General features: G+C 65.4%; 50 protein-coding genes and 1 pseudogene (1 of these 51 running past the window's edge). 32 read left to right on the top strand and 19 right to left on the bottom strand.

Annotated elements, in window-relative coordinates:
* Positions 1-1,056: the 5' portion of a CaiB/BaiF CoA transferase family protein gene (locus tag ABS88_RS03360; protein ID WP_076073479.1), read on the bottom strand. 111 nt of this gene lie to the left of the window's left edge; the window shows 1,056 of its 1,167 coding nt (coding positions 1-1,056); it begins with the start codon at positions 1,054-1,056; the stop codon falls past the left edge of the window.
* Positions 1,057-1,194: 138 nt separating this feature from the next.
* Between ABS88_RS03360 and ABS88_RS03355 the strand changes: the two genes are divergently transcribed.
* Complete coding sequence (locus ABS88_RS03355) at positions 1,195-2,109, top strand: hydroxymethylglutaryl-CoA lyase (RefSeq protein ID WP_076077438.1); 915 nt, start codon at positions 1,195-1,197, stop codon at positions 2,107-2,109.
* 12 nt (positions 2,110-2,121) lie between these two features.
* On the opposite strand, the gene ABS88_RS03350 is transcribed toward ABS88_RS03355, so the two are convergent.
* Positions 2,122-3,267, bottom strand: a complete 1,146-nt coding sequence (locus ABS88_RS03350; RefSeq protein WP_158682365.1) for a CapA family protein — start codon at positions 3,265-3,267, stop codon at positions 2,122-2,124.
* Between the two features lie 155 nt (positions 3,268-3,422).
* On the opposite strand from ABS88_RS03350, the gene ABS88_RS03345 reads away from it, so the two are divergent.
* The 5 genes from ABS88_RS03345 (at position 3,423) to ABS88_RS03325 (ending at position 12,898) form a co-directional block, all read left to right on the top strand.
* Positions 3,423-6,314 carry a TonB-dependent receptor gene (locus ABS88_RS03345; protein WP_076073481.1) on the top strand — a complete coding sequence of 964 codons (2,892 nt, stop codon included), beginning with the start codon at positions 3,423-3,425 and terminating at the stop codon, positions 6,312-6,314.
* A 62-nt stretch (positions 6,315-6,376) separates the two neighbouring features.
* Complete coding sequence (locus tag ABS88_RS03340; protein WP_067106813.1) at positions 6,377-7,915, top strand: AbgT family transporter; 1,539 nt, start codon at positions 6,377-6,379, stop codon at positions 7,913-7,915.
* On the top strand, positions 7,912-9,744 hold the full coding sequence (locus ABS88_RS03335; protein ID WP_199775035.1) for a CocE/NonD family hydrolase: 1,833 nt from the start codon (positions 7,912-7,914) through the stop codon (positions 9,742-9,744). The genes ABS88_RS03340 and ABS88_RS03335 overlap by 4 nt, the downstream gene beginning before the upstream one ends.
* Positions 9,745-9,746: 2 nt before the next feature.
* Positions 9,747-10,694, top strand: a complete 948-nt coding sequence (locus ABS88_RS03330) for a LysR family transcriptional regulator (protein WP_199775036.1) — start codon at positions 9,747-9,749, stop codon at positions 10,692-10,694.
* Between the two features lie 176 nt (positions 10,695-10,870).
* On the top strand, positions 10,871-12,898 hold the full coding sequence (locus ABS88_RS03325; protein WP_104960231.1) for a TonB-dependent receptor plug domain-containing protein: 2,028 nt from the start codon (positions 10,871-10,873) through the stop codon (positions 12,896-12,898).
* A 3-nt stretch (positions 12,899-12,901) separates the two neighbouring features.
* On the opposite strand, the gene ABS88_RS03320 is transcribed toward ABS88_RS03325, so the two are convergent.
* Positions 12,902-14,131 (bottom strand): histidine-type phosphatase, encoded by a 1,230-nt coding sequence (locus tag ABS88_RS03320; RefSeq protein ID WP_286749057.1) that lies wholly within the window; start codon positions 14,129-14,131, stop codon positions 12,902-12,904.
* Positions 14,132-14,267: 136 nt separating this feature from the next.
* Between ABS88_RS03320 and ABS88_RS03315 the strand changes: the two genes are divergently transcribed.
* The 4 genes from ABS88_RS03315 (at position 14,268) to ABS88_RS03300 (ending at position 19,292) form a co-directional block, all read left to right on the top strand.
* Positions 14,268-14,582 carry a PepSY domain-containing protein gene (locus ABS88_RS03315; RefSeq protein ID WP_067106825.1) on the top strand — a complete coding sequence of 105 codons (315 nt, stop codon included), beginning with the start codon at positions 14,268-14,270 and terminating at the stop codon, positions 14,580-14,582.
* Positions 14,582-15,247, top strand: a complete 666-nt coding sequence (locus ABS88_RS03310) for a response regulator transcription factor (RefSeq protein ID WP_067106828.1) — start codon at positions 14,582-14,584, stop codon at positions 15,245-15,247. Before ABS88_RS03315 ends, ABS88_RS03310 begins: the two co-directional genes overlap by 1 nt.
* Positions 15,248-15,288: 41 nt before the next feature.
* Positions 15,289-16,581 (top strand): sensor histidine kinase, encoded by a 1,293-nt coding sequence (locus ABS88_RS03305; protein ID WP_199775037.1) that lies wholly within the window; start codon positions 15,289-15,291, stop codon positions 16,579-16,581.
* 224 nt (positions 16,582-16,805) lie between these two features.
* Entirely contained in the window at positions 16,806-19,292 is a 2,487-nt protein-coding gene (locus tag ABS88_RS03300; RefSeq protein ID WP_158682367.1) for a TonB-dependent receptor, read from the top strand.
* Positions 19,293-19,583: 291 nt separating this feature from the next.
* On the opposite strand, the gene iolG is transcribed toward ABS88_RS03300, so the two are convergent.
* Positions 19,584-20,567: an inositol 2-dehydrogenase gene (iolG, locus tag ABS88_RS03295; RefSeq protein WP_104960234.1), complete on the bottom strand. Its 984-nt coding sequence runs from the start codon at positions 20,565-20,567 to the stop codon at positions 19,584-19,586.
* Between the two features lie 147 nt (positions 20,568-20,714).
* On the opposite strand from iolG, the gene ABS88_RS03290 reads away from it, so the two are divergent.
* The 10 genes from ABS88_RS03290 (at position 20,715) to ABS88_RS03245 (ending at position 32,826) form a co-directional block, all read left to right on the top strand.
* The gene (locus ABS88_RS03290; RefSeq protein WP_199775038.1) at positions 20,715-21,587 is read left to right on the top strand and encodes a MurR/RpiR family transcriptional regulator; all 873 of its coding nucleotides are present in this window, start codon (positions 20,715-20,717) and stop codon (positions 21,585-21,587) included.
* 94 nt (positions 21,588-21,681) lie between these two features.
* Positions 21,682-23,622: a bifunctional 5-dehydro-2-deoxygluconokinase/5-dehydro-2-deoxyphosphogluconate aldolase gene (locus ABS88_RS03285; RefSeq protein WP_104960235.1), complete on the top strand. Its 1,941-nt coding sequence runs from the start codon at positions 21,682-21,684 to the stop codon at positions 23,620-23,622.
* The gene (iolD, locus tag ABS88_RS03280; protein WP_104960236.1) at positions 23,619-25,454 is read left to right on the top strand and encodes a 3D-(3,5/4)-trihydroxycyclohexane-1,2-dione acylhydrolase (decyclizing); all 1,836 of its coding nucleotides are present in this window, start codon (positions 23,619-23,621) and stop codon (positions 25,452-25,454) included. The genes ABS88_RS03285 and iolD overlap by 4 nt, the downstream gene beginning before the upstream one ends.
* A complete protein-coding gene (gene iolE, locus ABS88_RS03275; protein WP_104960237.1) occupies positions 25,451-26,344 on the top strand; it encodes a myo-inosose-2 dehydratase in 894 nt (297 codons plus the stop codon). Before iolD ends, iolE begins: the two co-directional genes overlap by 4 nt.
* A complete protein-coding gene (iolB, locus tag ABS88_RS03270; RefSeq protein WP_199775039.1) occupies positions 26,344-27,135 on the top strand; it encodes a 5-deoxy-glucuronate isomerase in 792 nt (263 codons plus the stop codon). Before iolE ends, iolB begins: the two co-directional genes overlap by 1 nt.
* A 9-nt stretch (positions 27,136-27,144) precedes the next feature.
* The gene (locus tag ABS88_RS03265) at positions 27,145-28,653 is read left to right on the top strand and encodes a CoA-acylating methylmalonate-semialdehyde dehydrogenase (protein WP_067106852.1); all 1,509 of its coding nucleotides are present in this window, start codon (positions 27,145-27,147) and stop codon (positions 28,651-28,653) included.
* 96 nt (positions 28,654-28,749) lie between these two features.
* The gene (locus tag ABS88_RS03260) at positions 28,750-30,084 is read left to right on the top strand and encodes an MFS transporter (protein ID WP_199775040.1); all 1,335 of its coding nucleotides are present in this window, start codon (positions 28,750-28,752) and stop codon (positions 30,082-30,084) included.
* Between the two features lie 11 nt (positions 30,085-30,095).
* Positions 30,096-31,499: an alkaline phosphatase D family protein gene (locus ABS88_RS03255; RefSeq protein WP_158682368.1), complete on the top strand. Its 1,404-nt coding sequence runs from the start codon at positions 30,096-30,098 to the stop codon at positions 31,497-31,499.
* A gap of 5 nt (positions 31,500-31,504) precedes the next feature.
* Positions 31,505-31,705, top strand: a complete 201-nt coding sequence (locus tag ABS88_RS03250) for a hypothetical protein (protein WP_067106862.1) — start codon at positions 31,505-31,507, stop codon at positions 31,703-31,705.
* A complete protein-coding gene (locus ABS88_RS03245) occupies positions 31,702-32,826 on the top strand; it encodes a Gfo/Idh/MocA family protein (protein ID WP_199775041.1) in 1,125 nt (374 codons plus the stop codon). Before ABS88_RS03250 ends, ABS88_RS03245 begins: the two co-directional genes overlap by 4 nt.
* Here ABS88_RS03245 and ABS88_RS03240 read toward each other — a convergent pair.
* Positions 32,814-33,614 carry an inositol monophosphatase family protein gene (locus ABS88_RS03240; RefSeq protein ID WP_104960241.1) on the bottom strand — a complete coding sequence of 267 codons (801 nt, stop codon included), beginning with the start codon at positions 33,612-33,614 and terminating at the stop codon, positions 32,814-32,816. The genes ABS88_RS03245 and ABS88_RS03240 overlap by 13 nt on opposite strands.
* Before the next feature lie 137 nt (positions 33,615-33,751).
* On the opposite strand from ABS88_RS03240, the gene ABS88_RS03235 reads away from it, so the two are divergent.
* Positions 33,752-35,758: a phytase gene (locus ABS88_RS03235; protein ID WP_286749052.1), complete on the top strand. Its 2,007-nt coding sequence runs from the start codon at positions 33,752-33,754 to the stop codon at positions 35,756-35,758.
* A gap of 552 nt (positions 35,759-36,310) precedes the next feature.
* Here ABS88_RS03235 and ABS88_RS03230 read toward each other — a convergent pair.
* The 5 genes from ABS88_RS03230 to ABS88_RS03210 all read right to left on the bottom strand — a co-directional run bounded on the left by ABS88_RS03230 (position 36,311) and on the right by ABS88_RS03210 (position 40,608).
* The gene (locus tag ABS88_RS03230; RefSeq protein WP_104960243.1) at positions 36,311-37,228 is read right to left on the bottom strand and encodes a polysaccharide deacetylase family protein; all 918 of its coding nucleotides are present in this window, start codon (positions 37,226-37,228) and stop codon (positions 36,311-36,313) included.
* A complete protein-coding gene (locus ABS88_RS03225) occupies positions 37,225-38,100 on the bottom strand; it encodes a polysaccharide deacetylase family protein (protein WP_104960244.1) in 876 nt (291 codons plus the stop codon). Before ABS88_RS03225 ends, ABS88_RS03230 begins: the two co-directional genes overlap by 4 nt.
* Positions 38,093-38,788 (bottom strand): isochorismatase family protein, encoded by a 696-nt coding sequence (locus ABS88_RS03220; protein ID WP_199775043.1) that lies wholly within the window; start codon positions 38,786-38,788, stop codon positions 38,093-38,095. Before ABS88_RS03220 ends, ABS88_RS03225 begins: the two co-directional genes overlap by 8 nt.
* Positions 38,785-39,744, bottom strand: a complete 960-nt coding sequence (locus tag ABS88_RS03215; protein ID WP_324787693.1) for a hydroxymethylglutaryl-CoA lyase — start codon at positions 39,742-39,744, stop codon at positions 38,785-38,787. The genes ABS88_RS03220 and ABS88_RS03215 overlap by 4 nt, the downstream gene beginning before the upstream one ends.
* 90 nt (positions 39,745-39,834) lie before the next feature.
* Positions 39,835-40,608 (bottom strand): GntR family transcriptional regulator, encoded by a 774-nt coding sequence (locus tag ABS88_RS03210; RefSeq protein WP_104960245.1) that lies wholly within the window; start codon positions 40,606-40,608, stop codon positions 39,835-39,837.
* Positions 40,609-40,816: 208 nt separating this feature from the next.
* On the opposite strand from ABS88_RS03210, the gene ABS88_RS03205 reads away from it, so the two are divergent.
* The 5 genes from ABS88_RS03205 (at position 40,817) to ABS88_RS03185 (ending at position 47,852) form a co-directional block, all read left to right on the top strand.
* Entirely contained in the window at positions 40,817-42,136 is a 1,320-nt protein-coding gene (locus ABS88_RS03205; RefSeq protein ID WP_104960246.1) for an MFS transporter, read from the top strand.
* Positions 42,137-42,389: 253 nt separating this feature from the next.
* Positions 42,390-44,609: a TonB-dependent receptor gene (locus ABS88_RS03200; protein WP_158682370.1), complete on the top strand. Its 2,220-nt coding sequence runs from the start codon at positions 42,390-42,392 to the stop codon at positions 44,607-44,609.
* A gap of 164 nt (positions 44,610-44,773) precedes the next feature.
* Positions 44,774-45,724 (top strand): DUF4437 domain-containing protein, encoded by a 951-nt coding sequence (locus ABS88_RS03195; RefSeq protein ID WP_286749050.1) that lies wholly within the window; start codon positions 44,774-44,776, stop codon positions 45,722-45,724.
* A gap of 54 nt (positions 45,725-45,778) precedes the next feature.
* Positions 45,779-46,711 (top strand): DUF4437 domain-containing protein, encoded by a 933-nt coding sequence (locus ABS88_RS03190; protein ID WP_104960249.1) that lies wholly within the window; start codon positions 45,779-45,781, stop codon positions 46,709-46,711.
* A gap of 13 nt (positions 46,712-46,724) precedes the next feature.
* Positions 46,725-47,852 (top strand): DUF4437 domain-containing protein, encoded by a 1,128-nt coding sequence (locus ABS88_RS03185; protein ID WP_158682372.1) that lies wholly within the window; start codon positions 46,725-46,727, stop codon positions 47,850-47,852.
* A gap of 62 nt (positions 47,853-47,914) precedes the next feature.
* Here ABS88_RS03185 and leuD read toward each other — a convergent pair whose 3' ends face one another.
* From leuD to ABS88_RS03170, 3 genes are read right to left on the bottom strand one after another with little or no spacing between them, the layout of a single operon-like run.
* Positions 47,915-48,505, bottom strand: coding sequence for a 3-isopropylmalate dehydratase small subunit (gene leuD / locus ABS88_RS03180; protein WP_104960251.1), 591 nt, complete (start codon positions 48,503-48,505; stop codon positions 47,915-47,917).
* Complete coding sequence (locus ABS88_RS03175; RefSeq protein WP_104960252.1) at positions 48,502-49,911, bottom strand: 3-isopropylmalate dehydratase large subunit; 1,410 nt, start codon at positions 49,909-49,911, stop codon at positions 48,502-48,504. Before ABS88_RS03175 ends, leuD begins: the two co-directional genes overlap by 4 nt.
* Positions 49,908-51,092 (bottom strand): CaiB/BaiF CoA transferase family protein, encoded by a 1,185-nt coding sequence (locus tag ABS88_RS03170; RefSeq protein WP_104960253.1) that lies wholly within the window; start codon positions 51,090-51,092, stop codon positions 49,908-49,910. The genes ABS88_RS03175 and ABS88_RS03170 overlap by 4 nt, the downstream gene beginning before the upstream one ends.
* Positions 51,093-51,608: 516 nt before the next feature.
* On the opposite strand from ABS88_RS03170, the pseudogene ABS88_RS03165 reads away from it, so the two are divergent.
* Positions 51,609-51,740, top strand: a pseudogene (locus ABS88_RS03165) (helix-turn-helix transcriptional regulator); the annotation flags it as partial.
* 81 nt (positions 51,741-51,821) lie between these two features.
* On the opposite strand, the gene ABS88_RS03160 reads toward ABS88_RS03165, so the two are convergent.
* A complete protein-coding gene (locus ABS88_RS03160) occupies positions 51,822-51,974 on the bottom strand; it encodes a hypothetical protein (protein ID WP_286749046.1) in 153 nt (50 codons plus the stop codon).
* A gap of 142 nt (positions 51,975-52,116) precedes the next feature.
* Positions 52,117-52,521 (bottom strand): Arm DNA-binding domain-containing protein, encoded by a 405-nt coding sequence (locus ABS88_RS03155; protein ID WP_234002541.1) that lies wholly within the window; start codon positions 52,519-52,521, stop codon positions 52,117-52,119.
* A 257-nt stretch (positions 52,522-52,778) separates the two neighbouring features.
* Between ABS88_RS03155 and ABS88_RS03150 the strand changes: the two genes are divergently transcribed.
* Entirely contained in the window at positions 52,779-53,975 is a 1,197-nt protein-coding gene (locus ABS88_RS03150; protein WP_104960254.1) for a tyrosine-type recombinase/integrase, read from the top strand.
* On the opposite strand, the gene ABS88_RS03145 is transcribed toward ABS88_RS03150, so the two are convergent.
* Complete coding sequence (locus ABS88_RS03145) at positions 53,950-54,144, bottom strand: helix-turn-helix domain-containing protein (RefSeq protein WP_267894965.1); 195 nt, start codon at positions 54,142-54,144, stop codon at positions 53,950-53,952. The genes ABS88_RS03150 and ABS88_RS03145 overlap by 26 nt on opposite strands.
* Entirely contained in the window at positions 54,141-54,374 is a 234-nt protein-coding gene (locus ABS88_RS03140) for a helix-turn-helix transcriptional regulator (RefSeq protein WP_439512233.1), read from the bottom strand. The genes ABS88_RS03145 and ABS88_RS03140 overlap by 4 nt, the downstream gene beginning before the upstream one ends.
* Positions 54,375-54,775: 401 nt before the next feature.
* Here ABS88_RS03140 and ABS88_RS03135 point away from each other — a divergent pair, with 401 nt between their 5' ends.
* Both ABS88_RS03135 and ABS88_RS03130 read left to right on the top strand, forming a co-directional pair.
* Positions 54,776-55,216, top strand: coding sequence for a type II toxin-antitoxin system RelE/ParE family toxin (locus tag ABS88_RS03135; protein ID WP_234002542.1), 441 nt, complete (start codon positions 54,776-54,778; stop codon positions 55,214-55,216).
* Entirely contained in the window at positions 55,194-55,526 is a 333-nt protein-coding gene (locus tag ABS88_RS03130; RefSeq protein WP_104960255.1) for a helix-turn-helix domain-containing protein, read from the top strand. Before ABS88_RS03135 ends, ABS88_RS03130 begins: the two co-directional genes overlap by 23 nt.
* On the opposite strand, the gene ABS88_RS03125 is transcribed toward ABS88_RS03130, so the two are convergent.
* Both ABS88_RS03125 and ABS88_RS03120 read right to left on the bottom strand, forming a co-directional pair.
* On the bottom strand, positions 55,523-55,972 hold the full coding sequence (locus ABS88_RS03125) for a hypothetical protein (RefSeq protein WP_104960256.1): 450 nt from the start codon (positions 55,970-55,972) through the stop codon (positions 55,523-55,525). The genes ABS88_RS03130 and ABS88_RS03125 overlap by 4 nt on opposite strands.
* A gap of 93 nt (positions 55,973-56,065) precedes the next feature.
* Complete coding sequence (locus ABS88_RS03120; protein WP_199775045.1) at positions 56,066-56,272, bottom strand: YlcI/YnfO family protein; 207 nt, start codon at positions 56,270-56,272, stop codon at positions 56,066-56,068.
* Positions 56,273-56,407: 135 nt separating this feature from the next.
* Between ABS88_RS03120 and ABS88_RS03115 the strand changes: the two genes are divergently transcribed.
* Both ABS88_RS03115 and ABS88_RS03110 read left to right on the top strand, forming a co-directional pair.
* Entirely contained in the window at positions 56,408-57,013 is a 606-nt protein-coding gene (locus ABS88_RS03115) for a hypothetical protein (protein WP_104960257.1), read from the top strand.
* Positions 57,014-57,023: 10 nt separating this feature from the next.
* Positions 57,024-57,593: a hypothetical protein gene (locus ABS88_RS03110; RefSeq protein WP_286749044.1), complete on the top strand. Its 570-nt coding sequence runs from the start codon at positions 57,024-57,026 to the stop codon at positions 57,591-57,593.
* Positions 57,594-57,671: the final 78 nt, after the last annotated feature.

Below are 57,671 nucleotides of genomic sequence, written 5' to 3'. Positions count from 1 at the left end.
GCCCTGCATGGTGACGGCCCCGAACTCGGCGTCGGGCACCGTGACCAGCGCCTCGCGCGCGGCGAAATGCGGGTCGGCCATCATCTCCTCGGCGTCATAGATGCGCCCGGCGGGGACGCTCGACTCGATCATCTTCGCTTCGAGTTCGGCGACGGTCAGCGTCGCGGTCCATTCGGTGATCAGCGCGTCGAGTTCCTCCTGATGCGCGCCGCGCGCGAGATGGGTCGCGTAGCGCGGGTCGGCCGCAAGTTCGGGCCGCCCCATCGCCGTGGCGAGGCGCGCGAAGATGGCGTCGCCGTTGGCGCCGATCAGATATTCGCCGTCGCGGCACGGATAGACGTTCGACGGCGCGATCCCCGGCAGGGTCGAACCGGTGCGCCGGCGCCGGGTGCCGCTGACCGAATAGTCGGACACGGTCGATTCCATCACCTGCAGCACGGCTTCGTAGAGCGCCGAATCGACGATCTGGCCCTCGCCCGTCCGCTCGCGGTGGTGGAGCGCGGCGAGCGCGCCCATGCAGCCGTAGGTCGCGGCGAGGGTGTCGCCGATCGAGACGCCCATGCGCGCGGGCGGCCGGTCGGGATAGCCGACGATGGCGCGCCACCCGCCCATCGCCTCGCCGATGCCGCCGAAGCCGGCGCGCGCCGCATAGGGGCCGGTCTGACCGTAACCCGACACGCGCACGACGATCAGCCGCGGGTTTGCGGCGCGCAGGTCGGCGGGGTCGAGATTCCATTTCTCGAGCGTGCCGGGCTTGAAATTCTCGATCAATATGTCGGCGCGGGCGGTCAGGTCGCGCGCCAGCTGCTGCCCCTCGTCCGACCGCAGGTCGCAGGCGACCGAATATTTGTTGCGCGCGATCACCCGCCACCAGCTCGGCTTGTCGCCCTGGCCCCAGTGGCGCATCGGGTCGCCGGTCCCGGGGGGTTCGAGCTTGACGATCTCGGCCCCCATGTCGCCGAGCAGCTGGCCGCAGAAGGGACCCGCGATCAGCTGTCCCATCTCGACGACGCGAATGCCGTCGAGCGGCCCCTTGCTCTTCCCCGTTGCAGTCATGATCTTCCTTTCGGCATCGATGTCGCTTCATGATAGGACGCCGGACGCGATCCGTCGTCCCCCCTTGGCCTCGATATACTTAGAGTGCTATGTATTTTTCAACCGCCAATGGGATGGCGAATGCGGAAAGGGCAGACGATGACGGGGTTTCGCAAGGTCGAGATGGTCGAGGTCGGGCCGCGCGACGGGCTGCAGAACGAGGCGGCGGTGGTCGCGACCGCCGACAAGGCCGAACTCGTCCGCCGCGCACTGGCCTATGGGGTGCGGCGCATCGAGGTGACGAGCTTCGTCAACCCGAAGAAGGTGCCGCAGCTCGCCGACGCCGAGGAACTGGTGGCGCTGCTCCCCGACCGCGACGACGTCACCTACATCGGGTTGGTGCTCAACCGGCGCGGCGCCGAGCGCGCGCTGGCGACCGGGCGGATCGACGAGCTGGGCGCGGTGTGCGTGACGAGCGATACGTTCGGAATCCGCAACCAGGGACAGAGTTCGGCCGAATCGCTGGCGGCGGCGGCCGAGATCGTCGGGCTGGCGAAAGCGGCGGGGCGCGGCGGCCAGATCACCATCGCGACCGCCTTCGGCTGCCCGTTCGAGGGCGAGATCGCCGCGGCGCGCGTCGTCGAGATGGCGAAGCGCGCCGCCGACGCGGCGCCGCGCGAGGTCGCGCTCGCCGACACGATCGGCGTCGGCGTCCCGGCGCAGGTCGCCGAACTGGTGGGCCGGGTGCGCGAGGCGATCGCGCCGCTGCCGGTGCGCGTGCATTTCCACAATACGCGGGGATCGGGGCTCGCCAATGTCTGGGCGGCGGTCGGCGAGGGCGCGGCGAGCGTCGACGCGGCGCTCGGCGGCCTCGGCGGCTGCCCCTTCGCGCCGGGCGCGGCGGGCAATGTCGCGACCGAGGATGTCGCCTATATGCTCGAACGCAGCGGCGTCGCGACCGGGCTCGCGCTGCCGGGAGCGGTCGAGGCGGCGGGCTGGTTCACCGGCGTGATGGGCCGGCCGCTGCCCGCGATGGTCAGCAAGGCGCCTGTCTTTCCGCCCCCCGCCGCCTGAGCGCGGCGCGCGCTAGGACGGATCGACCTTGACGGTCCAGCCGCCGCGGCGCGACCGCTGGGGCGGCGCGAAGCGTGCCGATGCGCCGAGCCGGTCGCTGAGCGCCTCCAGCCGCTCGGCGATCGACCGCGCCGACGCGGCGGATGCCAGCCGCGGGCTGCCCCGCACGCGCCGCCCCGCGTGGACGAGCCCGTGGGCGTCGAGCTGGACCGGGACCAGCCGCGTCGCCGCGACCCGGCCGCCGACAAGGTCGAGTTCGGCGATCGCCGATTGCCACGCCTCGGGACCATAGGCGCCGTCGGGCTTTTCGGACTGGAATATGAAGGACGACAGTCCGTGGAACAGCGGCACGCCGCGATGAAATTCCATGCCTTGCAGTTCGGGAACGCCGTGCGCGACGAAGGTCGCGGCGCCCGCGTCGACGGCGCGCCGCGCCAGATCGCGCTGCCACGCCGGCGTGTCCGACTTGCGCGGCTCCCAATAATGATTGTGAAGATAGGCGATCACCGTCGCGCCGCCGCTCGCGGCGAAGCGGATGGCGCCGAGATAGCGTTCGACGTCGGCCGCGAACAGCGCCCCGCCTAGTTCGCGCCGCAACTCGTTGACGCCCGGCCGCGTCGCGGTCGCCGCGGCGCCGTCGCGGATCGCGCCCGCCGCCGCCGCGACCAGCGCGACCCGCCCCGCGACGCCCGGCGCGCTGGCCTGCGCCAGGTCGCGGCCCGTCCCGGCAAAGGCCAGCCCGCGCGCCCGCAACGCCTCGATCGTCGACACGATGCCGCCGGTGTCGAGGTCCCAGGCATGGTTGTTCGATGTCGCGACGATATTGACGCCGATCGCCTGCAGGCAGTCGATCACCTCCGGTTCGGCGACATGGAGCACCTCGCTGTCCGCCGGGCGCGTCGACCGGCCGGCCAGCGGTCCGCCGATCACCGTTTCGAGGTCGGTGAAGACCAAATCGCGTCCCGCCAGTATCCGCCGGAATTCGCCCAGGCCCCGCCAGCCGATCCGACGCAGATCGGTCTTGATCAGCGATTGGCCGAGCAGACTGATGCGCAGCGGGCGACGCCCGGCTCCCGCCACGACCGGCAGGAATATCAGGGGAAAACCTGCCTTCAGCAGCCGCCGCCGCGTTGGCGTATCGAAACCGGTCGACCCCATGACTCGTCCCCCTTTGATATCAGCCATACAAAGATTGTTTGGATCGGGGCAATCTCATGCACTTTCGTTATGACTGCATCCGCGAGTGTCATAATATTTTTCGCCGCCGCGCTTCCTCCTAAGCCGATGCACGAATCACAAACCTGGGGGACATCATGATCATCGCATCCGCTCGCTTCGCTCGGCGCCGTCATCTGGCCAAACTGGCCGCCGCCGCTGGAATCAGCCTCGGCGCCCTGGCCTGGCCGACGCTCGCGCAGGCGCAGGCATCGGGCGATGAAGCCGCCACGGCATCGGGCGGCGGCGACATCATCGTCACCGGGTCGCGCATCGGGCGCAAGGATGCCGATTCGGTCGGGCCGATCCTGACGCTGACGTCGGAGGACATCATCAAGTCGGGCACCTCGTCGATCGGCGACCTGCTCCAGAAGCTGCCGTCGGCGGGGGTCAGCCTCAATTCGAACGGCACGCAGGGCACCTCCTACGGCGCAAGCTCGATCAACCTGCGCTATCTGGGCGGCGCGGAGGGCAGCGGCAATCGCGTCCTCGTGCTCGTCGACGGCCATCGCTGGGTCGACGGCGTCGGCCAGCGCGGCTTCCGCGACTTCGTCGATCTCAACACCATGCCGCAGGGGATGATCGACGGCATCGAGATATTGAAGGACGGCGCCTCGGCGATCTACGGCGCCGACGCGATCGCGGGCGTCGTCAACATCAAGACGGTGCAGCCGTTCGACGGGTTGCGCGGGTCGGTCCGCGCCGGAATCACCAGCCATGGCGACGGCGCCGAACTGGGGGGCAAGCTGACGGTCGGCAAGACATGGGACCGCGCCTCGATCATCCTGTCGGGCAGCTATTCCCGGACGCGCGCGATCCGCACCGACGCGCGCAAGCTGACGACGCGGACGCTGGTGCCGCAGACCGCGGTCGGCAACAATCCCAACGGCCTGTTCATCCTGCCCGGTCTCGCGAACAACGGCTATTTCGGCACCGCGGCGGGATTCGCCAGCTCCGCCAATCCGATCGTGCTCAATCCGGGCGCGGCGATCGGCGCGGGCAATCTGGCCGACAATGCCTTTCACGTCGGCGCGCTGCCGGGCGACGCCTACAACACGCAGGCGCAGGGCATCTATTCGGCGGGGCCGTCGGAACGCTACGGCGTCTATGGCCGCTTCGACTATGAACTGGCCGACGACGTCACGATCCGGATCGACGGTGTCTACAACCGGCGCAAGTCGAACCAGCTTTTCTCGCCCGTCCTGCTCGACGTCGGCGGCACCGCGGGAACGGTGCGCGGCTTCGCGATCCCGAACAATCAGGCGTATAATCCCTTCGGCACCGCCAACGGCGTGCCGGCCGCCAATGCGCTCGCCTTCGGCGCCAACAGCGCGTGGCGCATCCGCAAGGTGATGACCGACGTCGGCAACCGTAACAATGTGCAGGATGTCGAGACGATTCGTCTGTCGGTCGGCGTCGACGGCAGCGTCGCGATCGGCGGCGGCGAATGGCGCTGGGACGTCTTCGGTTCCTATGCGAAGAACAGCATCCACACGATGGCGGAAAACGGCATCAACTACGATAATCTGTTCCTCGGCCTCGGCTCGCCAGCGACCTGCGCCGCGACGGCGGGCTGCGTGCCGATCAACCTCTTCGCCCCGATGACCGAGGCGCAGGCGGCCTATATCCGCTATACGACGCGCGAGTATAACCGCACCGAACTCTACAACGCCGCCTTCAACGTCACCGGCAACCTGTTCGACCTGCCCGCGGGGCCCGTCGCGCTCGCGGTCGGCTACGAATATCGCCAGAACCGCGGCTTCGACGCCCCCGACGCCTACGTCAACGCCGCGTCGCGTTTCCTGGCGTCGCAATATGCGACGACAACCTCGCAGACGCGCACCGCGACGGTCGGCAGCTATGACCTGCACGAGGCCTATGCCGAGCTCAACGTGCCGATCTTCCGCGACCAGCCCTTCGCCGAAAGCCTCGAACTGAGCCTGGCCGGCCGCTATTCGGACTATTCGACCGTCGGCAACAAGGTGACGCTGAAGGCCGGCGTCGGCTATCGTCCGATCGAGGACATATTGTTCCGCGGCACCTATTCGCAGGGCTTCCGCGCGCCGTCGATCCTCGAACTCTATCAGGGCGCGCGCCAGACGAGCTTCCAGGGCAACGATCCCTGCAACGGCGGCGCGGCGGCCAATCCGGGGCTGCCCGGCTGCGCGGGCGTGCCGGCGGGCTACAACCAGATCAACTATAATCTCAACGGCCTGATTCCCGGCGTGATCAGCGGCAACACCAGCCTGAAGCCCGAAACCGCCGATACGTTCAGCGCCGGGGTCGCCATCTCACCGCGCGGCGTGCGCGGGCTGTCGCTGACGGTCGATTACTACAAGATCAAGATCAAGGACGCGATCGCGTCGCAGACGCCGACCCAGATCATGCAGCTTTGCGCGGTGCGCGGCGGCGTCTTCTGCGACCTCGTCAGCCGCGACGCGGGAACCGGCGCGATCCTCGAACTGCTGCAGGGCGCGCAGAACCTCAACTCGATCACCACCGACGGGGTCGACGCGACGCTGCGCTACGATTTCAGCACGGGCATCGGGCGCATCTCGGCGGTGGTCGACGCCTCCTGGCTCCATTCGTTCAAGACGACCGCGCCCAATCCGGCGGGCGGCGCCCCGATCGTCGACGAACGCGCGGGGCGTGGCGATTCGCCGCGCGCGACCTATCCGCACTGGAAGGGACAGGCCTCGCTCGGCTGGACCGGCGACACTGCCGACGCGACGCTGCGCGCGCGCTACATCGGCCCGACCACCGACGTCGTGAACGCGGTCAAGGATGCGCGGACGCGGTCGATCGTCTACACCGACCTCGAAATCGGCTTCGCCATCGCCGACGACGCGGCGCGGTTCAGCCTGGGGGTCAACAACCTGTTCGACAAGGCGCCGCCGGCTTCCTACGCCAATGCACCGATCAACTACGACATCTATACCTATGACGCGCGTGGCCGCTTCCTCTACGCCAGCTTCTCGGTGAAGATGTGATCGGACGGCCGCGCCGGAACCCCGGCGCGGCCACCGGAACGGGATTGCGGGGCGGGTCGGCGATGCCAGCGAACAGCAAGACGCAGAAATGGCTCGACCGGGTCGAGCGCTGGGGCAATGCCCTTCCCGACCCGGTCTTCATCTTCCTCGGCCTGATCGCGCTGCTCGTCGCGGTGTCGGTCGCGGCGGCACAGCTGGGCTGGAGTGCGGTCCACCCGGTCACGGGCGCGACCCTGACCGCCAGCAGCCTGCTGTCGGCCGAAAATGTCCGCAAGCTGCTGACCCTGATGCCCGAGACGATGGCGGATTTCCCGCCGCTGGGGCTGATCCTGGTCGTCATGCTCGGCGCGGCGGTCGCCGAGCGGTCGGGGCTGTTCACCGCGCTGATGACGCGCGCGATGCGGGGCGTGTCGAACCGCTTCCTCAGCCCCGCCATCTTCCTGATCGGCCTGCTGTCGCATCAGGCGGCCGACGCCGCCTATGTCGTGCTGATCCCGCTCGCGGCGATCATCTTCGCGGCGGCGGGGCGGCATCCGTTCGCGGGCATCGCGATCGCCTATGCCGGCATTTCGGGCGCCTTCGCCGCCAATCTGCTGCCGGGACAATTCGACGTGCTGATGCTGGGGATCACCAAATCGGCGGCGGCGCTGCTGGGCCCGGCCCCGATGCTCAATCCGCTCGGCAACTGGTATTTCACCGCGGCGCTCGGCCTGATCCTGATCCCGATCACCTGGCTGGTGAACGACCGCATCGTCGAACCGCGGCTCGGCGTCTGGACCGATCCGCCGCCCGAAGGCGACATGGAGGATGCGGCCGACCCAGCGAGCCAGCGAAAGGGCCTGCGCCGCGCCGGGATCGCGGCGCTCGTCATCGCCCTTGCCTTCGCGGCGCTGGCGCTGTGGCCTGGCTATAGCCCACTGATCGATGCGGGTGCGACGGGGCCGGCGCGCCTCGAACCCTTCTATTCCTCGCTCGTCGCGGGCTTCATGCTGCTCTTTCTCGTCTGCGGCTGGATTTATGGCGCCGCGGTCGGCACGGTCCGCTCGCACCGCGACGTCGTGAAGATGATGACCGGCGGGCTGGCGACGATGACCCCGTTCCTCGTCATCGCCTTCTTCGCCGCCCATTTCATCGCGATGTTCGCCTGGTCGAACCTCGGCCCGGTGATGGCGATCAACGGCGCCGACTGGCTGCGCGCGCAGCAGCTCGCGACGCCTGTGATGCTGATCCTGCTGCTGCTGATGTCGTCGGTGTTCGACCTCGTCATCGGGTCGGCGTCGGCGAAGTGGAGCGCGATGGCACCGATCGTCGTGCCGATGCTGATGCTGCTCGGCGTCTCGCCCGAGATGACGACCGCGGCCTATCGGATGGGCGATTCGATCTTCAACATCGTCACCCCCGTCGCGTCGAACTTCGTGCTGGTGCTGGTCCTCGCCCAGCGCTGGCGCGCCGATTTCGGCGTCGGGTCGCTGATCGCGCTGATGCTGCCCTTCTCGATCGCCATCGGGCTGACAGGACTGTGTCTCGTCGGCCTGTGGACCGGCCTCGAACTGCCGGTCGGGCCGGGCGCTCCGGCCACTTATGCGATGCCGCTTCCGTGACCGGCGTCCTCATCCCGAACGTCATGGTGCCGATGCGCGACGGCGTCCGTCTCGCCACCGACGTCTATCTTCCCGATGGCGCGATCGACGCCCCGCTGCCGGTGCTGCTCGAACGCACCCCCTATGACAAGCGCGGCACCAACCATGCCGACTTCTCCGTCGCCGACGAAGTGCCGCTTTCGAAGCCGGAGATCGCGCGGATCTTCGCGGCGAACGGCTATGCCTTCGTGCTTCAGGACTGCCGCGGCCGCTATGCCTCCGAAGGCATGTTCCGCAAATATCTGTCGGAGGCGGAGGACGGCGCCGACACGCTCGCCTGGATCATGCGCCAACCGTGGTGCAACGGCCGGATCGGCACGCTCGGCCTGTCCTACAGCGCGCATGTCCAGGCGGCGCTTGCGACGCTCGACCCGCCCGGTCTCGCCGCGATGTTCCTCGATTCGGGCGGCTTTTCGAGCGCCTATCACAGCGGCATCCGTCAGGGCGGCGCCTATGAGCTCAAGCAGCTCACCTGGGCGCTGAAACACGCGCAGCTCGCGCCCGAGACGATGGCCGATCCCGCGCGCCGCGCGGCGCTCGAGGCCGTCGACATCCGCCGGTGGATCGGGGTCGAGAAATGGCGGCCCGGCCATTCGCCGATCAGCGCCGCCCCCGAATATGAGGATTTCATTCTCGAACAATGGAATGAGGAGGGGTTCTCCGACTTCTGGAAACAGCGCGGCATCTATGCCCGCGGCTGGTACGACGCCTTCGCCGACGTGCCGATGGTGCACATGTCGAGCTGGTACGATCCCTACGCGCTGACCGCGGTCGAGAATTTCGTCGGGCTGTCGCAGCGCAAGCGCGGCCTGGTGAAGCTGATCATGGGGCCGTGGACCCACGGCAAGCGCTCGCTCACCTGGTCCGGCGATGCCGATTTCGGCCCGCAATCGACGCTCGATCATCTGTTCGGCGACTATGTCGCGCTGCGCCGGCGCTGGTTCGACCGCCACCTGAAACGGGAGGGCGCCGATCCGCTGCCCGAACCCGTCTATCTGTTCACCATGGGCGGCGGGTCGGGGCGGCGGCTGCCGAGCGGGCGGCTCGACCACGGCGGGCGCTGGCGCACCGCGCCGGCATGGCCGCCGCCCGACATGGCGATGACGCCCTTCCACCTGCATCCCGACGGCGGCCTCCGCGCACAGCCTCCGGCCGAGCCGGGCCGCCGCAGCTTCGTCCACAATCCGCGTCATCCAGTGCCGACGATCGGCGGCGCCATCGCGTCGGGCGCGCCGGTGATGGAGGCGGGCGGCTACGATCAGCGCGAGGGTCCGGCCTTCTTCGGCGCCCGCGAACCATGGCGGCCGCTCGCCGAGCGGTCCGATCTGCTCGTCTTCGAAACCCCGGCGCTCGATACCGACGTCGAACTGACGGGACAGGCGGTCGCCGATCTGTTCGTGAGCTCGACCGCCGCCGACACCGACATTACGATCAAAATCGTTGATGTTTATCCGTCGAGCGCCGACTATCCGGACGGCTATGCGCTCAATATCGCGCACGGCATCTTGCGGATGCGGTTCCGGGATTCGTTCGAGGCGCCCGAACCGATGGAGCCCGGAAAGGTCTATCGCGTGCGGATCGCCTCTTTCCCGATGAGTAACCTGTTCGCGAAGGGGCATCGCATCCGCGTCGAGATCGCGGGCAGCAATTTCCCGCATTTCGACATCAACCCCAATGTCGACTGGCGCGTGCCCGGCCTGTCGCCGGTCGCGGCCGAAAACAGCGTGCATCTGGGGCCGCGCGCGGGATCGCGCCTCCTGCTGCCCGTCGTCCCTGCAAGGGCGGGCTGAGGGTGCGCAAGCCGCTGGCACCCGCGGGGGTCGAGCCCGACAAGGATGTCAGCTTCCGCGCGCTGCGCGTCTTTGCCGAGATCATGCGAACCGGTTCGGCGACCGCCGCCGGCAAGCGGCTTTCGCTGTCGCAGCCCGCGGTCAGCCGCCTGATCGCGCAGCTTGAGGCGCAGGTGGGCTTCGACCTCTTCTATCGCGACCGCGGCAAGCTGGTTCCCACCGCCGACGGCGTCAAGCTGCTGCAGGAGGTCGAACTGACGCTCGCCAGCCTCGACCGCTTCAACAGCCTGGTGCGCGACATCGCGGGCTATTCGGCCGGAACCGTTCGCATCGTCGCGCCGCCGAGCTTTGCCGAAGGGGTGCTGCCCGACATCGTCTCCCGCTTTCGCGAGCGCTTTCCGGGGGTCGAATTCAACATCGATTCGCGCAGTGTCGAAACCGCGCGGACGATGATCGCGATGCGCTACGTCGACTGCGGCTTCGTGAAGCTGCCGATCGACGAGAGCGATCTGGCGGTCGAGCGGATCGTGGCGAACGGTTCGGTGTGCGTGATGCGCCGCGATCATCCGCTGGCGGGGCTCGCCGCCGTCACGCCCGCCGACATCGGCCAGCATCCGCTGATCCTGCTCGGCGCCGGCCGCTATTGGCGCACGCAGGTCGATGCCGCCTTCGCGGCTTTCGGGCTGCGCCCGGTGGTCGCCATCGAAACGCACACCCACGGATCGGCGTGCGCGCTCGCGGCGCGCGGCAACGGCATGGCGATCCTGAATGCACTGCTCGTGAAGCCCTATCTGGACCCGGCGCTGGTCACGCGCCCCTTCGATCCGCCGATCACGCACGAATATGCCTTCGCCGTGTCGAACGTATCGCGCCCGTCGCGCCTGACCGAGGAATTCCGGAAAGAGGTCCGCCGCTATTTCGACGGCCGCGCGTCGCAGCCCGCTGGCTGAACGCGGATCACCGACGGGCCACGGCTACGGACCTGGGCTGGCCAGGTTACTGAGGCCCAGGATTTCTGAAACTGACGCCGAACTGACATGGACCGACGAGCAGATGTCAGCGGGACGGGTGCAATGGACCTTACGAGGGCGGGCGAGGTGGCCGCCTGTCGGAGGATCGGCGCCGCATGGGTCATGGCATTCGCATCGCGCTGCTTCTGTGGGCCGGGTCCGGCGCCATCGCGCCGGCGGCGGGGCAGGACGGCGGGGACGCTGGCAGCCCGGTTTACGACCAGCGCTTCTTCGACCGGACGCAACCCTCGAACGCTTACGAGATGGTGGCGCTGCTTCCGGCCTTCACGATCGCCGAAGGCAATGCGGACGTGCGCGGCTATTCGGGCGTTGCGGGCAATGTCCTGATCGACGGACAGCGCCCCGCCGGAAAGACCGACACGCTCGAAGCGGTCCTGAAGCGGCTTCCAGCGGCGCGCGTCGCCCGCATCGAACTGATACGCGCCGGGACGGCGGGCTACGACATGCAGGGCTATGCGCTGCTCGCCAACATCATCCTGGTGAAGACGGGCACGATCGGCGGCCGGATCGAGGCAGAGCAGGCGCTCTACCGGCACGGCCTGCGCGCGCCGCGCATTTCGGCGCAGGCGACGTTCGACGGGCGCGGGCGGGTGATCGACCTCTTCGCCACCGTCTATCGCGAGATCGATGACGAGCATGGTTTCGGCGTCCGCAACCGCTTTGCGAGCGACGGCACGCCGCTGCGCCTCGTCGATTATGCGCAGCCCGAGGGCGCCGACATCGCGCAGGCGACGCTCGCCTATCGCCAGCCGCTGCTCGGCGGGACGCTTCGTCTCAACGGGCTGATCCAGGACAAACGCAAATTCGCCGATATCGCCCATGCCGTCACTTTCCCCGCGCCCGATGCCATCGTCGGCAGCGAGCGCAAGCATGCGCAAACCTATGAAGCGGGCGTGCGCTACGAACGCGCGCTCGGTCCCGCGGACGATCTCGAGCTGGTCGGAAGCTATCGGTCGGTGGCGACGGTCGGCCTCGATCGCGAATCCACCGCGTCGGAAAGCAGCGTCTCGGACGAGCGGTCGAACGCCAGCGAAGCGATTCTGCGCGCCGCGCTCCGCCACCACCGGGGCGGCGCGACGATCGAGATCGGCGCCGAGGGCGCGGTTAACAGTCTCGATGGCCGGAATGCGTTGATAGAGGACGGCGAGCCGGTTCCGCTGCCCCAGGCCAACGTCCGGGTTGCCGAACGCCGCGCCGAATTGTTCGTGACCGCCAGCCGTCCGCTCGGCGCGCGGACCGTCGCGGAGTTCGGCATCAGATACGAAATGTCCCGCCTGTCGCAGACGGGCGACATCGACCTCGTCAAATCCTTCGCCTTCTGGAAACCGCGCGCGCGGCTCGTCTGGACGCCGACGCCGAACCGGACGTTTCGCCTGCTGGCCGAGCGCGCGGTCGGCCAGCTCGATTTCGACGATTTCGTCGGCGCCGCGTCCTTGACCAGCGGAACGATCAGCGCCGGCAATGCCGATCTGGAGCCCGACAGCCTCTGGCGCATCGAGCTGAGCTACGAACGCCGCTTCGGCGCCGGATCCGTCACCGTTGCCGCGCGCCGCGAATGGATATCCGATCTGGTCGACCAGCTTCCCGTCGTCGTCGATGGGACCCTGTACGACGCGGTCGGCAATATCGGCGCGGCACGCCGCGATACCGTCGAAGCGTCGCTCAAATGGCCGCTGGACGCGTTCGGCGCCAGGGGAGTCGTGGTGACTGCCGATCTCGTCGCGCGGCGCGGCCGGGCGACCGATCCCGCGACCGGCGAGCGGCGGCCCATCTCGGGCGACCTTCCGGTCGAGGCGCGGGTGGCGTTGACCCATGACATTCCGGCGTGGAAGCTGCGCTGGGGCGGCGGCTATGCCTTCGCGCGCACCGAGACCGCGTTCAAGGTCGAGGAGGTCGAGGCCGATCGTCTGGCCGGGCGGCTCGATCTGTTCATCGAATATCGCCCCGATGCGCGCTGGACGCTTCGCCTGTTCGGCCGGAATCTGACCGACAGCGCCGCGACGCGGACGCGCGACATCTATGCCGGCGTCCGCGGCGACGCCGCGCTGCGCTATCGCGAACTGCGGGTGCTGCGCAGCGGCCGCTCTATCGGGTTGACCGTCCAGCGCAGCTTCGGCGGATAGGCCCTATCCGCGCGGCGCGGCGATCCGGGCGAAATCGCTCCAGCTGCACGCGGTCGCCGCGACCGAATCGCCACACCCCGGAATGGGGAGATAGCGGCGGAACAGGGCATCGTCCGATCCCAGCGGTTCGAGGTTCCTCAGCTGGTCCATCGTCTGCGCGCGATAGAAAGCGCGGACATAGCGGTCGCCCCCGGCCGTGCTGACCAGTTCGAACCCCAGCGCGCTGCCGGGTGGAACTTCGTCGGCGGGGTAGCTCGGCACCTGCCAGTGCAGGTCGAAGAAGCCGCCGAGGTCGGCGACGTTGGTGTCGTGTCCGGCGAGCAACGTCAGCCGCGCCGGGCTCCGATCACCGAGCGCCGTGACGATCTCGTGCACGATGGGCGCGGCAGCGGCAGCAGCGATATAGCCGGGACGGTTCGAATAACGGAACTTGAGCGGGTGGAAGCGCAGCAATTGCTCGATCTCGGCGCGGCTCACGCGGCCCCAGCCGACTTCGGCCATCGGCTTGCCCTCCAGATATTCGAGCAGCAGCGTCTGGCTGGCCGTCGATGCGACGGCGAGCGGGCCTTCGAGATCGGGGCGATCGTGCGGCTGCGCGACCAGCCGGCTGGGTTCGGCGATGAGCTGACAGGCCGGCACCGCGCAATTCAGCACTTTCGCGAGCAGCGTCAGTTCGCCGCGGTGGCGTTCGGTCTCGGCGGCGAGTCCGCCTTCGGGCGCTTGCGCCAGCGCCGCGTCATAGGCGCGATTCCCGTCGAACGACGCCGGGCCGCTGTCGAGACCGTGAAAGATCGCGTCGTCGTCGGAACCGGCGGGGTGGGATATCGCCGCGGCGCAGCCGGGCATGAAGCCCGCCGCCCAGCTTCGCGCCGTTTCGATCGTGCGCTCCTTGTAACTCGCCTTCAGGGCGATCGTGCCGGGCGCGGGGCATCCGCCGGGGAACAGGCCGCGGGCGCCGAAATAGGCGCGGTCGCTTTCGCCGAGAAGCTTGACACCCGCCGCGCCGCGCGGCGTCAGCAGGCCGAAATCGACGGGCCAGCCGGACCATGTCTCGGACGAATAGCCCGGCGGGACGACGGCGGGCTTCGTCGGCGGACGGATGCCGTGCCGCATCAGCATTACGACCTTCTCCAGCTTCAGCGATGGCTGGCTGGCGGGTGGCGTATCGGCGCCCGGCCCGGGCGCGGCGCAGGCCGCCAGCAGTGCGGTGGATAACAGCAGGATGCGCTTCACGGGCCTCTCCATTGTGGAATAAATTTATCGACACTATATAAATAGGAAAATTTATTTCATCAATGCCATTTGCCGATCCGCCCGTGCGGTCGGTGATGTCAGCTTCCTATCAGCGGCCTTGTGGCAGGAAGGGCGTATGAAAAAGACACTTCTCCTTGCGGTCGCTGTGACCGCTCTCACCGTCCCCGTCGCGATCTCCGCAAAGGACAAGGATGACAAGGCCGACCAACGCGCGGCGAGCGCCGCGCTGGCGCGCGGCGAAATCCTGCCGATCACCCGCGTCCTGGCGATCGCGACCGAGCGCGTCCCGGGCGACGTGCTCAAGGTCAAGCTGGAACGCGAATCCTTCGGGTTCAAATATGAGGTGAAAATCCTGACCGGCGGCGGCAGGGTGCGCGAGGTCGAAATCGACGCCAGGACCGGCCGGGTGATCAAGATCGAGGATGATTGATGCGCGCATTGGTGGTCGAGGACGACCCGGTCGTCGCTTCCGAACTCGTCCGCGGGATGACCGCGGCGGGATTCGTCGTCGACCTTGCGGGTGACGGCCAGCAGGCGTGGTTCAACGGCGATGTCGAGGATTATGACGTCGCGATCGTCGACCTCGGCCTGCCGCGGCTCGACGGGCTGTCGGTGGTCCGGCGCTGGCGCGAGGCGGGACGGAATTTCCCGGTCCTGATCCTGTCGGCGCGGGGTGAATGGACCGACAAGGTTGCCGGGATCGAGGCGGGCGCCGACGATTATATGGCAAAGCCGTGGGCGATGGAGGAACTGGTGGCGCGCGTTCGCGGACTGATCCGCCGCGCCGCCGGACGGTCGAGCCCGATGATCGAGGCGGGGCCGCTGCGCATCGATACCCACCGGATGACCGCGACGCTCGACGGCGCGCTCGTCAAGCTCTCGCCGCTTGAGTATCGGCTTCTCGACTATCTCGCCCATCATGCCGGCCGCGCGGTGCCCGCAACCGAACTTTCCGATCATCTCTATGGCGACGCCGATACCGAAAACGCCAACGCGATCGAGGCGCTGATCGCGCGACTGCGGCGCAAGCTCGGCGCCGACACCATCCAGACCCGGCGCGGCTTCGGTTACGTCCTGCCGGCCGCCGCCGCGTGACGCGACGCTCGCTCCGGCTTCGGTTGATCACGGGGGCCGGTGTGGCGATCGCCCTGGCGCTGATCGTCGCCTGGTTCGCGATGACCTGGCTGTTCAATGGCCATGTCGAGCGGCGCGTCGAGGACGAACTGCTGGTTCAGGTGCGGCCGCTCCTCGCCGATCTGCAATTGGCCCATGGTGTGCCGGTTGCGGGGTCCGAGCCCGCCGATCCGCGCTTCGCGGTTCCAGCCGGTGGTCTCTACTGGCAGGCGTCGACCGCTGCCGGCGCGATCCGCTCGATTTCGCTTTGGGACAGTCATCTGCCGACCACCGTGTCGGCGCCCGCCGACCGGTGGCGGACTCGCCGCGCTGACGGCCCCTTTGGCCAGCAGCTGCTGTTGATGGAACGCGCGATTCGCCTGCAATCGCGGGAATCGCCGGTGATCGTTCAGCTCGGCTACGACCTCGCCAAGCTGGCTCCGGCGCAGCGCGAGTTCGGGCGCGAGATGGCGCTGTTCCTCGCATTGCTGTGGACCGTCCTCGCGCTTGCGGCCTGGGCGCAGGTTGGGCTGGGCCTCCGCCCGCTGCGGCGCGTCGGACAGGAGGTCGAGCGGCTGCGTCGCGATGCCGGGGCGCGTCTGGGCGGCGCCTATCCCCGTGAGCTGGCGCCGCTCACCGAATCGATCGATGCACTGGCCGACGCGCGCGAAGCCGATCTGGTGCGCGCCCGCCGCCGCGCCGCCGACCTTGCGCACGGACTCAAGACGCCGCTTGCCGCGCTTGCCGCGCAAAGTGCAAGGGTGCGCGAGAGCGGAGCGACGGCGATGGCCGATGGTCTCGATTCGTCGATCGCGGCGATGCGCGCGGCGATCGGCGGCGAACTGGCGCGGACGCGGATCAGCCTCGTTCCCGAAGGGCGCAGCACGATCGCGCTGCCGCTGATCGAGCGGCTCGTCGCGGTGATCGAGCAGACCGAGGCAGGCGAGCGCGTGGCTTTTTCGCTGGCCTGTGACGAAAGCGCGACGTTGCCGCTCGCGAGCGACGATGCCGCCGAACTGCTCGGCCCCCTGCTTGAGAATGCCGCGCGCCATGCGCGCCGCCTCGTCCGTGTCGCGGTCGAAGCGACCGGCGAGCGGCGGATGCTGGTCGTCGGCGACGACGGACCCGGTCTTGATGATGCGCAGCGCGAGGAAGCGATCCTGCGCGGCGCGCGCCTCGATTCGGGCGACGAAGGCCACGGGCTCGGCCTCGCCATCGCGCGCGAACTGGCCGAGGCGTCGGGCGGCGACCTGTCTCTCTCGCGCTCGCCGCTCGGCGGGCTTGAAGTCCGCGTCGGCTGGGCGCTATCCGCCTGATCCTTCCGTCAGCCCGGTGTCAGATCGCGCGCCGCGCCGCCCGTTGCCGCGCGTCTCCGCAAGCTATTGTGCAAGATATATTCTATTTGTCTTGCAATATAGAATAATTGTGCCATTATGCTGCCCGAACGAGCGCGGCAGGGAGCCGTGCCGGGGGAGGAGAGTCCATAATGACACGGCGGTTCGGACGGGCGCTTTTGATCACGACATGTCTGGTGGTTCCGATGGCGAGTGCCTGGGCCCAGGATGCGTCGGATGCGGCGGAGCAGGGCGATGCGATCGTCGTCACCGGCCGACGCGCCGCCGACCGCGCGGCGCTAGAAACGAAGCGAAACACCGACACGCAGGTCGACGAAGTCCGCGCCGACGACGTCGGACGGTTGCCCGACCAGAATGTCGCCGAAACGCTGCGCCGCCTGCCGGGCCTCAGCGTCGCGAACGACATGGGCGAAGGGCGCTATCTGACCGTCCGCGGCGTGTCGCCCGACCTGCTCAACGTGACCTTGAACGGTCAGACCGCCGCCGCTCCCGAACCCGACTCGCGTCAGGTGAAGCTCGACGACATCCCGTCGGCGCTGATCGGCGCAGTGACGGTGTCGAAGACGCTGACCCCCGACATGGACGCCAATGCGATCGCGGGCGCCGCCAATATCGAAACCGTGACCGCTTTCGACCGGCCGGGCACCTTCGGCAGCCTGCGCGCCGCCTATGGCAAATATGATCTGAACGGCAAGCATCCCTATGAGTTCGACGCATCGATCGGGTCGCGCTTCGGCCCCGACCGTCAGTTCGGCTTCGTCTTCGCGCTCAACTATTCGAACCGCGAGTTCGAGGCGCAGAACATCCAGTCAGGCGGCAAATGGGAGGAGGTGGGCGGTGAATTCGTGCCGCTGCGCCAGACTCTGCGCGACTATCACACCCGCCGTCAGCGCTATGGCGCGGTCGCCAATTTCGACTGGCGCCCGACCGACGAGGTGAAGGTCTTCGCGCGCTTCCTCTATTCCAAATATAAGGACAAGGAATCGCGTCCGGGCTTCCAGGTCGACCTCGACGAGGACGAGATCACCAACCAAACCGCGACCAGCGGCGATTTCGCCGCCGCCAAGGCCAAGCGTGCTCTGCGCTCGCGCGAGGAAAATTCGGACACATTCACCTCGTCGTTCGGCGGTGAATTCGATCTCGGCCCGAGTTGGCTGCGCGTCGAGGGCAGCTATACCCAGGCCAACAAGCGCGACCCGCATCGCGACGAGATCATCTTCGCGGCCAAGAAGATGACCGGGTCGTACGACCTGTCGGGATCGATCCCGCTCTATCAATCCGATCCGCCGGCGTTCGACCCGACCCAGTATAAATTCGACGAAACAAGCTATGAACATCGCCGCGCGCGCGAGGATCTTTATCAGGCGCGCGCCGATTTCCGCACCCCGATCGGCATCGGCGACGACAGCACGATTCAGATCGGCACCAAATATACGCAGCGGCGCAAGACCAACGACGAAGAATCAGTCATTTATGGCGGCTATGACGACGACTTCACGCTCGACCAGGTTGAGGGCGCGCCGATCGACAGCATCTTCAAGGGTCGCTATCCGTTCGGCGCAACGATCAGCCGTCCGAGCGCCGACAGCTTTTTCCAGTCGAACCTTGCCGGGTTTGAGCTGGATGAGGAAGGCACCGTCGGCGATAGCCTTGCCGGCGACTATCTGATCCGCGAAAAGATTTTCGCCGCCTATGCGATGGCGACGCTGAAGTTCGGCACCTTTACCGCGATCCCCGGCGTCCGCATGGAAAGGACGAAGAGCAATTATGCGGCGAAGGACATTCTCGACACGACGACCGTCGCTGACCTCGGCAAGGATTACGATAGCTTCGGGTCGCAGAGCTACACCGATTTCTTCCCGGGTCTCAACCTGCGCTGGAATGCGACGCCGTCGCTCGTCCTGCGTGCCGCGGTGACGCGCGCGATCGGGCGGGCGAACTATGAACAGCTCGCGCCGACGACGGTCGTCAACACCAGCGACAATGAAGTCTCGATGGGCAATCCGAACCTGAAGCCGCTTACCTCGACCAACTACGACCTCGCGGGCGAATATTATATCGGGCGCAAGGGCATCGTCAGCATCGCCGGCTTCTACAAGACGATCCAGAATCCGATCTATTCGGCGACCACCGAGCAGAGCGGCACCTTTGCCGGACAGGCGCTCGTCGATGCGCAGGTGACGATGCCGGTCAATGCCGACAGCGCGTTCGTGAAGGGGGTCGAGATCAACGCCCAGACCGAGCTCAGCTTCCTGCCCGCGCCGCTCGACGGCTTCAGCATCGGCGGCAGCATCACCTTCGTGAAATCGCGCGCGAAGGGTATCCCGGGCCGCGGTAACGAGCGGCTGCCGCTCGCCAGCCAGTCGAACCGGGTGGCATCGGCCTTCCTCTCCTATGAGAAGGGCGGGCTGTCGGCGCGCATCGCCTATACCCACCGCTCGGCCTATCTGCTCGAACCCGGCGAGGATACCGACACCGATCTGTATGTCGGCTCGTTCAACCAGTGGGACGCGCGCATCGGCTACGACATCGTCAAGAATGTGACGATCTTCCTCGAAGGATCGAACCTCAACGACGAACCCTATCGCGTCTTCCAGGGCATTTCGTCGCGGACCGACGAAGTCGAACGCTACGGCTACTCGGTCAAGACGGGCGTCCAGTTCAAATTCTGATCCCTGCAGGGAGCACTGGACCTGGGGCCGGGGAAACCCGGCCCCTTTCTTTTGAGCGGCTTCGCATATTTCGGTGACGCGGGCTTTGGAGTGGGAAACGGTCGTCTGAGCGATGCACCGGTCTCCCCTCCCGCCTGCGGGAGGGGAGACAATGGCGCCTTCCGGCGAAACCCGGGCGGAGATCTCAAAGGGGTGAGTTCCATACCCCTTTGAGATCTCCGCGCCTCTGTGCGAATCCCGTTCGAAGCGCTTTGACGGGCAGCTGTGGATCGATTGCTGCCTGCCAGCGAACTATAACAGTACCCGTTCCCCCGTCCGCGCCGACTGCGCCGCCGCTTCGGCCAGCGCCAGCGCCGCGACGCCGTCGCGAAAATCGACGAGCGGTACGGCGCCGTCGAGGATGTCGGCGAAATGATCGGTTTCACGCGCGTAGGCGACCGCGTAGCGATCGAGGAAGAAATTCTGGAAGCGGTCGGCGGCGGCGCCCTCTTCGCCCCACGTCTCGACCGTCGTTTCGAGCTGGTTCTGCGCCCGGATCATGCCCTTCGATCCGAAGGCCTCGATCCGCTGGTCATAGCCATAGCCGCTACGGCGGCTCGACGAGATCATGCAGAGCCGGCCCGACGCCGTGCGCAGGATCGTCTTCGCGGTATCGGCATCGCCCGCCTCGCCGATCGCGGGATCGACGAGCACGGACGCGCTGGCAAAGACTTCCGTCACGTCCTCGCCGAGCAGCCAGCGCGCCATGTCGAAATCGTGAATGACCATGTCCTTGAAGATACCGCCCGACACTTTGACATAATCGACCGGCGGCGGTGCGGGGTCGTGGCTGATGATGTGCAGCGTTTCGAGCGTGCCGACCGCGCCGGCAGAAAGCCGCGCCTGCAATGCCGAGAAGTTCGGGTCGAAGCGGCGGTTGAATGCCAGGAACAACCGCGCGTCCAGCGCCGCGAACCGCGCCGCCGATTCGCGCGCGGCGGCCAGATCCTGATCGAGCGGCTTTTCGCAGAAGATCGCCTTGCCGGCCTCGGCAGCGGCGAGGCTGTAGGGAAGATGGGTGTCGGTCGAACTCGCGACGACGACCCCCGCAACCGCCGGATCGGCCAGCGCTTCCTCGATTGTCGAGACGCGAGCGTCATATTGCGCCGCGATCGCCGCCGCTGCCTCGGGAAAGGGATCGACAACCCGCGTCAGCCGCAGGCGTGGGTTGGCGGTCAGGTTCGCCGCGTGGATTTTGCCGATCCTGCCGGCGCCGATCAGTGCGATGTCGTGCATTCTATCCTCTTCCGGTTGAAACCATATTCCATGTCTATATGATATGGAATACATATTCCATAGCGTGGAACGGGCCGCAGGGCGACAGTTGCGTTACAAGTTTTGAACAGATATTCCGTTTTTCCGGATGAATGGGGGAGAATATATTTGACCGACGTCCCGACTGCCCCCGCCTCGGCGGAGGAACTGCGCGCCGAGATCGTGAGCCGTTACGAGACGCTGAGCAAGCGGCTCAAGCAGATCGCGCGCTATATCCTCGACGAACCCAACGACATTGCGCTCGAAACGCTTGCGGTGATCGCCGACCGTTGCGGCGTCCAGCCCTCGGCGATCGTGCGCTTTGCCAAGAGCTTCGGGTTCGAGGGCGCGAGCCAGATGCAACGACTGTTCCGCGACGGTCTGCTCAGCAACAACGCCGCGCTCGGTTATTCGGAGCGCGTCCGCCAGCTCGATCAGGCAACCAGCGCCAGCGATATCGAGCCCGCGAACCTTCTCTCCGAATTTGTCGAGGGCAACAGTCTCGCGATCCAGAATCTGTTGCAGACGGTCAGCGGCGCCGACATGCGCGCGGCGGTCGATTTGCTGATGGCGGCCGATACCGTGCATGTCGCGGGCTTTCGCCGCTCCTTCCCCGTCGCCTCCTATATCGCCTATTCGCTGCTCCAGGCGGGCAAGCGCGCGGTGTTCATCGACGGAGTCGGAGGTCTCGGGCTTCAGCAGGTGCATGCGATGGGTCCCGACGACCTGCTGATCGCGATCAGCTTTCACCCCTATTCGGAAGAGACGATCGCCGTCGTCAATGCCGCCCGGGCGAGCGGCGGCCGCGTTCTCGCGATCAGCGACAGCCTGGTAAGCCCGGTCGCCAAGCCCGCAGAGCAGGTTCTTCAGATTCGTGAGGCAGAGGTACGGAAATTCCGTTCGCTGTCCGCGTCGATGTGTCTCGCGCAGGCGCTCGTCATCAATTTTGCCTTCGAGGCGACACGCGCCGACGGCAAGGCACGCGAGGACGGCTCGGCATAGCCATTTCATTTCTGGCGCCGTGTGAAACATATGTTGCAAACATTCTAAAAGTGGAATAAGCGTTTCAGGCCAAGGAAGGATGGTCTCGAAAACGATGGCGCAACAAGGGCAGGAACGGGGCGGAGAGGACCGGCTGGACGTCGTCACGCTGGGGCGCGCGGGGATCGACCTTTACGGCGAGCAGATCGGCGGGCGGCTCGAAGATATGGCGAGCTTCGCCAAATATATCGGCGGCAGTCCCACCAATACCGCGGTCGGCGCGGCGCGCCTCGGTCTTCGCGCCGGGCTGATCACCCGCGTCGGCGCGGATCATTTCGGCCGCTTCATCGTCGAGGAGTTGAACCGCGAGGGCGTGGTGACGGACGGCGTCCGCACCGACCCCGACCGGCTGACCGCGCTTGCGATCCTCGGCATTCGCGATCCCGACACCTTTCCGCTGATCTTCTACCGTGAAAATTGTGCCGACATGGCGCTTTGCGCCGGCGACATCGATCCCGACTTCGTCGCTTCGGCGGATGCGCTGCTGATCAACGGCACCCATCTGTCGCAGCCGGGCGTGTTCGATGCGAGCATCAAGGCCGTGACGGTGATGAAGGCCGCCGGGGGGCGCGTCGTCTTCGACATCGATTACCGCCCGGTGCTCTGGGGGCTTGCCGGCAAGGACAATGGCGAGGATCGCTTTGTCGCCGACCAGGGCGTCACCGAAGCGTTGCAGCGTGTCCTGCCGCTCTGTGACCTGATCGTCGGCACCGAAGAGGAAATCCATATCCTTGGCGGCTCGACCGACACGCTCGCGGCGCTCCGTGCGATCCGCGCGAACAGTTCCGCGCTGCTGGTCTGCAAGCGCGGCGCACAGGGATGCGTCGCCTTTCCCGATGCCGTTCCCGCGTCGCTCGATGCCGGAATCGTCGGTCGCGGCTTTCCGATCGAGGTGTTCAACGTGCTCGGCGCGGGGGATGCCTTTATGGCGGGTTTCCTGCGCGGCTGGCTCAAAGACATGCCGCTCGAAAAATGCTGTGAAATCGCCAATGCGTGCGGTGCGCTCGTCGTGTCGCGGCACGGCTGCGCCCCGGCGATGGCGTCCTGGGACGAGCTTCGGCATTTTCTCGGTGGGCAATGGCCGCACCGCCTGCGCGAGAGCGCCGAGCTCGAACAACTGCACTGGTCGACCAACCGCCACGGCGAGCGCGACGAACTGACCGTGCTCGCGATCGATCACCGCAGCCAGTTCGACGACCTGCTCGCCGAGCTCGGCGAAAGCGACGAGGCGCGGATCCATCATTTCAAGAATCTCGCGCTCGAGGCGCTTCATCGGATGGGGGCTGGCGACCCCAATTACGGCGTTCTGCTCGACGGCCGCTTCGGCGCACGCGCGCTGGAGGCGGCGGCCGATCATCCCTATTGGATCGGGCGGCCGATCGAGGTGCCCGGATCGCGCCCGCTGCTCTTCGAAGGATCGCCTGACGTCGGCATGACGCTGCGCGACTGGCCGACGAACCACGTCGTCAAATGCCTCGTTTTCTATCATCCGGACGATGATGCCGAAATGCGCGCACGGCAGGATCGGCAGTTGCTGCGCCTCTTCGATGCCTGCCGTCGCACACGCCACGAATTTCTGCTTGAAATCATCGCGTCGAAGCACGGTCCGGTCGACAGCGGCACGATCGCCTCGGTGATCGATCATGTCTATTCGCTCGGCATCTATCCCGATTGGTGGAAGCTCGAACCGACGACCGATGCTGCCGCCTGGGCCGCGAGCGAGGCGGCGATATTGCGCCACGATCCGCTCTGCCGCGGCATCGTCCTGCTCGGCCTGTCGGCGCCGCGGGACGAAGTGCTCGCGGGCATCGTCGCGGCGGCGCCTTTTTCGCTGGTCAAGGGCTTCGCGGTGGGGCGCACCATCTTTCACGATGTCGCGCAGCAATGGCTGACGGGAGCGATCGACGACGAGGCCGCCATGACCGCGCTCGGTGAAAATCTGCGCGTTCTCGCCGATGGCTGGCGCGCGGCGCGCCGTGCTAGGGTGGCGGCATGAGCGGGCATGTACGATTGACGATGGCGCAGGCGCTGACGCGCTGGCTTGCGATGCAGCGGGTCGAGGTGGACGGCGTCGAATTGCCCTATTTCGCCGGCATGTGGGCGATCTTCGGCCATGGCAATGTCGCGGGGATGGGCGAAGCGCTCGCCGGGATGGAAGACGCGCTTCCGACGTATCGTGCGCATAACGAGCAGGGCATGGCGCATGCCGCGATCGCCTTTGCCAAGGCGAGCCGCCGCCGCCGCGCGATGGCGTGCACGACCTCGATCGGTCCCGGCGCGACGAACATGGTGACCGCGGCGGCGCTCGCGCACGTCAACCGGTTGCCGGTGCTTTTCCTGCCGGGCGACGTCTACGCGAGCCGCCGTCCCGACCCGGTGCTTCAGCAGATCGAGGATTTCGCCGACGGGGCGGTGAGCGCCAACGACTGTTTCCGTCCGGTGTCGCGCTATTTCGACCGCATCACGCGGCCCGAACAGATCATCGATGCGCTGCCGCGCGCGATGGCGGTGCTGACCGACCCGGCGCTCTGCGGGCCGGTGACCCTCGCGCTCTGTCAGGATGTGCAGGCCGAGGCCTATGATTATCCCGAGAGCTTCTTCGCCCCGCGAATATGGCGTTCACGCCGGCCGCGTCCCGACCGTGCAGAACTGAATAATCTCGTCGAAGCGATCCGCACCGCGAAAACGCCGTTGATCATCGCGGGCGGCGGTATCCTCTATTCGGAGGCCGAAAGAGTCCTCGCCGACCTCGCCGCACGGACCGGTATCCCGGTCGCCGAGACGCAGGCGGGGAAGGGCGCGCTCGTCTGGGATCATCCACAGGCGCTTGGCAGTATCGGCGTGACCGGGACGAGCGCGGCGAACGCCGCCGCCGAAGCCGCCGACCTGATCGTCGGGGTCGGAACCCGGCTGCAGGATTTCACCACCGGGTCGCGCACGCTTTTCGCGGGCAAGCGGTTGGTCCAGATCAACATGGCGGCGCTCGATGCGATCAAGCAGGGCGCCGAAGCGGTCGTCGGCGATGCGCGTGAGACACTCGAAGCCTTGGCGGAGGCGCTGGCCGACTGGCAGGTCGATGATAGGTGGCGCGCCGCGAACCGCGCCGCGGTCGCTGAATGGAACGCCGCCTGGGACGCCGCGACAGCGCCAGTCAATGCGCTTCCCTCCGACGCGCAGGTGATCGGCGCGGTGTGGCGGCAGGCGGGGGACGACGCGACCGTCGTCTGCGCTGCGGGCGGTCTGCCCGGCGAACTCCACAAACTTTGGCGGACCCACCGCCCCGGCGGCTATCATGTCGAATATGGCTTCTCGTGCATGGGCTATGAGGTCGCGGGCGGACTAGGGGTCAAGATGGCCGATCCGGCGCGTGACGTTTATGTGATGGTCGGCGACGGCAGCTATCTGATGCTCAATTCGGAGCTGGCGACCTCGGTGATGCTCGGGCGCAAGATCACCGTCATCCTGCTCGACAATCGTGGCTATGGCTGCATCAACCGACTGCAGCAGGGGACGGGCGGGCGCCCGTTCAACAATCTGCTCGCTGATGCGGCGCACGAAATCCTGCCTGACATAGACTTTGCGGCCCACGCCCGCAGTCTCGGCGCCGCTGCGGAGAAGGTCGGCGGCATCGCCGAACTCGAAGCCGCGCTCGTTCGTGCGAAGCAATCGCCGAAAAGCTATGTGATCGTCATCGACACCGATCCCGCGATCACCACCGAGGCGGGCGGCCATTGGTGGGACGTCGCGGTCCCCGAAGTGTCGGCGCGCGCCGAAGTGCAGGCCGCGCGCCGCGACTATGAAAATCGAATCGACGGAGGCAGGACATGACGATCCGCTGGGGCGTGAGCCCGATCGCCTGGTGCAACGACGACATGCGCGAACTGGGCGGCGACACGACGCTCGACGAACTGCTCGCCGATGTCCGCGACATCGGCTTCGACGGGGTCGAACTCGGGAACAAGTTCCCGCGCGATCCGGAGTTGCTTGCGCCGATCATGGCGAACTACGGCCTCGACATCGTCGGCGGCTGGTATTCGTCGAACCTGCTCGTGCGCGATGCCGATGCCGAAATCGAGGCGCTGTCGAAGCATCTTGCCTTGCTCGAATATATGGATTCGAGCGTCTTCATCCTCGCGGAAACGTCGAACGCGGTGCATTGCGACCGCTACGGCAGCCGGCTCGATACGCATCCGGTGCTTCCCGCCGCCGACTGGAAGCAGTTCGGCGAGCGGCTGGATACTGTCGCGCGCTTCATCAACGATCGCGGGCTGCGCTTCGCCTATCACCATCATCTCGGCACGGTCGTCGAGACGAAGGATGAACTCGAACGCTTCTTCGACGCGACCGGCGACCATGTCGGTCTGGTGCTCGACACGGGGCATGCGCTGTTCGGCGGGATCGAGCCCGTCGACGTGATCAAGGCGCGCCCGGAGCGCGTCGCGCACGTCCATTGCAAGGACGTCCGCACCGCCAAATATGACGAATTCCGCGCGAGCGGCACCAGCTTCCTCAACGGTGTCGTCGGCGGCATGTTCACCGCACCCGGCGACGGCGATTACGACTATGCACCGTTTATGCGTGCGCTTGCCGACATGCACTATTCGGGCTGGATCGTGATCGAGGCCGAACAGGATCCGGCGATCGCCAACCCCCGCGAATATAGCCAGCTCGGCCTCGACACGCTGAAGCGGCTGGCGCGTGAGGAGGCGCTGGTCTGATGTCGCTTCTCGTCCATCCCCATTCGCCCGCGGGCGACGGCACGGTGCTCGACATCACGCCCGAAAGCGCGGGTTGGAAATATGTCGGCTTTCGCGTGGTCCGCCTTGCGGCGGGGGCAAGCTACAATCGCGTCGAAGACGGCCGCGAGGCGTGTGTGGTCGTGCTTACGGGGACCGTCTCGATCATGGCGGGAGGCGAGAGCTTCGAGAATATCGGCGGTCGCCAGACGGTGTTCGACGGCGCGGCGACCTCGGTCTACGTGCCCGCGGGCCATCGCTACAGGATCGAAGCCGTGTCCGATGCGGAAATCGCGATCTGCACGGCGCCGGGAACCGGGGCGGGCGCGGTGCGCCTGATTCGCTCCGATGCGGTCGAGGTACGCGGCCAAGGCACGAACAAGCGGCATGTCCGGAACATCCTGTCCGATGCCGATGCCGCCGAAAGCCTGCTTGTCGTCGAGGTGATCACGCCCGGGGGGCACTGGTCGAGCTACCCGCCGCACAAGCACGACCGCGACGCCTACCCCGAGGAGACTTTCCTTGAGGAGACCTATTACCACCGCCTCTCGCCATCGCAGGGCTTTGCCTTCCAGCGGGTCTATACCGACGAGCGCGACATCGACGAGACGATGGCGGTCGAGGACGGCGATGTCGTGATGGTGCCGCGCGGCTATCATCCGGTCGGCGCGCCGCATGGCTATGATCTTTATTATCTGAACGTGATGGCGGGGCCCCGGCGCAACTGGGTGTTCCGCAACGACCCCGCGCACGAGTGGATCGTGCGCCAGTAAGGAAGAGCGATGAGACAGATTGACCCCTTCATCGCCGGCGATGCCGCCGGCGGCGGTTCCGTGCGCCCGGAAAACGGACGCGCCGGTGATGTGTTCAACCCGAGCACCGGACAGGTCCAGGCACGCGTCGCTTTCTCCACCGCCGCCGATCTCGACCGCGCGGTCGTCGCGGCCGCCGCGGCGCAGCCCGGTTGGGCGGCGACCAATCCGCAGCGCCGCGCGCGCGTCCTGTTCCGTTTCCGCGAACTGCTCGAGGCGAACATGCAGGATCTCGCGGAACTGCTGGCGAGCGAGCATGGCAAGGTCGTCGCCGACGCGCGCGGCGACGTTCTGCGCGGGCTGGAAGTGATCGAATTTTCGTGCGGCATCCCGCATGCGATGAAGGGCGAATATACGCAGGGTGCCGGACCGGGAATCGACGTCTATGCCATGCGTCAGCCCCTCGGCGTGGTCGCGGGTATCACGCCATTCAACTTTCCCGCGATGATCCCGATGTGGATGTTCGGCCCCGCGATCGCGGCAGGCAACGCCTTCATCCTCAAGCCCAGCGAACGCGACCCGTCGGTGCCGGTGCGCCTCGCCGAACTGATGCTTGAGGCCGGGCTGCCCGAAGGCATCCTCCAGGTCGTCCACGGCGACAAGGAAATGGTCGACGCAATCCTGGATCATCCGGCGATTTCGGCGGTCAGCTTCGTGGGATCCTCCGACATTGCGCACTATGTCTATGGGCGCGGTGCCGCTGCCGGCAAGCGTGTGCAGGCGATGGGTGGCGCCAAGAATCACGGCATCGTCATGCCCGACGCCGACCTCGACCAGGTGGTGCACGATCTGTGCGGCGCCGCCTTCGGTTCGGCGGGCGAGCGCTGCATGGCGCTGCCCGTCGTGGTGCCGGTCGGCGACGCGACCGCCGACGCGCTTCGCGAGCGACTGATCCCGGCGATGGCCGCGCTCAAGGTCGGCGTGTCGACCGATCCCGATGCGCATTATGGCCCGGTCGTCAACGCCGCGCACAAGGCGCGTATCGAGGACTGGATCCAGACCGGGGTCGATGAAGGCGCCGAACTGGTCGTCGATGGCCGCGGTCTGGTCCTGCAGGGACATGAGCACGGATTCTTCGTCGGCCCAACGCTGTTCGACCGCGTGACGACTGCCATGCGCGCCTATCGCGAGGAAATCTTCGGCCCGGTGCTGCAGATCGTCCGAGCCCCCGATTTCGAGACCGCTTTGCGCCTGCCGAGCGCACACCAATATGGCAATGGCGTGTCGATCTTCACGCGCAATGGTCACGCCGCGCGCGAATTCGCGCAGCGCGTCAATGTCGGCATGGTCGGCATCAACGTGCCGATCCCGGTGCCGGTCGCCTATCATAGCTTCGGCGGCTGGAAGCGCTCGGGTTTCGGCGACACCAATCAATATGGGATGGAGGGCGTGCGCTTCTGGACGAAGGTCAAGACGGTAACCCAGCGCTGGCCCGATGGCGGCGAAGGGGACAACGCCTTTCTCATTCCCACCTCCTGAGCAAAAACGAAACAAATCTTCCATTCTTATATAAAATGAAATAGCATCATGTCCGGACACCCGAAACAACAGGGCGCCGGATGCGGGAGAGAGGCGATGCTCAGATATTTCGCGACGGGTCCGGACCTGCCGGTCAGAACCGACGACGGCCTCGATGGCGCGTTCCGGCGCTATCGGATGCGGATCATCATGGCGATCACGCTTGCCTATGCCGTCAGCTATACGTGCCGGCTCGCGATCAATATCGTCAAGAAGCCGCTGATCGATCAGGGCATCTTCACCCCGCTCGAACTCGGCATGATCGGCTCGGCGCTGTTTTATACTTACGCCGCCGGCAAGCTGATCAACGGCTTCGTCGCAGACCACAGCAATGTGAAGCGACTGTTCGCGGCCGGGATGATCCTGTCGGCGCTTTGCAACATCGCGATGGGTTTCTCGACATTGTTCTGGGCGACGCTGCTGATCTGGGGGCTCAACGGCTGGTTCCAGAGCTATGGCGCGCCGGCGTGCGTCGTCGCGCTGGCCAGCTGGTTCTCGAACCGGGAGCGCGGGCGCTATTACGGCATCTGGTCGACCGCGCATTCGATCGGCGAGGGGCTGACCTTTGCGGTCGTCTCGGCGGTCGTCGCAATCGGCGGCTGGCGGTGGGGCTTCTGGGGTCCGGGTGTCGCGGCGGTGCTTGCGGGCGTCGCGGCCTATTACGCGATGGCCGATCGGCCCCGCGCGCTCGGCTTGCCGACCGTCGCCGACTGGCGGAACGACCATTATGCCCCGCCCGCGGAGGATGGGCCTGAGCGCGGGGTGTTCGCCACCCAGCTATCGATCCTGAAAATACCGGCGGTCTGGATTCTCGCGCTGGCGAGCGCGGCCAACTATGTGACGCGCTACGCGATCAACAGCTGGGGAATCCTCTATCTGCAGGAGGCGCGTGCCTATTCGCTGGCGGAAGCGGGTGCGATGCTCACCGCCAGCACGCTGGCGGGGGTTGCGGGCGCGGTCGCCTTCGGCTTCGTCTCGGACAAATTCTTCGGCGCGCGCCGTCCGCCCGCCAATCTGCTCTTCGGGGTCATCGAACTCGTCGGGCTTCTTCTGCTGTTCTTCGGTCCCAACAATCCGGTCATCGTCTTCATCGCGGTGATCCTGTTCGGGCTCGGCATGACCGGCCTCGTCACCTCGCTTGGCGGGCTGTTCGCGATCGATATCTGCCCGAAGCGCGTCGCCGGCGCCGCACTCGGCCTGGTCGGCGTGTTCAGCTATATCGGCGCGGCGGTGCAGGAACAGGTGTCGGGGGCGCTGATCGACGCCAACATGCATATGATAAATGGCACGAATGTCTATGATTTCGGACCGGTGATCTGGTTCTGGATCGGTAGTTCGGTACTGGCGACGTTGCTGGCGACGACGCTATGGAACACGAAGCTCCGCGACTGATGGAAAAGACGATGCATCGCCGCAATCTTCTGCGCGGGGGCGCTGCCCTTGCTTTTCTCGCCGCGCTGCCGCGCCGGCTCTATGCCGCCGCGGTCGGCTATCCACGCTTGCTCGACGGACCGATGATCGGCGCGACGACGCCGGACAGCTTCACCGTCTGGTCGCGCGCAAGCGGGGCGTTCGGGGTCGCGGTCGAATATGCGACGCGCCGCGACTTCGCCGATGCGAAAACAACCGCGCCGGTCGCCGCGACGCAGGACAACGACCTGTGCACGGTGGTCGAGGTTAGCGGCCTCAAGCCCGACACCATTTATTATTATCGCATCAAGGCCGATGGAATCGACGACCGCCACCAGCCGCTTGCCTTTCGCACCCGCACCGCGCCCGACCGGCCGCGCCCGATCCGGATCGCCTTCGGCTCGTGCGCGCGCGTCCAGCTCTACCCCGAGCAGCCGGTGTTCGAGGCGATCGCCGCGATGGAGCCCGATCTCTTCCTTTGGCTCGGCGACAATATCTATGCCGACAGTGACAGCGAGACCGCCTATTCGGCGCTCTATTCGCGCCAGCGGGGCGTGTCGGCGCTTGTTCCGCTGCTCCGCTCGGTGCCGCAACTCGCGATCTGGGACGATCATGATTTCGGCTATAATGACTCGGATCGTCACAACGGCGTGAAGGCGATGACCCGCCGCCTGTTCGACCGCTGGTGGGCGAATCCCGCTTCCGGCCTGCCCGACACGCCTGGAATTTTCTTCCGTCACAGCTTTGGTCCCGTCGACATCTTCATGCTCGACGGGCGCTACCACCGCGATCCGCCATCGGCCCCCGACGGCCCCGAAAAGACGATGCTCGGTGCCGGGCAGAAGGCGTGGCTGAAGCGCGAGCTCAAGGCATCGAAAGCGGCGTTCAAGATCCTTGCCTCGGGCACCGGCTGGTCGCTCGCCGAAAAGGGCGGCGACAGCTGGGCCGCCTATCTCCACGAGCGCAACGAGATCCTCGATTTCATCCGGGACGAGGGGATCGGCGGTTGCCTCGGCATTTCGGGCGACGTCCATCAGGGCGAAGTCAACTGCGTGCCCTGGTCCGAACGGGGCGGCTATGATTTCTATGATCTGGTGAGTTCGGGGCTGGCGCAATATCTGGCCCCCAAATTCGTCGACCAGCATCCCGAGGTGCGATTGCGCGCTCCGTGGGTGCGCAGCACCAATTTCGGGCTGCTCGAATTCAGCTTCGATCCCGAACCGCGCGTCGAACTCAGCGTTCGCGACGTGATCGGGGCATCGGCGTCGGGCGAGCCCGTCCGCCTTCGCGCCGCCGACCTCGTCAACGGCAAGCAGAGCTGGCGCGCCGTGATCGATCCGGATGAACTCGAACGGCGCGAGCGTGTCGAGCGCGGCGGCAGCTATTATGGGGAGTGAATAGGATGCGCTTCGGGATGGCGCCGATCGCGCGCGACGGGTTCGTGGCGGTGAAGGCGCGACTGCCGCTTGCAATGCCGGAGGAGGCGGTCGGGACCCACCGGATCGACCAGAACGACGGGCGCAAGCTGCGCGGCGGCCAACCGGTCAAGCGCCAGGCGATCGAACGGCGACGCGAACGCTGTCGACAGGCTGTCGGGGCGTGACGCGGCCCGCGCTCAATATCGCGCTGATCGGCAGCGGCTTCATGGGCCGCGCGCATGCCCTCGCCTTTGCGGCGGCCGACCGCACCTTCGACTTGCCGCGCGCGCCGCACGTCGCGCTCCTTGCCGACCGTGACCTGCCGAAAGCGACCGCCGCCGCGGCATCGCTCGGAATAGCGCGGGCGAGTGGCGACTGGCGCGAGGCTATCGACGATGCGGGCATCGACCTCGTCGCCATCGCGACCCCGAACAGGCTCCACGCCCCGATCGCCATCGCTGCTCTCGAAGCGGGCAAGGCGGTCTATTGCGAAAAGCCGCTGGCGACGACGATCGCCGAGTCCGAGGCGATGACTGCGGCCGCCGCGGCATCGGGGCTGCCCACCGCGGTCGGCTTCACCTATCTCTACAATCCGATGATCGTCCTTGCGCGCGAGTTGATCGCGGGCGGAGAGATTGGGGAGGTAACCGCCTTTCGCGGCATTCACGCGGAGGATTTCATGGCTTCGGCCGACGCGTCGTTCAATTGGCGATGCGAGCCCGATCAGGCGGGCGGCGCGCTCGCCGACATCGGCAGCCATATCATTGCGATGGCGCGCCATCTGGTGGGCGATATCGCCGTCGTGTCGGGCCGTCTCCATACCGCCTATCCGACGCGCCGCGATGCGCAGGGCACCGACCGCACGGTGACGGTCGACGATCAGATGGATGCCGTGATCGAATTCGCCAGCGGTGCGACGGGGACGCTCGCGGCGAGCTGGATCGCGAGCGGGCACAAGATGGGGCTGGCATTCGAGGTCAGCGGGACACGCGGATCGATCGCCTTCACGCAGGAGCGGTTCAACGAACTCAGGCTCTATCGCTCCGGACCGGGGCGCACCAATGGCTTCACGACGATCTGCGCGGGGCCGGAGCATGGCGACTATGGCGCCTTCTGTCCGGCGCCGGGGCATCAGATCGGCTACAACGACCTGAAGACGATCGAGGTCAAGGCCGTCGTGGAGGCGGCCGCAGGCTTGCCGTCGGCCGCGAAGAGCTTCGCCGACGCGCTGGCGGTCGAGCGGGTCGCCGACGCAATCCGCCGGTCGCATCGCGAAGGATGCTGGATCGGACTTCAGACGGCGTAGGCTGGCGCCAGCGCCGCCAGCATTTCCTCATGAATTGTGGGCGTCGATGCCAGCACGGTTCCGTTCATCAGGTCGAGCGCGTTGCCGCGCGTGTCGGTCACGACGCCGCCCGCCTCGCGGACGATCACGACCCCGGCCGCCATGTCCCAGGCGCTGACGCTCTGCTCCCAATAGGCGTCGTGGCGGCCGCAGGCGACCCAGGCCATGTCGATCGCTCCCGCCCCAAGGCGGCGGATGCCCGTGACGCGCGGGGTCAGCCGCTCCATCTCGGCATAGAATTGTTCGTGGTTCGGCTTGGTCGCAAAGGGAATGCCGACGCCCAGCACCGATTCCTCGATCGTCGTGCGCGTCGAGATATGGATGCGACGTTCGCCGAGCCATGCGCCGCCGCCGGTTTCCGCGCAGAACAGCTCGTCCATCGCGGGGACATAGGTGACCCCTGCGACGACCTCCCCCTGCTTCGCCAGCGCGATGTTGACCGCGAAGAGTGGGGATCCTGTCAGGAAGTTGGTCGTACCGTCGAGCGGATCGACCACCCACACATGGTCGGTGTCGCTGCCGGGCGTCAGCCCGCTTTCCTCACCGAGGAAGCCATAGTCGGGGGCATGGGCCATCAGCCGCTCACGGACGGTCGCCTCGGCCTTCAGGTCGGCCTCGGTGAACATGTCGGCGGCGCCGGCCTTGCTATGGATCGTGAGCGTGGCGATGCGCTCGCGATCGGCGATCAAACCTTCGCCGGCGGCGTGGGCGGCGGCGATCATGGCGGAAATAAGGGGTGACATTGGCATGGAATGAATATACGTTCTGTTTTCTGGAAAAGATAGAAAAATTATTCTGAAATGATGTTGCGGGCTGCTTTTGCGGCCGTTGTCGGACGATCGGGTATTGGCTCGATTGCGATCTCGAAGAGAAAAGGGAGGGGTGCGTGAAAACGAGTCTATTTGCAATCGCCGCCGGGCTGGCGGCTGTTCCGGCAGGCGTCATGGCACAGCAGGCTGCTTCGATTCCGGTCGTCGCCGCCTCCGCCGAAACGCAGGCGACCGACGGATCCGGTGCCGATGGCGCCGTGGTCGTCGCCGACCCCGCCGATGCATCGCGTTCGTTGATTCTCGCGGGCGCCGAATCCGCCGGAATCGATGTCTTCGATCTGGCCGGGAAACGTGTGGGGACGCACAAGGTCGGCAATATTCGCGCGCTCGATCTGCGCGCCGATGCCGCGCCGGGCGGGGGACCGTTGCTGGCCGCGCTCGATGGCAAGGATAATGCGCCCAAACTCTTTCGTGTGATGGCCGGTGGTGTCCCGGCGCCGCTCGCGCTGACCGGAATAGAGCCTGGGATGACGGTCGCGGGGCTCTGCTTCTCGCGCAGCCATCGCGACGATACCCTTTATCTGTTCCTCGTCGGTGACAAGGGAGAGATCGAGCAGTGGGGATTGTCGTCCGAAGCGTCGGGCGCCATGAACGGGCGGATTGCGCGGCGCTGGTCGCTCGGGTCGGAAATCGGCTATTGCGCCGCCGACGACCGCGGTTCGGTCTATTTCTCGCAGGAAGCCGTGGGGGTATGGCGCTTCGCCGCCGAACCCGAGGCCGAGATCGCACCCGAGATCGTCGATATCGTCCGCCTCGGCCACATCACCGAAGAAGCGAAGGGTGTCGGCATCGCCGCCGACGGCCGCCTGCTTGTTTCGGACGCGTCGGCCAATCGGCTGAACATTTACGATCCCCTCGATGGCTATGCCTATCTTGGCTCGGTGGCGCTCGCGGCGGGTACCGACCAGGTCGAGGATGGCGGCAGCGTCACGGTGGCAGGGCCGGTCGTGCTGGTCGCCGATGACGATAATTCGCCTGAGGAACCGAATTTCAAGATTGCGGGTTGGCAGGCGATCCTCGCCGCGGCGGGGCTTCCCGAACGGCCGGCGGTGCCGGCGCCCGAGACGATGCCGCTCGCGCGCCCGACAGTCGAAACAGTGCCGGTGGAGACCGGCGGCGACGCCGCAGACGATCCGGCGATCTGGATCAATCCCGCCGACCCCGCGCAAAGCGTCGTGATCGGGACGCAAAAGCAATCGGGACTCTATGTGTATGATCTGGAAGGGAAAGTCATTCAGTTCCTTCCCGACGGGCGCATGAACAATGTCGATTTGCGAAGCGGCTTCCGCCTCGGCGGCCGCGACGTGACGCTCGTGACGGCCAGCAATCGCACAACCAAAGGCATCTCGATCTATGTCCTCGATCCCGCGACGCGCAAGCTGACCGACGTTGCGGACGGGTTACAGGACACCGGTTTCAAGGATCCCTATGGCCTCTGCATGTATCGCAGCGCGAAGACGAGAAAGACCTATGTTTTCGTCAATCAGAGCGACGGCAAGATGCGCCAGTGGGAGTTGGTCGCGACGCCCGCCGGCAAGGTGCGGGCGAAACTCGTGCGCGACCTGCCTTTCGAAACGCAGGTCGAGGGCTGTGTCGCCGATGACGAGACCGGCATGCTTTATACCGGTGAAGAGGATGTCGGCATCTGGCGCGAGGGTGCCGAGCCGCGCGGTGGTCCCGCACGCACGACGCTGGCGAAAGTCGCCGACAACCCGGCGCTCAAGGACGATATGGAGGGGATCGGACTCTATGCCATGGCTGACGGCAAAGGCTATCTCGTCGTCTCGAGCCAGGGTAATGACAGCTATGCGGTGTTCCGCCGTGAAGGTGACAATGCCTATGTCGGCTCGTTCCGCATCGGCGCCGACATGGCGGCGGGGATCGACGGTGTATCCGAAACCGACGGCCTCGACGTCACCAGCATGGCGGCGGGACCGGCCTTTCCCCACGGCCTGATGGTCGCGCAGGATGGCCGAAATGTTTCGCCTCCCGAGAATCAGAATTTCAAGCTAGTACCGTGGGAGCGGGTGGCAAAGGCGCTCGGTCTCGAAATCGGCCAATAGCGGTACTTTGACAGAGATATGATCGCTGAGGCGGGGCAGCAATGCCCACATGGCGCTGCGGGCGCGCTCGGCCCGTGGATTATGCGCAGTCGCAGAATAGCCAACACAGCGCAGCGGCCGCCGCAGCTATTGGGGGGGAGAAAGCAGGGTACAGCGCGGCGGGCGACGGATACAGCTTGTCGCTGTGATCGCGATAAGGCGGCCAGCTTGCCTGACAATCGTTCGGCAGCGGCGATCTCCGCCTTGTCGATCGGCGGCAGGGCGGGGAATATGTCGATCAGCCGCGCCGGCGCCTGCGCATTGAGCCGAGGATAACGGGCGAGCGGATTGTGAGTCTCTTGCGTCCTGTGTGGCGCTCCCCGCAAGCGGGGAATGGATGACTGGCAGCCATCCTGAGGGTCAGGACCCGCTAACATCATACAGGTTCAGCCGGGGGCGGGCATTTGCCGTGAGCCACGTGCTGCTGGAACCGGGCTCGCGAGGTCATCGACAGCGAGCTTGGGAGGTGCTCAGCGCTGCTCCGCGACGCTTTCGGACTGCTTCTGCTCCGTTTTAACGCAGCGCGTCCGCGATCTCGCCCAGGCTGTGGAAGGCCGCGTCGTCCTGATCGGCCAGCCAACCCAGCAGCCGCTCAAGCGCGTCGATCCTGTAAGGCAGGCCCATGATATAGGGCGTGACGTTCAGCGGCAACATGCGGCTGGCGCCGAGCGTCGAGGCTTCGCCGTGCAGCAGCGTATAGGCGTCCATGATCTGCTCGACATAGGAATCGGCCGATTGCTGCTGGACGGTCACGATCTGCCGGTCGGAAAGCTCGTGGTTGACCGGCACGTTGACGATGGCGCCTGCGCCGGTCTCGAATCGATAGGGCAATTCGTCGTTCACCCAATCCGCCATATAGGTCAGCCCCGCCTCGGCGAGCAGGCGCGGCGTGTTGAACGATTGCGAACGCGCGATCGACATCCAGCCGCGCGGGCGCGTGCCCGCGGCCTGTTCCAACGCGTCGAGCGCGGCCGCGATCAGCGCGCGTTCCTCGTCCTCGGGCAGGCCCGATGCGATGGTGCCGTTCATGTCGGTCGAATGCGCGACGATCTCGTGCCCCGCGGACAGGATATCGGCGATAATCCGCGGATAGCGTTCGGCGATCGCGCTATTAATCGCGACCGATACCCGCGCATCCACCTTCGCGAACGCATCGAGCATCCGGTAGAAGCCGATCCGCGTGCCATATTCGCGCGCGGTATAGTGCCGGTAATCGGGATAAGGGGTGACCATATGCCCCGGCGCACGGAACGGCTTGTCCGCGGGCAGGATCGGAAACCATTCGAGATCGACGACGATCGCCACTGCGACGGTCTTGCCCGAAGGCCAGGCGATCGGTGGCCGTTCGAACAGGTTGGAATAGGGGTAATAATCGTGATCCATGCCCCGCTTGCGCAGGGGATAGTCGAGATAGGCCGGGTCGAGGCTCATGCCGCCACCTGCTGCATGTAATGATCGGCAATGTCGCCGCTTCGGGTGATCCAGGCGCGGCCGTCGGCGGCGATGTGCTTCAGCACCTCTTCGAACGGACCGATGCGATGCGGCTGGCCGATCAGATAGGCGTGCAGCGGGATGCACATCACCGTGCCGCCTTCGTCCGCCAGCCGTTGATATTGGCGGATCAGCGTGTCGGCATAGGCGCGCGGCGACATGTTGTAGACGAAGAAGCCGTAATGGTCGTTGACCTCCAGGCTGTAGGGCATCGAGATCAACCGGCCCGACTTCACATGAACCTCGCCCGGCTGGTCGTCGTGATAGAGGTCGCAGGTATAGGACAGGCCATAGTCGGCGATCAGGTCGAGCGTACGCGGCGTATGGGTCAGTGCGGGGGCGAGCCAGCCCTTGATCGTCTGGCCGGTCGCCTCGCGCACGGTGCGGATCGAATCCTCGATCAGCGCGCGCTCCTGCGCCTCGTCCATGCCATAGCTGTAGCGCGTGTTGTAGATGCCGTGGCTGAAGAACTCCCAGCCGCGCGCGGCGGCGTCGGCCACCACTTCGGGCAGATGCTGGCACATCGCCACCGACAGGCTGACCGATCCCGGGAAGCCGTGCCGCGACATCGCCTCTGCCAGCCGCCAGTGACCGACGCGGTTTCCGTAATCGCGGTGACCATAGCCGACCACGTCCGGATGCGGCTTGGGCCAGCTCTTGCGGTGGGGATTGGCGGGCGGATCGAGTTCGTAGAATTCGATATTGGGCGACACCCAGACCGCGACCTGCTTGCCCCCGGGCCATTCCAGCTTCGGACGGCCGCGATAGGGGCGGAAGTCATAGAGACCGGGGTCCTTCTCGCCCTCACGCATCGGCCTGGGCCTCCAGCCAGTCAATCACGGTCCGCACCGGTTCGACGTCCGCATATTTCAGCTGAAGGTCGGTCAAATTGGCGAAGTGATAGCTCTCGTGCTTGTCCGCGCAGGTCTCGACCGGCACGATCGTGCGATAGCCGCGGCTGAGGCTGTCCACCGCGGCGGCGCGGACGCATCCCGAGGTGGAGCCGCCGGTGATCACCACCGTGTCCACCTTGTGCCAGACCAGCAGGCTCTGAAGCGGGGTCTCGAAGAAGGGCGAAGGCATGCGCTTGGTGTAGATCGTGTCGCCCGGAGCGATCGCGCAGCGCTCGTCAAAGGCGTGGCGGTCGCTGTCGTACTTGATGTTCTGCAGGCTGTCCGGCGTATCGGTCCGCGTGCCCCATACGCCCGCGTCGCTGGCATCCTCGGCATAGGCGACACGGGTCCAGATCACCGGCATGCCCCTGGCGCGGGCGAGGGCCGAGATGGTGTTGACATGCTCGATCTGGCGCGGGTCGGTTTCGTAGGCGGTCCTGTACCGGTCGATCCGCGTATAGGCGTTCTGGAGATCGACATTGACGATGGCGAGCTTGCTGCCGAAGCCGAACTTGGCGCGGGCCGGATTGGCCATCACCTCCTCGAAGATCTGACGCGCGGTCCTGCCGTCGCTGACCATCCGGGTTCCGACGATTTCGCTTATCATACGATCTCCATGGCATGGGCGGGCCTGAAGCCCAGCGGCAGTTTCGCATCGGGCAGGAAGCCGTACATCTCCTCGTCCGGCAGTGCCGCGGTGACGATCTCACGAACCGCCAGCAGCCGGTCGATATCGATGCCGGTGCGCAGGCCCATCGCCTCGAGCATGAACACCAGATCCTCGGTCACGATATTGCCGCTGGCACCGGGGGCGAACGGGCATCCGCCAAGCCCGCCCAGCGACGCATCGAGCGTGGTCAGCCCGCATTCGAGCGCGGCAAGCGCGTTGGCGAGGCCAAGGCCGCGCGTGTTGTGCAGATGGATACCGGTCAGCGCACCGTCGCCGACCACGCCGCGCACCAGTCCGATCAGATGCTTCACCGCGCGCGGATCGGCATAGCCCGTCGTGTCCGACAGCCCGACCTCGTCGCAGCCCGCATCCATCAGCGCGGCGGCGAGCCGGGCGATCTGGGCGTCGGGGATCGCGCCCTCCAGCGTGCAGCCGAACGCGGTCGACAGGCTGCCCTCGAAATGCGGCCGATCAGCCGCGGGCAGTGCACGGATCAGAGTGGCGATGGCGATCGCCTCGTCGATCACCTGTTCGTGCGAGCGGCGCAGGTTGGCAAGGCTGTGCGTTTCGGAGACGGAAAGCGGCAGGGTGATCTTGTGCGCGCCGGCGCGAATCGCCGCCTCCGCGCCCTTGGCGTTGGGCACCAGTACCGCGACGCTGAGGCCCGGGATGGTGCGGGCATGGTCGACCAGCTCGGCTGTGTCGGCGAGCTGCGGGAGCAGCTTGGCGGGGACGAAGCTGCCCACCTCGATCTCGCGGACGCCGGCGGCGGCCTCGGCGTCGATCCACGCTTTCTTGGCCTCCAGCGACATGATGGTGGCGATGCTCTGAAGCCCGTCGCGCGGACCGACCTCGCTTACCAATATGTCGATATCGCCCATCGGATCGGCCACGGCTGACGCCCTATATTTGTACTACTCTTATAACAAATAGCCGAAGCGCATGGAATGGCAAGGGTGTCCGTTCAATTTTTTGCGCGCTGCTCAGATTTCGGCGTGGAGCGTGTGCGACTGGAGGTCGAAGCGCATCTGATACCGGTCAGCGCGATAATAGGCCTGGGTCAGCAGCATCGGCTCGCCCCCCTTGTCGCGAAACGCGCGGGTGATTCGCAGCAACGGCGCCATCGAGTCGATCTTGAGCGCGGCCGCCATCGCCGGATCCGCCGAAACCGCCGCGATCGTCTGCGCCGCACCGCCAAATTCTCGGCCCGATTGCTGGACGAGGTTGAGGATCGGGGTCCGCCTCAGGCTCTTTTCGGTGATCATGAAGCTGAGCGGCTCCGGCACATGGGCAATCGTCACCCCCAGCGGCTCGCCGTCGAGCCAGCGCAGGCGCACCGCGCGCATGACACGCGTTCCCGGCGGGACCCCCAGCAGCGACGCGACCGGATCCTGCACCTCCTCGCGCGTCAGTTCGAGCACAGTCACCTTGGTCTTGCGGCCGAAGGTCACCAGCGAATCGACGGCTTTGCCGATATCGGCCTCGATGGGCCGCACCGGCAGGTCATAAATGACGCGGGTACCGACGCGGCGCTTGCGCTCGACGAAATGCTGCAGCGCCAACTCGTCCAGCGCGCGGCGCGCGGTGATCCGCGATACCCCGAAGGTGTCCGATAACTCCTGTTCCGTCGGCACGAGCGAGCCGTGCGGGCGGCTGCCTGAAACTATTTCGTCGCGCAACTGCACGAAAATCTGATGATACAGCGGAACGGCGGTCTTGCGATCGACGCTGGATAGTTCCTGCTTGCCGCTAATCATCCAATCCCTCTCCGCGCGACTGAAGGCGCATATATGGCCGGGTGCCCGTCGGGCATCGCGGCTATTCCTATAACTTGGCAGTTCGGCGCGTGGAAAGCCGTTTACCGGGCCGAATGTGAAATTTGCTATAAAGTTATAAGTCTATAACAAATAACTTGCCGCCCCGTCATCCCGGCGTATATCCCATCCGGCACGAGGGGAGACGAAGATGGCGACGGGCGGCACGACAGGCGATCTTCACGCAGCGGCGCCCGGCACCGCCGGTTGGACCCCGATTCAGGTCACCGTGGTCGCAATCTGCGCGGTGATCAACATGCTCGATGGCATGGACGTGCTCATAATCTCCTACATCGCTCCGGCAATGGCCAAGGACTGGGGGGTCAGTTTCGAGGTGCTGGGGGTGATCTTCAGCGCGGGACTGGTCGGCATGATGCTCGGTTCGATCGTAATCGCGCCGCTGGCCGACGGAATCGGGAGGCGCCCGGTCGTGCTCGGCGCGCTGATGGTGATCACGGTCGGCGCGTTCGGTACCGGTCTGGCCCAGACGATTCCCGCCTTTGTGGGGTTCCGCTTTCTGACCGGCCTCGGCATCGGCACCTTGCTCGCCAGCGTCGCCGCTTTGGCGAGCGAATATGCGCCGCCGGGCAAGCGCAGCATCGCGATCGGCTGGTTCCAGGCAGGCTATCCGATCGGCGCGGTGCTGACCGGCCTGGTATCGATCTGGTCGATCCCGCAATTTGGCTGGCAAGCGACGTTGCTGGGCACCGCGGTGGTCAGCGCGGTGGTGCTGCCGTTCGCCTTCATGCTCCTGCCCGAGTCGCTGGATTTCCTCCAGAACCGCCAGCCCGCTGGCGCGCTGGCGAAGATCAATGCACTGCGCCTCCGCCTCGAACTGCCGCAGCTCGACAGCCTGCCGCCGCCGCGCAGCCGCGGTGCCGTTCCCAAGCTGGGGCACCTGTTCGCAGGCGGACTGTGGAAATCGACGCTCATTCTGTGGCTGTCGATCTTCCTTGGTTATCTGGTGCTCTATTTCGTGACGAGTTGGATCCCGCGCCTGGCGTCGGAAGCGGGATTGAGTGCCGCCAATTCGCTCTGGGCCGGCTCGGTCTTCAATGTCGGCGGGATTATCGGCACGACCAGCATCGGCTGGCTGGCGACCAAACGCGACATCGGCTGGCTGATCCGCGGCTATATGCTGGTCGGCGCGGTGCTGCTGGTGGTGTTCAGCCAGCCGATGCCGCTGGTGGCGGTGCTTGGGGTCGCGGTCGGCATGGGGCTCGCGGTGCAGGGCGGCTTCAGCGGCTTCTATTCGCTGGCGGCGCAGATCTACCCGACCGAAGTCCGCAGTTCGGGCATCGGCTGGGCGATCGGCATCGGTCGCGGCGGATCGGTGATCGGGCCGCTGCTCGGCGGTTTCCTGCTCGGACAGCACTTGCCGCTGTGGATCGTCTTCCTGTGCTTCGCCATCCCGCTCGCACTGTCGGGCATTCTTGCCGCGCTTGTCCGTGGGCGGGCCGATTTGGCCTGATTTCGCGCTCCGCGGCGCACGAACCTTGCGAGCCAAGTCACCGAAATGACGCTTTCAACCACTCAATCATCATAAATCTATAACAAATCACTTGCCGATCCGGCCAACTCATGATTTGATATGAATGCATAACAAATGAGGTCACGCAGCTCCCGCGAGTCGCGGCCTGACCTCGAAGCATAAAAGACGCTCCGCGCGCAGAGTCGGGGAGCAATTGGCCGATTGGGCCACAGGGATAATGAGGGGGGTCATCATGACGCATCTGTCCAAGCCTACAGCACGCGCAATCCTGCTTGCTGCACTTCTGGGTTCCGTCGCGATGGCCGGGCCCGCCTGGGCTCAGGAGGCATCGGACAGTCAGGCGACCGAAGCCACGACCGCCGACGAATCGCGGAATGCCGGTAGCGGAGAGATCGTCGTCACCGCCGAGCGCTATGGCGGCACGGTGCGGACCACTCCCATCTCGGTGACGGCACTGGGCGAGGGCGCGCTGGAAGAGCGGCAGGTTCGCGACGTTCGCGATATCGCCAACCAGGTCCCCGGCATCACGCTGTCGCAGGCGACGGCGGGTTCGTCCCAGATGAAGATCGTCGTGCGCGGCGCCGGTACGGAGACGGGCGGTATCCGCGCGAACGGCACCGTCGGCGTCTATATCGACAACGTCATCCAGCCCCGGCCCAACGGCGCCTTTTTCGATTTCTTCGATGTCGAGCGGGTCGAGTTCCTGCGCGGTCCGCAAGGAACGCTCTATGGGCGCAACACCTCGGGCGGCGCGATCAAGCTGGTGACCAAGCGGCCTTCCTATGACTGGACCGGCGCGGGACAGCTGGGGATCGGCAACTATGAGGCGTTCGAAGCCAAGGGCTATCTCAGCGGGCCGATTATTGACGATGTGCTGTCGTTCGCGGTGAGCGGCATCTACCGCAAGCGTGACGGCTTCGTCTACGGCATCGAGCATGGCGAGCGGATCGGCGATCTCGACCGTTCCGCTCAGCGCATCAAGCTCCTGTTCGAGCCGACCCCCGACCTGACGTTCGAGCTTTCGGGCTATGCGATGCAGGACCGTTCGGACTCCAACATCCCCATTCCGCTGATCGCGCCGCTCGGCGTGACCGATCCTTATGCGGTTCCGGACCGCGACCTGTCGGTCAACGAAGTGTACGCCAACCTCTATCAGCGGATCTATCAGCGCGGCTTCAGCCTCAACGCGACCTATGCGATCACGGACAATCTCGAGATCGGCTCGATCACCGGCTATGGCCGGCTGAACCAGGAGAGCCTCGGCAATGACAGCTTTCTGTCGCCGGCGCGTATCGCCGCCAATGGCGGGCGACTGGTCGTCGCCAACCCCAACCGCGTGCAGTTCGACAGCGAATGGTGGACCCAGGAAGTCAACCTCATCTACACGAGCGACAGGTTGAAGGCTGTCGCCGGCGTCTATTATTTCACCGAAAAAGGCACCCAGCAGGGCGCAGCGGGAACCGCGCAGACCGACGATGCCTCCAACAAGGTGGAAGCGCCCGCAGTCTTCGCCCAGGCGACCTACACGATCGGCGGCGGGGTCAGCGTGCTGGGCGGCCTGCGCTACACCCGCGAGACGACGGACTATTATGCGCTGACGATCGGGTCGGCGGCCGGCTCGCAGGTGGGCCACTCCACCTTCTCCTCGCTTACGCCCAAGCTGGGCCTGAACTGGGAGGTCAACGAGAATCTGTTCACCTATATCTCATGGACGAAGGGTACGCGCAGCGGCGGCTTCAACTCGCGCGATCCGATCACCGCGCAGCTCGTGCCGACTCCGTTCGGTGCGGAGTTCGTCGACAGCTATGAGCTGGGCGCCAAGATGAACTTCCCGAGCATCGGGTTCAGGCTCAACGCGACAGGATATGTGGCGGATTACAGCGATCTGCAGTTGAGCACGATCATTCCCGGCGCCGCGTTCATCGTGACGCTCAACGCCGGCGCGGCGCGCGTCTGGGGTCTCGAACTGGAACCGAACTGGAAGGTGACCGACGATCTCGAACTCTATGGCAACATGGCGTTCAACGACGGAAAATATACCAAGAGCTTCTCCTGCGCGAACCAGTTCGGCGTCTGGGTCGATTGTACCGCCAACGAGATCAAGGGGCTGCCCAAGGCGAAGATCGGCCTTGGCTTCCGCTACTCGCCGACGCTGGCCGATGGCTGGGGCTCGCTGACGATCGGCGGCAACTGGGACCACACGTCCAAGGTGTACAATACTATTTCCAACCAGACCGACCTGGTTCAGACCGCACCGCTGGATCTGTTCAACGGCTCGATCGGATGGCGCAGCGACGATCGCACCTGGAGTTTTTCGATTGAGGGGCGCAACCTCGCCAATAAGCGCTATCTGGTGGCGGGGTTGCTGAGCGCCAATGCGACGCGGCCTGCGGTGACCGGCTATCCCGGAGAGCCGCGCCAGGTCTTGTTCCGCGTCGGGTTCTCCTTCTGATGCGGGCGGCGGGCCGAGCGGGAGCGACCCGCGGCGCGGGCGCGGCATCGCGTGGTGTCGCGCTGCGGACGATCCTGTCGGCCTGTTGTGCCGCTATGGCCTTGTTGCCCGCTGCGGCCCAGACGGAGGGGCCGCCTTCCACCGATCAGGCGCCGCCCTTCGCGGTGCCTGACGACGGCTATGCGGTCGAGGGCCGCCCGGGGCCGCCCGGCTCCGGGTTCGTCCTCCATTACGACACGACCAAGGTGGCGTGGCAGCCCTTTGTCGCACCGGGCATTCCCGAGGGGCTGCAGCGCCGTCCGTTGAGCGAGTCGCCCAGCATGGGCGCCGTGGCGCAGATCACCTATGTGCCCGCGGGCTGGAGCCAGCCGATCGGATATGACGAGGTCGACAACGAAATCCTGGTGCTCGACGGCGATCTGTCCATCGGCGACGAAAAGCTGGGCAAATATTCCTACAGCTACGTCCCCGCGGGCGTGGTGCGCGGGCCGGTGCGGTCACGGCAGGGCGCGGTGCTGCTGCAATGGTTCAAGGGGGCGCCCAAATTCGTCGCCGCGACCAGGAGCAAGAAGGGCGCCCGCGAAAATGCCCGTGTTCGCGACTGGAATCATTTCTCGGCCGCCTGGTATATCGACAAGCCCTTTCCGGATTATCGCACCGGCGGAAACTTTCCCGGCGCGCTCCACAAGCTGCTGCGTCAGGATCCCGATTCGGGCGAGATGACATGGATGACCTTCGGCGCGAGCATCCCGGCGGCGCCCAGCGGAAAGCCGGGAAATTTCGGCGGGGGCTACGAAGTGCATCCCAGCTTCGAGGAATATTATTTCCTCGAAAAGACTCACGACACTGTCATCGGCGAGTGCCTCGAACAGGGCGAAACACCGGTCACCTATGGCAACGGCACCTATTGGTGGCGCCCCGGCGGCGTCGCGCATGGCGGTTCGCATGGCACGTCGCCCGGCACGCCCGGCTACACGATATCGTTGGTGCGGACGGGGACGTCGCTCTGGGCCACCTATGTCACCGACTGCACCTATGAAACCGGGCTCGAATACACCCGAAAAGGCTGGAAAAAATACGATTACAATGTGCCGCGATACCGGCCGAAGCCGTAGCGCGGCGCCCATGACGCCTACCGTCTGACGACATCGAAACCAGGGGAGCTAACAATGCCGACAAGCAAAAGACTGCGAACGGGCCTGTCACTGTGCGGCGCGTTGCTGCTCGGGACCGGAGCACTGGCTCAGGACATCCGCATCCCCCAGTCGCGCGATCGATCGAGCGAATTTGTCGGCTTCGTGGCGCCGCGCAACCTGCACCTGCGCCCGCTGATTTTCGCGGGCCTGCCGCCGGTCGAATTCAAGCAGCTGAGCTTCGATGAAAAGACCGGCGCGCGGACGCTGCTCGTCACGTTGCCGGCCGGCTGGAAACAGCCCTCCGGCTATCATGGTGCCGATCTGGAGATGTTCGTGGTCGAAGGCGGGATCAGCATCGGCGACAAGCCGATGGGCCGCTATGCCTATGCCTATTACCCGGCCGGCACCGCGCACAGCTTCGGCACCAAGGAAGGCGCGACCGTCCTGTTCTTCTGGAACGGAGCGCCGGATTACATCGCGAGCGCGACGTCGCGCCCCGGGGCCAAGCCGGGTGCGATCGACGGGCTTGCCTATCACGACGTGCCCACCGCCACGCCGAACGTCCTGCCCAAGTTCCGCGACGAACCGATCATGAAGAATTCGCCGGTGCATGTGAAACTGCTCCGGTCCGATCCGGCTACCGGCGAGGTGACCTGGATCGCAACCTCGCCCGGCGGTTATCCGGTCATGAGCGGCGAAGGTGACCTGCCGCTTTGGGCGACCAGCAAGAGTTGGGAAGAGGGCTATATGCTCGCCGGCGACATGACGATCGCCGAATGCCTGCCCGAGGGGCAGGTGGCCGGGACCTATGCTCCGAACGGCTATTTCTTCCGCCCCGCCGGCATCGCGCATGGCGGCTTGAGCCAGTTTTCCGACAGCTATTCCGTGTGGCTCTACCGCAGGGGGCCCGGCTCATGGAAAACCTATGGCAATTCGTGCGCCGAGCCTTCGGCCCAGGCGAAGTGAGGGGGAGGATACCATGTCGCGCAAAACGCATCTGACCCTGGCTTTGTCGGCCGGTCTCGCCGCCGTGGCGGTCCCCGCGCTCGCCCAGTCCTATGGTCCGCCCACAGTCAGCCAGGCGCCGCCCTTTCCGGTGCCCGACAAGGGCTATGAGGTCGAAGGGCGTCCGGGGCTGATGCACAACATCCCCAACATCGAATTCGTGGATTGGAAACCCTTCGACGCGCCGGGCTTCTCCCCGGGCCTGTATCGCCGCCTGCTGAGCGAGTCGCCCAGCATGGATGCAGTGGCGCAGATTACCTACGTTCCCGCAGGCTGGAGCCTTCCCCCCGGCTATGACGAGGTCGATAACGAGATCGTCGTCCTCGATGGCGACCTGAGCATTGGCGACGAGAAGCTGACCAAATATTCCTACAGCTATATCCCGGCCGGTATGTTTCGCGGCCAGGTCAAGTCGCGTCAGGGCGCGGTGCTGCTGCAATGGTTCAAGGGACCGCCGAAGTTTGTCGCCGCGGCCAAGGGCAAGGCCGGCGCGCGCACCCACGCGCGTGTCCGCGACTGGAACCGTTACAAGGAGCCCTGGTATATCGACGAGCCGTTCCCGGCCTATCGCACCGGCGGCAACTTCCCCGGCTATCTGCACAATCTGATGCGCAAGGATCCGGACACCGGCGAAATGACCTGGATGACCTTCGTGTCCAGCATTCCCGCCCCGCCGAGTTCGAAGCCCGGCAATTTCGGCGGCGGCGCCGAGGTGCACCCCAGTTTCGAGGAATATTACATCCCCGAGGGCACCCGCGTCGCCACCAGTGACGAACGCGGTCCCACCCGCGCCGTCTATGGCGGGGAATGCGTCGAGCAGGGCATTTCCACCTACAAACGCGGGACGCGTGGCTATTTCTGGCGCGCCGCCGGCGTGGCGCACGGCACCGTCGCCCAGGCGCCTCCGGGCGAACGGGACGGTGACGGGAACCTCAAAAAGGGCAATGGCGAACCCAGTTGGGGCTGGACGCTGGTGCGTACCGGCACGCGGCTCTGGGCGACCTATGTCACCGATTGCAGCTACAAGACCGGCATCGAATATATCAACGGCGAGTGGCGCCAATATGATTATGACGTGCCGCGATACGAGCCGCACGACTAGGCTCGCAAGGGCCGTCATCGCCTGCCGCGAAACTTCGGGTCGCTTCGGCGGCCCGTCTTCTTTTAGAGATAGGCCCAGGGACGCCGGTTGCGGTCGGCTTCCCGAAAGCGCGCGATCTCGGCGGCGCGGGTTAGGGTCATGTCGATCGCGTCGAGTCCGCCGATCAGCATCGCCTTGGCCTCCGCGTCGATCGCGAAGGCGATGTCCCGCCCCGATGCGCTCGTCAGCGTCAGCCGCGGCAGGTCGATCGTGATCGGCCCGTCGGCGTCGATCAGCATCGCGTCGATCTCCACCGGGACGATGCCGTTGCGTACGCAATTGCCGCGAAAGATCGGATTGAATGACGCCGCGACGATCGCCCGAAAGCCATATTCGGCGAGCGCCCAGACGGCATGTTCGCGGCTCGACCCGCAGCCGACATTGGCCCCGGCGAGCAGAATCTGCGCCCCGGCATAGCGTGGATCGTTTAGTATGAACGACGGGTCGGGCTCGCGCGATCCGATCGCGGTGTAGCGCCATCCGGCGAACAGCCCGTCGGCGAGTCCGGTCTTTCCGATCGACTTCATCTCTCGCGAGGGGATGATCGCGTCGGTATCGATATTATCGCGGATCAGCGGCGCGGCGATCGCGGTGAGGATGGTGAACGGGGTCATGCGCCGATCCGGCGCGGATCGGCGATACGGCCTGCAACGGCCGAAGCAGCGACGGTTTCGGGCGAGGCGAGATGGGTGCGCGTGCCGGGGCCCTGGCGGCTCTCGAAATTGCGGTTGGTCGAACTGATCACGCGCTCCTGCACCCCAAAGCTCTCGCCGCCCGCGAAGAAACACATCGAACAGCCCGACTCGCGCCATTCGAACCCCGCGTTGCGGAAGACGCGGTCGAGCCCCTCCGCCTCGGCCGCGGCCTTGACCATGGTCGATCCTGGCACGCAGATCGCTCTGACGCCATCGGCGACACGGCGGCCCTTCAGGATCGCTGCGGCGCGGCGCAGGTCGGACAGGCGACTGTTGGTGCAGGATCCGATAAACGCCGCATCGATCGCCAGCCCCTCGATCGCCTGGCCAGCCTTCAGCCCCATATAGGCGAGTGCGCGGTCATAAGCCTCGCGTGTGTCGCGCCCCGCGATCGCGTCGTGATCCGGCACCGGCCGACCCAGCGGCACCGCCTGTTGCGGGCTGGTGCCCCAGCTCACCATCGGAGCGACATCGGCGGCATCGACCGTCAGCTCTGCGTCGAACATCGCGCCCGCATCGGTGACAAGCCCGCGCCAATTCTCGACGGCGCGATCCCATTCCGCGCCCTCCGGGGCATAGGCGCGGCCCCTCAGATAGTCGAACGTCACCTCGTCGGGGGCGATAAAGGCACTGAATGCCGAGAATTCGGTTGCCATGTTGCACAAGGTCAGCCGCGCCTCGATATCGAGCGCGCGGACGGCTTCACCGGCATATTCGACGACATGACCCTTCGCGCCGGAGGAGCCGAACCGGTCGAGCAGGTGCAACGCCAGGTCCTTGGCAGTGACTCCCGCGCCCAGCCGGCCGGTGACGGTGACCCGCATCGTCTTCGGCTTGCCGACGCGCAGCGTGTTGGTCGCCAGCGCATGCTCTGCTTCGGTCGAACCGATCCCCCAGGCGAGCGCGCCGAGCGCGCCCTGGCTGCAGGTGTGGCTGTCGGGACACACCAGGGTGAGCCCGGGCAGGACGATCGCCAGTTCGGGCGAGATGACATGGACGATCCCCTGGCGGGGGTCGTCCAGATCGAACAGCGTCAGCCCCGCGGCGTGGGCGGCGGCGCGGGTTGCCGCGATGAACCGGGTGCCCGTGGGCATCATGGTGGTATCGGTGCGCCCCGGCCGCGTATCGACGACATGATCCATCGTCGCGAAGACCTGCGTCGGTGCCGCCACGGTACGCCCCGCCTCGGCCAGGCTGTTCAGCGCGACGCCGCCGGTGCGTTCGTGCAGCAGAATGCGATCGATCAGCAGCAGCCCGGTCTCATCGCCGAGATCCGCCACCAGATGGTCAGCCCAGATCTTCTCGAAAGCGGTTCGCGGTGTCATCCGGCGACGGCGATGCGTGTCAGTTCGGCGATATCCTCTTCGCCAAATCCGATTTCGCGCAGAATGTCCGCGCCATTCTGATCGATCGCCGGGATGTCGTGGCGCAGTGCGGGGCGTTCGTCGTCGAACGCGATCGGCAGCGCGGGAAGGCGCGTCGCCTCGCCGCCCGGGATGGTGACGTCGACCAGCCCGTTGCTGGCGATCAGGTGCGGGTCGTCGAACAGATCTTCGGGCCGCACGATCGCGGCGAAAGGCAGGCCGATCGTTTCGAGCTTCGCGACCAGATCCGCCCGGGACATCGATTCGAACAGCGTGCGCACCCGGGGCAGCAGCGTGTCGCGCGCCATCACCCGCTGATTGTTCGTCGCATAGGCTGGCTCGGCAGCGAGTGCGTCGAATCCGAACGCGCGGCAAAAGGCCTGCCACTGGCTGTCGCTGACCACGCCGACGAAGAGCTGTTCGTCGGCATTGGCGGTTTCGAACACGTCGTAGATCGCCCAGGCCGAAATCCGCACCGGCATCGGCGCGGCCGCCCTACCGGTGACCGCCTTTTGCGCCATATGCTGGCCGACGAGGAACGCGGTGGTTTCGTAGAGCGAGCATTTAACCTCGCCCCCCTGGCCGGTGCGGTGGCGGCGCTCGAGCGCGGCGAGGACGCCGATCACCCCGAACATACCGCCGGTGATGTCGATTACCGACGATCCGGCGCGCAGCGGCCGGCCCGGTGGCCCCGTCATATAGGCGAGACCGCCCATCATCTGGGTGACCTCGTCCAGTGCGGTCCGATTCTCATAGGGACCGGGGAGAAAGCCCTTGGCCGAGCAATAGATCAGCCGTTCGTTGATCGCGCGCAGCGCTTCATAGCCCAGGCCGAGCCGGTCGAGCGTACCGGGGCGAAAATTCTCAATCACGATATCAGCCTTCTCCGCCAGACGGCGCGCGGCATCGACCCCCTTGGCGCTTTTCAGATCAAGACAGATGCTCCGCTTGTTGCGGTTGAACATCGGGAAATAGCCCGCGCCCGACCCCATCAGGCGTCGCGTCTGATCGCCGCCGATCGGCTCGACCTTGATCACGTTCGCACCCAGATCGGCGAGGATCACACCGACGGCTGGACCCATGACCATGTGTGAAAATTCAACGATCCTGATGCCGGCAAGCGGCAGCTCCTGTTCGTCCATATATCTTCGAATCCCGCCTCGTCCTCAAATGCAAACTCGCAATTTGATATAGATATATAACAAAAATGCCAAGAGGTTTTGCGCGGGTTGAACACGCATCTGAGCGCCATTGCGCCGTTGAAAACTGTAGATCCGAGATTCACCGGCATTCGGCGATCGGCTCTCCGCAAACGAAGGGCAACTGCTGAGCCCATCGACGGATCGACTGAATGACCGATTAGGAGGCGCCAAGCGTTTTGGGGGTTGCCATAGCGATAACGTCGAGCCTGACGCCCACGAGGGCAAGTCAGTGCGCTGGAATCCGTGTGCCTCCGTTTGCGCGGCTAAGACGAACTGGGAAAATATTTTTCACCATGCCGGTGCACGGCAAGCAACGCCGCGGGACGATAGCGGACGCCAGACCTCGATTCCAAAAGCGACACCATGGCGCCATACCCTTGCTCGACGCGGCAGCATGGTCATTCTGACCCTAGGGGAGAACACAGCTGTCAGCAATGGAGTGTGTTCTTCCCATGCCTGCCCCCGGGGAGAATCATCCGCCTCAAGACCGTCCTCGCCCGCACCGGACTGTCCCGCTCGACGCTCTACCGCAAGATCGCCGAGGGGACGTTTCCGGCGCAGTTGAAGATCAGCATCCATGGTACTGGCTGACACGAATCAGCCGTCGATCGCTGGATCGCCAATCCCACCAGCTACTGCGAAGATCATGCCGAGTGAGAGGCGGCCGGGCTAATGTCTGGCCTTCGCCTTTCGGAACATGCCCTTGATGACCTTCGCGCCATCGCGGAGAAGATCGAGATGGTCCGACCAATGCTGCATCATGCGAACGCGCTCGTCCCAATACTCGCCCCACGTGTAGGCACGGCGACCCTTGCTCTCCATCTTGTGGAGCATTACTAGAAGCTTCTGCGCGGTGATGGAGGCGACCGGGCGGTTGCCGATCGATTCGTTTGATGAAGTCCAGGAGCTAGCGCAGCTTCTTCATGGTGACGGCGGAACGGCCCTCAAGCTCGACCTTGATCAGCTATTCGTCGGCAACCGCATTGAAGCTGTTGGATGCGGCGACCGCTGCCGCGATGCGTTCAAGCTTGATCTGCTCGGCGGGATCGGAGCCGCGTGCCAGAAGCTTCCGGGCTGCATTCCGTTGCTCGCGGGCCTCGGCGAGGCTGATATCGGGATAGACGCCGAACGCCAGCGTCTTCTGCTTGCCGAGATAGCGATAGTTCATGCGCCAATAGCGTCCGCCATTGGGAGTGGCGTAGAGAAATAATCCGTCACCATCGGTGAGTTTATGGGCTTTGCGCGGCCCTTGGCGTTTTGATCGAAACAGCGGTAAGCGCCATGATGGCATCTCCGACATGGGGAGGACCGCGCTACCATCAGATATACCATCACCATGGTGGTATTCGGTGGAATGAAGCCACTCCATATGGGAATACCTATACCACGAAAAACCCTCAGAAATCAGCCGCTTGTGGTATTGTCTGGAATCCTCCGCGAGAGGATTTTGGTGACCCCTACGAGTGTAGAACTTTTGTGTCAAGCAAGCTCAAGGCGTCCCTAACTACACTGTAAAATCAGAGATTTATATTGTAATGTGCTCGCGGTCGGTCGCCCTGATTTGCCTGAATTTCCACCGAAATGTGGGAACGATTGTGGGATCATTTCAGGCAGGGAATAGAACCGATGGCCCTCACGGCATTGAAGGTGAAGAACGCGAAGCCCGGTCGGCATGTCGATGGCCGAGGACTTTGCCTGCTGGTGAAGCCAAGCGGCGCGCGGACATGGGTGCTGCGGATGCAGCGGCATGGCAAGCGGCGCGACTATGGCTTGGGATCGGTGCTGGACGTGTCGCTGGCAGAGGCGCGCGATGCCGCATCGGCGCTACGCCGTCAGGTGCGCGAAGGCGTCGATCCGGTTGCGGAACGGCGCAAGTCGCGCAAGGTCGTGCCGAGCTTCGAGACGGCGTCGCGCGACTGCTATGAGGCGTTGAAAGAGGGCTGGAAGAACCGCCGTCATGCCAACTGGATTTCCAGCCTTGAGAACCATGTCTTTCCGATGGTCGGAACGCGGCCAGTGGATCAGGTGGACAGCGCCGCCGTGGTCGAGATTCTATCGCCCATCTGGCTTGAGATACCCGACACGGCGCGGCGCATATTGCAGCGCATCGGCGCGGTGCTGGACTTCGCCCACATCAAGGGATGGCTTCCCGGCGAGGTATCGTTGCGCTCAGTCCGCAAGGGGCTTCCCCGTCAGATGGACAAGGGCGGGCATCTGGAAGCCATGCCCTATGCCGACGTTCCGGCCTTCATGCAGAAGCTGGCGGCGGCGTCACCCACGACCGGGCGCGATGCTCTGCGCTTCACGATCTACAACGCCGTCCGCTCGAATGAAACGCGCTTTGCCGTATGGTCCGAGTTCGACTTGGACAAGGCGATATGGACTATTCCGGGCGAGCGTATGAAGGCCGGGGAAACCCATGTCGTGCCGCTGTCCGCGCCCGCCGTCGCGCTGCTCCGCAAGCGGTGGAACGAGCGCACCAGCGACACCGGCCTTGTATTCTCCAACGACGGCGAAAAGCCGATCAGCGACATGACCATGACCAAGCTGCTCCGCGATGACGGTATCAAGGGCGTGACCGTCCATGGTTTCCGTTCGGCCTTCACCGACTGGTCATCGGAGCGCACCCGCTTCCCCAAGGAGGTTGCGGACAAGGCGTTGGCGCATAAGCTGCCCAACAAGGTCGAGGCCGCTTATCGCCGCACGGACTTTTTCGAGAAGCGCCGGAACCTGATGGCGCGTTGGGCCGAGTATCTGGACCGCAAGGGGAAGGACGCCGCCGCCACGGCGTCTGAGCCTATCCCGCTCCGCGCTGCCGCCTGATGAGGTCATGCAGGCTTGCCGTGGTGATGCGGGTGGCCTTGCCGAGCTTCACCGTCTCGACTTCTCCGGCCGCGATCAACTCGTAGAGCTTAGTCCGCCCGACGCCGATCATGCGTGCAGCGTCATTGACGCGGACGCAGATCGGATCGGGAGAAGGCGCGGTCTTCACCGCGTAGCCCTTTCGCTATCGCTGGCGCGATAGCCGCCCGGATCGGCAATCCAGCGATCGACGGCGGACTCATGCCAGCCAGCGCCGTTGATGCTGATCGGCAGTTGCCGGGGGAACGTCCCGTCTGCGATCTTGCGATAGAGGGTGGAACGGGAAAGTCCGGTGCGCAGCAGCACCGTCTTGAGGCGGATGATTTTTTCGCGTTGGGACACGGGGCGCTTCTTCTCCATGCTATGGTTGTCGATGGTGCCCCTTGGGTTGAAAGTTGGCGCTTCTGCGACATGGCGCAAGAGTGCCGAAAATGGTGTCGTAGGGCTCTGTCGTCCGCTGGCGTCCCCTGTCGTCTCCTGTCGTGCGACAGCGTTGCGAACATTTTTTCCCATGTCGTCCCAGCCCGCGCGCTTTGAGGTCTTCCGTCTGCATCCGGCTCGTTATGACAGGCGCTTGCCTGCGAATCGGAGCAACTGTTGAAGCGATCGATTCTTGCGTCATCGCGGGTGTTCCATCGGCCGGTCCGCTCGCCACGATGCAGGCTGTATCGCCTCGCCCCGCCGCACAAGAGGTGAGGCGCTAAAGTGCCGATCGCAGCGGGTTTCGGCGCTTCGGCGCGTTTGAACGCCGATGTCCAACATTGAAATATAACGCTAAGTGTTATATATGCAGTCGAGCAGGAGAACCGGCCATAACGCGCATTTTCAAGAATGGCTGGTTCGAGCGCTTTGCGCGGAAGGAGCGAATAGATGATTCGGCCCTTCGTGACGCCGTGCAGCGGGGCGAAAGCGGGCTGATTGACGCCGACCTTGGCGGCGGCGTCATCAAGCAGCGCGTGGCGCGTGCCGGTCAGGGCAAATCGGGCGGCTATCGCACGTTGATCCTGTTCCGGCACGGCGACCGCGCGATATTCGCTTTCGGGTTCGCCAAGAGCGCACAGGCGAACATATCGAAAGCCGACCTGGCGCTGTTGCGTGACGCGGCAACCGAAGCGCTGGGATGGAGCGGCGAGGAACTGGATCGGCTGGTGGCGTCGGGAACGCTGGTGGAGATTGAAGATGGCAACGACGACGAAGGATAAGGGGTATCGCAGCGAGATCGCGGGGGCGATCCACGAGATGATGAGCGACGCGCACGACGCGGGCATTGTGTCGCGCGCGACGCTCCGCACGTTTGACGATGCGTGCCTTGCTCCGGCCCCGGTGCTGGCAGGCGATGAAATCCGTGCAATTCGCGAGCGCGAGCATGTCTCGCAGCCGGTGTTCGCCGCCTATCTCAACGTGTCGCGCAATCTGGTTTCGGATTGGGAGCGTGGCGTGAAGCGTCCCGGCGGACCCGCCTTGCGTCTGCTCTCTATTATTCAGCGGAAGGGATTGCAGGCAGTGGCTTAGACTTGCCGCCTCGTCTGGCTCTCTTCTACGCCACGGCGCGCGACAAACCAAAACACCAGTAATATCAACCCAGCTGCGACTCCATTGAGGGCGCGAGGAAGGAGGCCTTGCCCTGCGAGAGGAGGAATCGCAAAGCCGACGAGCGCGCCTGTCGCAAAGTACGACCACCATCGCTCCATACTATATTTTTGGAGAAGCCAGAAAATTGGCAACCCAGCTCCAAGCATTCCGAGATAGAAAATGGGTGATGCGACAATCGCATAAAAGAGCGCGATGGCTGCGATAGCCAGCATGTCGCCAATGTTTATGTCGAACGAAGGTTCTATGCCGATCCCGGCGACGCCGGTCAGTTTCTTAAACCACATAAGCAAAACGATAGCGAAGTACCCGCCTAGCAACGGTGCAGCGAGCAATCCGTATATGAATCTGTTGCGCTTTCTGTTCATCGCTATTGGCGTAGCGGAAAAGGCTTAACGTCAGTTATCGGCCGCCTGCCGACCCTCCAAAATCCTCCAACCAGCTATGATTACCCTCGAATTTTAGGTCGTGGGAAATCCTGCGCCATTTTCTGTGCGCTCCGCTTCCAGTCGATTCACCTCGCGCTCGAGAACCTCGCGGATGAAGGCTGCTCTTCGTTGCCGACCGACCAGCTTGTCAATCCGTTCGCCCAGACCTTCCGGCAAACGGATGTTGGTCGATTTCACGTTGAGCGGCGGCCTTCCCATAGTCGCGTCGTAACCGCGCATCCTGCCCGTTCAATCGGAAGCTGAGTAAGCGGCACCGCTTATTGAACATTTTCCGCCTTTAGTGATATAAGCGGTGCCGCTTACCGTCCGGAACGTTCGATAACGCCCCGCACAGCAAAAGGGAAAGGCAGGCAGATGACTTCTCGCGATTACTTCTTGAGTGATTCGGCGGGGGCCACGTCGCGCCGTTCCCTGCTGCAAGGGTTGGCGGCAGCGCCGGTTATGGCTCCGGTGATCTCCTCGCCCTGGGCGGAGCCGCTGGCGTCGCTTCACGCTGACTGTGGCGACGACCCGGCCGCGATCATGCGAACGAAGGAAGGGCGGGCCTTGAGCCGCCGTCGCTATCATGTCGCGGAGGGCTTCTTTCCCGCCGCGCAAGAGCGGGCGGATTGGCGCGGCTATTTGTATCGAGCCGGGATAACCGCCCAACTCGCTTTGTCCTCTCATTTGCTGGACATGGGTTTTGCCGATGACTGGTGCGCCCGCCATATCGGCCTGCGTGTCGCCAAGTCGCTCGCCTACGCGAATGCGACGGGGTTGGGGCACGACTGCCCCGACATGGCGCGGTTGGCGGTTGTCCTCACGCCCTATTGGCGATGGAACCAAGTACGGCTCTTTGGTGAACCGGAACCCGATGACGATGGACTGACAGCCCCGCAGGTTCATGCGCTGCTCCGCGCCCTGCTGGACCGTGTGCGGGACGTAACCGGCCATCCGCGCCCCCGAGGGCGGCGCAGTTGATGCCATAGCCATGACGGACGACCGGCGCGGCAGAATGAAGGTGGCCGGTCCCCTGCTGTTGTCGGCGCTGGCACACGTTGCGCTGTTGGTGCCGCTCTCGATTCCCGGTTGCTCGATTTCGCAGCCGCCGGAGGAGCAAACGGAACCGCCGAAAGAGATCGAGGTTTTGACGGTCGATTTATTGGACGAGCTTCCGCCTCCGCCGAACAAGCCGCCGCGCCTCGCAGGCGAGATATGCGATCCCAATGCTCTCGCCGAATATCATTATTTCGACATAAAGCCCGGCCCAACAATAGATCGGATACGTCAGGCCGCAGGCCCCCACTTTCGCGAGATAATCATGACAACGGATTCCGTGATGGGACGGCGATCACGCGCGTTGCGCGGCTGGTTCAGGCCATTTGATGCCGTGCGCCTGCTGGCAGGGGATGCGGGCCTATGCGCCATCGATTTGAGGGAGGGCGTTGGCATCAATTACTGTCACGGGTCGCACGTCCTTTTCCGCAGGTCGAACGAGGCGTGGATGCGGCAGGAATGGGAGCCGACAGATTGCACGACACTGAGGATCAGCGTGCAATAGGCACCCCCTTCGTGGGGTGATCGGCGTGCAAAAAGGACCCCTTCATCCCGGGGATTTAGTCGGCCGACTGGTTTTGAT

Source organism: Sphingopyxis sp. SCN 67-31, from assembly GCF_001725095.1.
The sequence above is the reverse complement of the archived record's forward strand: the minus strand, read 5'-3'. Positions and strand labels throughout refer to the sequence as shown.

What these genes read in the sequence shown, in the direction of transcription:
- ABS88_RS03160 (WP_286749046.1), bottom strand. Translation starts at nt 51,974, where the DNA reads ATGGAGAGCAAGGGTCGCCGTGCCTACACGTGGGGCGAGTATTGGGAC.
- ABS88_RS03350 (WP_158682365.1), bottom strand. Translation starts at nt 3,267, where the DNA reads ATGGGGTCGACCGGTTTCGATACGCCAACGCGGCGGCGGCTGCTGAAG.
- ABS88_RS03230 (WP_104960243.1), bottom strand. Translation starts at nt 37,228, where the DNA reads ATGAGCCTCGACCCGGCCTATCTCGACTATCCCCTGCGCAAGCGGGGC.
- ABS88_RS03240 (WP_104960241.1), bottom strand. Translation starts at nt 33,614, where the DNA reads ATGCCAATGTCACCCCTTATTTCCGCCATGATCGCCGCCGCCCACGCC.
- ABS88_RS03115 (WP_104960257.1), top strand. Translation starts at nt 56,408, where the DNA reads ATGACTTCTCGCGATTACTTCTTGAGTGATTCGGCGGGGGCCACGTCG.
- ABS88_RS03185 (WP_158682372.1), top strand. Translation starts at nt 46,725, where the DNA reads ATGTCGCGCAAAACGCATCTGACCCTGGCTTTGTCGGCCGGTCTCGCC.
- ABS88_RS03170 (WP_104960253.1), bottom strand. Translation starts at nt 51,092, where the DNA reads ATGGACGAACAGGAGCTGCCGCTTGCCGGCATCAGGATCGTTGAATTT.
- ABS88_RS03300 (WP_158682367.1), top strand. Translation starts at nt 16,806, where the DNA reads ATGGCGAGTGCCTGGGCCCAGGATGCGTCGGATGCGGCGGAGCAGGGC.
- ABS88_RS03255 (WP_158682368.1), top strand. Translation starts at nt 30,096, where the DNA reads ATGCATCGCCGCAATCTTCTGCGCGGGGGCGCTGCCCTTGCTTTTCTC.
- ABS88_RS03175 (WP_104960252.1), bottom strand. Translation starts at nt 49,911, where the DNA reads ATGACACCGCGAACCGCTTTCGAGAAGATCTGGGCTGACCATCTGGTG.
- ABS88_RS03315 (WP_067106825.1), top strand. Translation starts at nt 14,268, where the DNA reads ATGAAAAAGACACTTCTCCTTGCGGTCGCTGTGACCGCTCTCACCGTC.
- ABS88_RS03110 (WP_286749044.1), top strand. Translation starts at nt 57,024, where the DNA reads ATGACGGACGACCGGCGCGGCAGAATGAAGGTGGCCGGTCCCCTGCTG.
- ABS88_RS03345 (WP_076073481.1), top strand. Translation starts at nt 3,423, where the DNA reads ATGATCATCGCATCCGCTCGCTTCGCTCGGCGCCGTCATCTGGCCAAA.
- ABS88_RS03205 (WP_104960246.1), top strand. Translation starts at nt 40,817, where the DNA reads ATGGCGACGGGCGGCACGACAGGCGATCTTCACGCAGCGGCGCCCGGC.
- ABS88_RS03260 (WP_199775040.1), top strand. Translation starts at nt 28,750, where the DNA reads ATGCTCAGATATTTCGCGACGGGTCCGGACCTGCCGGTCAGAACCGAC.
- ABS88_RS03210 (WP_104960245.1), bottom strand. Translation starts at nt 40,608, where the DNA reads ATGATTAGCGGCAAGCAGGAACTATCCAGCGTCGATCGCAAGACCGCC.
- iolG (WP_104960234.1), bottom strand. Translation starts at nt 20,567, where the DNA reads ATGCACGACATCGCACTGATCGGCGCCGGCAGGATCGGCAAAATCCAC.
- ABS88_RS03225 (WP_104960244.1), bottom strand. Translation starts at nt 38,100, where the DNA reads ATGCGTGAGGGCGAGAAGGACCCCGGTCTCTATGACTTCCGCCCCTAT.
- ABS88_RS03150 (WP_104960254.1), top strand. Translation starts at nt 52,779, where the DNA reads ATGGCCCTCACGGCATTGAAGGTGAAGAACGCGAAGCCCGGTCGGCAT.
- ABS88_RS03285 (WP_104960235.1), top strand. Translation starts at nt 21,682, where the DNA reads ATGGCGCAACAAGGGCAGGAACGGGGCGGAGAGGACCGGCTGGACGTC.
- ABS88_RS03155 (WP_234002541.1), bottom strand. Translation starts at nt 52,521, where the DNA reads ATGGAGTGGCTTCATTCCACCGAATACCACCATGGTGATGGTATATCT.
- ABS88_RS03265 (WP_067106852.1), top strand. Translation starts at nt 27,145, where the DNA reads ATGAGACAGATTGACCCCTTCATCGCCGGCGATGCCGCCGGCGGCGGT.
- ABS88_RS03125 (WP_104960256.1), bottom strand. Translation starts at nt 55,972, where the DNA reads ATGAACAGAAAGCGCAACAGATTCATATACGGATTGCTCGCTGCACCG.
- ABS88_RS03220 (WP_199775043.1), bottom strand. Translation starts at nt 38,788, where the DNA reads ATGATAAGCGAAATCGTCGGAACCCGGATGGTCAGCGACGGCAGGACC.
- leuD (WP_104960251.1), bottom strand. Translation starts at nt 48,505, where the DNA reads ATGACCCCGTTCACCATCCTCACCGCGATCGCCGCGCCGCTGATCCGC.
- ABS88_RS03325 (WP_104960231.1), top strand. Translation starts at nt 10,871, where the DNA reads ATGGGTCATGGCATTCGCATCGCGCTGCTTCTGTGGGCCGGGTCCGGC.
- ABS88_RS03190 (WP_104960249.1), top strand. Translation starts at nt 45,779, where the DNA reads ATGCCGACAAGCAAAAGACTGCGAACGGGCCTGTCACTGTGCGGCGCG.
- ABS88_RS03120 (WP_199775045.1), bottom strand. Translation starts at nt 56,272, where the DNA reads ATGCGCGGTTACGACGCGACTATGGGAAGGCCGCCGCTCAACGTGAAA.
- ABS88_RS03310 (WP_067106828.1), top strand. Translation starts at nt 14,582, where the DNA reads ATGCGCGCATTGGTGGTCGAGGACGACCCGGTCGTCGCTTCCGAACTC.
- ABS88_RS03200 (WP_158682370.1), top strand. Translation starts at nt 42,390, where the DNA reads ATGACGCATCTGTCCAAGCCTACAGCACGCGCAATCCTGCTTGCTGCA.
- ABS88_RS03140 (WP_439512233.1), bottom strand. Translation starts at nt 54,374, where the DNA reads ATGGAGAAGAAGCGCCCCGTGTCCCAACGCGAAAAAATCATCCGCCTC.
- iolB (WP_199775039.1), top strand. Translation starts at nt 26,344, where the DNA reads ATGTCGCTTCTCGTCCATCCCCATTCGCCCGCGGGCGACGGCACGGTG.
- iolD (WP_104960236.1), top strand. Translation starts at nt 23,619, where the DNA reads ATGAGCGGGCATGTACGATTGACGATGGCGCAGGCGCTGACGCGCTGG.
- ABS88_RS03250 (WP_067106862.1), top strand. Translation starts at nt 31,505, where the DNA reads ATGCGCTTCGGGATGGCGCCGATCGCGCGCGACGGGTTCGTGGCGGTG.
- ABS88_RS03355 (WP_076077438.1), top strand. Translation starts at nt 1,195, where the DNA reads ATGACGGGGTTTCGCAAGGTCGAGATGGTCGAGGTCGGGCCGCGCGAC.
- iolE (WP_104960237.1), top strand. Translation starts at nt 25,451, where the DNA reads ATGACGATCCGCTGGGGCGTGAGCCCGATCGCCTGGTGCAACGACGAC.
- ABS88_RS03340 (WP_067106813.1), top strand. Translation starts at nt 6,377, where the DNA reads ATGCCAGCGAACAGCAAGACGCAGAAATGGCTCGACCGGGTCGAGCGC.
- ABS88_RS03130 (WP_104960255.1), top strand. Translation starts at nt 55,194, where the DNA reads ATGGCAACGACGACGAAGGATAAGGGGTATCGCAGCGAGATCGCGGGG.